Source organism: Fulvivirga lutea (genome assembly GCF_017068455.1).
Lineage (GTDB): Bacteria > Bacteroidota > Bacteroidia > Cytophagales > Cyclobacteriaceae > Fulvivirga > Fulvivirga lutea.
In genome coordinates this window covers 3,135,384-3,193,054 of sequence record NZ_CP070608.1, presented here as the reverse complement: position 1 = coordinate 3,193,054, position 57,671 = coordinate 3,135,384, and the positions used below count along the sequence as shown (strand labels likewise).

Annotated in this window: 34 protein-coding genes (2 of these 34 cut by a window edge); 21 read left to right on the top strand and 13 right to left on the bottom strand. The window is 38.3% G+C overall.

All coding sequences use genetic code 11. From position 1 onward, the window contains the following. The 3 genes in view from JR347_RS14235 to JR347_RS14225 are tightly spaced (at most 40 nt apart) and all read left to right on the top strand, a layout consistent with a single transcriptional unit that may run on beyond the window. On the top strand, positions 1-1,391 hold the 3' portion of the coding sequence (locus JR347_RS14235) for a peptide MFS transporter (protein WP_205721258.1). Its footprint begins 25 nt before the window's first position; 1,391 of the gene's 1,416 nt are visible here — the last part of the coding sequence; its start codon lies beyond the left edge, outside the window; it ends in the stop codon at positions 1,389-1,391. A 40-nt stretch (positions 1,392-1,431) separates the two neighbouring features. After that, complete coding sequence (locus tag JR347_RS14230; RefSeq protein WP_205721257.1) at positions 1,432-1,995, top strand: SiaB family protein kinase; 564 nt, start codon at positions 1,432-1,434, stop codon at positions 1,993-1,995. A gap of 20 nt (positions 1,996-2,015) precedes the next feature. Continuing rightward, complete coding sequence (locus tag JR347_RS14225; RefSeq protein WP_205721256.1) at positions 2,016-2,390, top strand: DUF1987 domain-containing protein; 375 nt, start codon at positions 2,016-2,018, stop codon at positions 2,388-2,390. 72 nt (positions 2,391-2,462) lie between these two features. Here the strand turns inward: JR347_RS14225 and groL are convergent, their stop codons facing one another. Together groL and JR347_RS14215 are read right to left on the bottom strand one after the other, a co-directional pair. Beyond that, the gene (groL, locus tag JR347_RS14220) at positions 2,463-4,091 is read right to left on the bottom strand and encodes a chaperonin GroEL (protein ID WP_205721255.1); all 1,629 of its coding nucleotides are present in this window, start codon (positions 4,089-4,091) and stop codon (positions 2,463-2,465) included. A 36-nt stretch (positions 4,092-4,127) separates the two neighbouring features. Continuing rightward, the gene (locus tag JR347_RS14215; RefSeq protein ID WP_205721254.1) at positions 4,128-4,406 is read right to left on the bottom strand and encodes a co-chaperone GroES; all 279 of its coding nucleotides are present in this window, start codon (positions 4,404-4,406) and stop codon (positions 4,128-4,130) included. Positions 4,407-4,645: 239 nt separating this feature from the next. On the opposite strand from JR347_RS14215, the gene JR347_RS14210 reads away from it, so the two are divergent. Next, complete coding sequence (locus JR347_RS14210; RefSeq protein ID WP_205721253.1) at positions 4,646-5,359, top strand: hypothetical protein; 714 nt, start codon at positions 4,646-4,648, stop codon at positions 5,357-5,359. A gap of 60 nt (positions 5,360-5,419) precedes the next feature. On the opposite strand, the gene secG is transcribed toward JR347_RS14210, so the two are convergent. The 7 genes from secG to JR347_RS14175 all read right to left on the bottom strand — a co-directional run bounded on the left by secG (position 5,420) and on the right by JR347_RS14175 (position 12,374). After that, entirely contained in the window at positions 5,420-5,818 is a 399-nt protein-coding gene (gene secG, locus JR347_RS14205; protein ID WP_205721252.1) for a preprotein translocase subunit SecG, read from the bottom strand. A gap of 8 nt (positions 5,819-5,826) precedes the next feature. Beyond that, positions 5,827-6,924, bottom strand: a complete 1,098-nt coding sequence (locus tag JR347_RS14200) for a tetratricopeptide repeat protein (protein ID WP_205721251.1) — start codon at positions 6,922-6,924, stop codon at positions 5,827-5,829. A 49-nt stretch (positions 6,925-6,973) separates the two neighbouring features. After that, positions 6,974-7,504 (bottom strand): LPS assembly lipoprotein LptE, encoded by a 531-nt coding sequence (lptE, locus tag JR347_RS14195; RefSeq protein ID WP_235689684.1) that lies wholly within the window; start codon positions 7,502-7,504, stop codon positions 6,974-6,976. After that, the gene (locus JR347_RS14190) at positions 7,485-8,765 is read right to left on the bottom strand and encodes a sigma-54 interaction domain-containing protein (protein WP_205721250.1); all 1,281 of its coding nucleotides are present in this window, start codon (positions 8,763-8,765) and stop codon (positions 7,485-7,487) included. Before JR347_RS14190 ends, lptE begins: the two co-directional genes overlap by 20 nt. Then, positions 8,762-10,234, bottom strand: coding sequence for a tRNA (N6-isopentenyl adenosine(37)-C2)-methylthiotransferase MiaB (gene miaB, locus JR347_RS14185; protein WP_205721249.1), 1,473 nt, complete (start codon positions 10,232-10,234; stop codon positions 8,762-8,764). Before miaB ends, JR347_RS14190 begins: the two co-directional genes overlap by 4 nt. A gap of 67 nt (positions 10,235-10,301) precedes the next feature. After that, complete coding sequence (locus JR347_RS14180) at positions 10,302-11,570, bottom strand: anthranilate synthase component I family protein (protein ID WP_205721248.1); 1,269 nt, start codon at positions 11,568-11,570, stop codon at positions 10,302-10,304. A gap of 57 nt (positions 11,571-11,627) precedes the next feature. Further along, a complete protein-coding gene (locus tag JR347_RS14175) occupies positions 11,628-12,374 on the bottom strand; it encodes a YceI family protein (RefSeq protein ID WP_205721247.1) in 747 nt (248 codons plus the stop codon). Positions 12,375-12,461: 87 nt separating this feature from the next. Here JR347_RS14175 and JR347_RS14170 point away from each other — a divergent pair, with 87 nt between their 5' ends. The 10 genes from JR347_RS14170 to JR347_RS14125 all read left to right on the top strand — a co-directional run bounded on the left by JR347_RS14170 (position 12,462) and on the right by JR347_RS14125 (position 44,485). Continuing rightward, positions 12,462-12,971, top strand: coding sequence for a gamma carbonic anhydrase family protein (locus JR347_RS14170; protein WP_205721246.1), 510 nt, complete (start codon positions 12,462-12,464; stop codon positions 12,969-12,971). A gap of 12 nt (positions 12,972-12,983) precedes the next feature. Beyond that, positions 12,984-13,322 carry a phage holin family protein gene (locus JR347_RS14165; RefSeq protein ID WP_205721245.1) on the top strand — a complete coding sequence of 113 codons (339 nt, stop codon included), beginning with the start codon at positions 12,984-12,986 and terminating at the stop codon, positions 13,320-13,322. A gap of 89 nt (positions 13,323-13,411) precedes the next feature. Then, on the top strand, positions 13,412-13,972 hold the full coding sequence (locus JR347_RS14160) for a hypothetical protein (RefSeq protein ID WP_205721244.1): 561 nt from the start codon (positions 13,412-13,414) through the stop codon (positions 13,970-13,972). Positions 13,973-13,981: 9 nt separating this feature from the next. After that, complete coding sequence (locus tag JR347_RS14155) at positions 13,982-14,686, top strand: rhomboid family intramembrane serine protease (RefSeq protein ID WP_205721243.1); 705 nt, start codon at positions 13,982-13,984, stop codon at positions 14,684-14,686. 83 nt (positions 14,687-14,769) lie between these two features. After that, on the top strand, positions 14,770-15,396 hold the full coding sequence (locus JR347_RS14150; protein ID WP_205721242.1) for an OmpH family outer membrane protein: 627 nt from the start codon (positions 14,770-14,772) through the stop codon (positions 15,394-15,396). A gap of 74 nt (positions 15,397-15,470) precedes the next feature. After that, positions 15,471-18,626, top strand: coding sequence for a HEAT repeat domain-containing protein (locus JR347_RS14145; protein ID WP_205721241.1), 3,156 nt, complete (start codon positions 15,471-15,473; stop codon positions 18,624-18,626). Between the two features lie 124 nt (positions 18,627-18,750). Then, a complete protein-coding gene (locus tag JR347_RS14140; RefSeq protein ID WP_205721240.1) occupies positions 18,751-21,870 on the top strand; it encodes an nSTAND1 domain-containing NTPase in 3,120 nt (1,039 codons plus the stop codon). A 60-nt stretch (positions 21,871-21,930) separates the two neighbouring features. After that, positions 21,931-22,959 carry a porin family protein gene (locus JR347_RS14135; RefSeq protein WP_205721239.1) on the top strand — a complete coding sequence of 343 codons (1,029 nt, stop codon included), beginning with the start codon at positions 21,931-21,933 and terminating at the stop codon, positions 22,957-22,959. A 9-nt stretch (positions 22,960-22,968) separates the two neighbouring features. Further along, positions 22,969-24,198 carry a hypothetical protein gene (locus tag JR347_RS14130; protein ID WP_205721238.1) on the top strand — a complete coding sequence of 410 codons (1,230 nt, stop codon included), beginning with the start codon at positions 22,969-22,971 and terminating at the stop codon, positions 24,196-24,198. A gap of 184 nt (positions 24,199-24,382) precedes the next feature. Next, the gene (locus JR347_RS14125; RefSeq protein WP_205721237.1) at positions 24,383-44,485 is read left to right on the top strand and encodes a PKD-like domain-containing protein; all 20,103 of its coding nucleotides are present in this window, start codon (positions 24,383-24,385) and stop codon (positions 44,483-44,485) included. A 6-nt stretch (positions 44,486-44,491) separates the two neighbouring features. Here JR347_RS14125 and JR347_RS14120 read toward each other — a convergent pair whose 3' ends face one another. The 3 genes from JR347_RS14120 to JR347_RS14110 form a co-directional block, all read right to left on the bottom strand. Continuing rightward, complete coding sequence (locus JR347_RS14120) at positions 44,492-44,800, bottom strand: hypothetical protein (RefSeq protein ID WP_205721236.1); 309 nt, start codon at positions 44,798-44,800, stop codon at positions 44,492-44,494. Between the two features lie 129 nt (positions 44,801-44,929). Then, a complete protein-coding gene (locus JR347_RS14115; protein WP_205721235.1) occupies positions 44,930-46,873 on the bottom strand; it encodes a PAS domain-containing hybrid sensor histidine kinase/response regulator in 1,944 nt (647 codons plus the stop codon). A gap of 3 nt (positions 46,874-46,876) precedes the next feature. Continuing rightward, complete coding sequence (locus tag JR347_RS14110) at positions 46,877-48,238, bottom strand: sigma-54-dependent transcriptional regulator (protein WP_205721234.1); 1,362 nt, start codon at positions 48,236-48,238, stop codon at positions 46,877-46,879. A 186-nt stretch (positions 48,239-48,424) separates the two neighbouring features. On the opposite strand from JR347_RS14110, the gene JR347_RS14105 reads away from it, so the two are divergent. Together JR347_RS14105 and JR347_RS14100 are read left to right on the top strand one after the other, a co-directional pair. Beyond that, entirely contained in the window at positions 48,425-48,886 is a 462-nt protein-coding gene (locus JR347_RS14105) for a hypothetical protein (RefSeq protein WP_205721233.1), read from the top strand. Between the two features lie 17 nt (positions 48,887-48,903). Further along, entirely contained in the window at positions 48,904-49,464 is a 561-nt protein-coding gene (locus tag JR347_RS14100; RefSeq protein WP_235689683.1) for a rhomboid family intramembrane serine protease, read from the top strand. Between the two features lie 51 nt (positions 49,465-49,515). Here JR347_RS14100 and JR347_RS14095 read toward each other — a convergent pair whose 3' ends face one another. Further along, complete coding sequence (locus tag JR347_RS14095) at positions 49,516-50,544, bottom strand: hypothetical protein (RefSeq protein ID WP_205721232.1); 1,029 nt, start codon at positions 50,542-50,544, stop codon at positions 49,516-49,518. 195 nt (positions 50,545-50,739) lie between these two features. On the opposite strand from JR347_RS14095, the gene holA reads away from it, so the two are divergent. The 5 genes from holA to JR347_RS14070 form a co-directional block, all read left to right on the top strand. Next, positions 50,740-51,765, top strand: coding sequence for a DNA polymerase III subunit delta (holA, locus tag JR347_RS14090; RefSeq protein WP_205721231.1), 1,026 nt, complete (start codon positions 50,740-50,742; stop codon positions 51,763-51,765). Positions 51,766-51,880: 115 nt separating this feature from the next. Then, positions 51,881-54,910, top strand: coding sequence for a tetratricopeptide repeat protein (locus JR347_RS14085; RefSeq protein ID WP_205721230.1), 3,030 nt, complete (start codon positions 51,881-51,883; stop codon positions 54,908-54,910). Positions 54,911-54,959: 49 nt separating this feature from the next. Beyond that, positions 54,960-56,621, top strand: coding sequence for a TonB-dependent receptor (locus JR347_RS14080; protein ID WP_205721229.1), 1,662 nt, complete (start codon positions 54,960-54,962; stop codon positions 56,619-56,621). Positions 56,622-56,755: 134 nt separating this feature from the next. Next, the gene (locus JR347_RS14075) at positions 56,756-57,568 is read left to right on the top strand and encodes an SPOR domain-containing protein (RefSeq protein ID WP_205721228.1); all 813 of its coding nucleotides are present in this window, start codon (positions 56,756-56,758) and stop codon (positions 57,566-57,568) included. Position 57,569: 1 nt separating this feature from the next. Then, positions 57,570-57,671, top strand: the 5' end (the start) of a protein-coding gene (locus JR347_RS14070) for a MotA/TolQ/ExbB proton channel family protein (RefSeq protein ID WP_205721227.1). 582 nt of this gene lie beyond the right edge of the window; the window shows 102 of its 684 coding nt (coding positions 1-102); the start codon lies at positions 57,570-57,572; its stop codon lies off the right edge, out of view.

Sequence of the window (57,671 nt, the reverse complement as noted above, 5' to 3'; positions counted from 1 at the left end):
CTGATCATGGTGCCAATGGCAAGCAACTGTGGGGACACCCCATTGGCCTTTATTATTTGTTTTTCGTAGAGCTCTGGGAGCGATTTAGCTACTATGGTATGCGTGCTTTACTTACGCTATACCTTGCAGCCCCATTATTAGGTGATAATCCTGGTTTAGGATGGGATGACGCAAGAACATATAGTTTTTATGGCACATATACTATGTTAGTGTATTTAGCTTCTATACCAGGTGGATTATTAGCGGACAAATTTTTAGGACAGAAAAAAACAGTTTTACTAGGAGGTATATTGCTTTGTATTGGGCACACGGTATTGGCTATAGAGGCCATGTGGGCTTTCTATACAGGCATTGTGTTTATTATTTTAGGTGTAGGTGGGTTGAAATCCAATATTTCCACAATGGTTGGAGGGCTTTATAAAGCAGGTGATGATCGCAGAGACAAAGGTTTTTACATCTTTTACATTGGTATAAATGTGGGAGCATTCTTAGGTTCCATAGCTACGGGTTGGGCTGCTGTGCAGTATGGCTGGCATTATGGTTTTGGATTAGCTGGAATTGGAATGTTGGTAGGTCAAATTATGTTTATGTACGGCCAAAAACATTTGAAGGGTGTCGGTGAATATGAAGGGGCTTCAGACTCTGTGAATAAAGAATTGATGAATAGGCCACTTACTAAAGTGGAGAAGGATAGGATGTTGGTAATGTTTCTCTCATTCCTAATTATTATTGTCTTTTGGGGCGCATTTGAGCAAGCCGGTGGTTTAATGAATTTATATGCACAGAATAAAACAGACCGTTACCTAGGCTTCATAGATTTTACAGTGCCTGCAGCGTGGTTCCAATCAGTGAATGCCTTCTTTATTATGACATTGGCAACAGGTATTGGATCTTTCTGGTATTGGTGGAAAAAGCAAGGAAAAGAGTCATCTTCTTTATTTAAAATGGCTGTAGGAGTGATAATAATGGGAGTAGGATTTTTATTTATGTCAGGTGCTTCAATGCAATATCAAGAGACCGGCTCTTCAGCAATGTATTGGCTAGTGTTGGCATACCTTTTACACACTGTAGGTGAGCTTTGTGCATCTCCAGTGGCATTATCTTTTATAACTAAGCTTGCCCCAGTTAAATATGCTTCGTTTATGATGGGCGCGTATTTTGCGGCTACAGGAATTGGTAATAAATTAGCCGGTGCATTGGGTGCGTGGTCTACCACGTTAGGTGAATTTGAATTGTTTACGGGAATATTTGTTTTCTGCACAATATTCGGGTTGCTTGTTATAGCAATTCTTAAACCGCTTAAAAGACTTACTCATGGAGCAGAAGACGGTTCTCCTGAGGTGGCAATGGAAGATGAAGGATATTCAAGGCCAGATGTAGTAAAAGAATAGGCATTTTAATTCTGACTTTAATTATATAAATATTAAATTAATGTCTGATTTTAGCTTAATGATTGGTGAATTTGATATTAAGGAAAAGTATAACCGTTTCTTCAGTGAAGCAACGGTATACAGCTACTTAGGTCATCTGGATAAAAAGCAGCTTGACGATGTTTTAATTCACCTTGAAAAATCATTAAGTGATTCATTACCATCAAAAATTGCGATCAAGAAAATTTATAATATTCTTGTCGAGAGCCTACAGAATATTTTTGGCTATTTAGAAGGCAATAATGAAAACGGTAATTTTCTAGATGCCTTCGTTTTTGTTAATAAATCTGACTCTTGTTATCATATTGCTACCGGTAATTTTATGATGCGAAAAGATGTAAGAAGCATTAAGTCCAGAATAGAGATTGTAAACTCTCTGGATAGAGATGAGCTTAAAGATCTTTATCGCGGTGTTTTAGATATCGGTGGAGAGTCACAAGGTGGGGGAGCAGGGTTAGGTTTCATTGACATGGCAAAACGTTCTTCAGGTGAGTTAGCATCAGAATTTATTGATGTGGATGATGAACATGTTTTCTTTATATTAGAATTAGATGTTAAAATATAAGTGAATAAAAAAATCGTTAAATGGATAATTATACATTAACACCAACACCCAAAACACCAAGATTATATTTTAACTCAGAATCTGGTGATTTCGAAATATCTGGTCGCTCTATTCCAGAAAATTCTATAGAGTTTTACCGACCGCTGATGGAATGGTTAGATAAATATGTGAGTGCGCCAAGCACGAAAACAAGAATGACAGTAAATCTTGAGTATTTTAATACCAGTTCTTCAAAATGCCTTGTTGAAATATTTAGAAAATTGGAGAAAACCTTGGGTAACTCTGATGTTAAAATTTTGTGGCACTATGAAGAGGAAGATGAAGATATGATGGAGTCCGGTGAAGACTTTAAGAAGATTATAAAGGTGCCGTTAGAGTTGGTCGTCTCTAAATAAAATTTAAGAAATTAGTATAAACAAAAAAGCCCGAATTATTCGGGCTTTTTTGTTTATGGAGCATTTATGATATTACATCATTCCTGGCATTCCACCGCCACCTGGCATTGCCGGGGCTGGCTCATCTTCCTTTATGTCAGAAACAACGGCTTCAGTTGTTAATAACAATCCAGCGATAGAAGCAGCATTTTCTAATGCCATTCTAGTTACTTTAGTTGGATCGATAACACCAGAAGCAATCATATTCTCATATGTATTGTTTCTAGCATTGAAACCAAAGTCTTTCTTACCTTCTCTCACTTTCTGGATTACAACAGATCCTTCCATACCAGCATTCTCAACGATTGTTCTCAATGGAGACTCTAATGCCAATCTTACGATGTTGATACCAGTATTTTGGTCTTCATTTTCGCCTTCTAATTTCGCTAAAGCATCAATAGCTCTGATAAGTGCAACACCACCACCAGCAACTACACCTTCTTGTACAGCAGCTCTTGTAGCGTGTAACGCATCATCAACTCTATCTTTCTTCTCTTTCATTTCTACTTCTGTAGCAGCTCCTATGTAAAGGATAGCCACACCACCAGAAAGCTTTGCAAGTCTCTCTTGTAGTTTTTCTTTATCGTAGTCAGAAGTAGTATTTTCTATTTGTTGTTTGATTTGATTCACTCTTGCAGTGATGTCAGCTTTTTTACCGGCACCATTTACAATTGTAGTGTTATCTTTATCAATGTTTATTTTCTCAGCAGTACCTAAGTAATCAAGAGTAGCGTTCTCTAATTTGTAACCTCTCTCTTCAGAAATTACTGTACCACCAGTTAGAATAGCGATATCCTCTAACATTGCTTTTCTTCTGTCTCCAAAGCCTGGGGCTTTAACAGCAGCAATTTTTAGAGAACCTCTAATTTTGTTCACTACTAGAGTAGCAAGAGCTTCACCATCAACATCCTCAGAAATAATTAATAATGGTTTGCCAGTTTGTGCTGTTGCTTCAAGAATTGGAAGCAATTCTTTCATCGAAGAAATTTTCTTATCGTAGATTAAGATGTAAGGGTTATCTAATTCAGCTTCCATCTTATCTGCGTTAGTAACGAAGTAAGGAGATAAGTAACCTCTGTCAAACTGCATACCTTCTACAGTTTTAACTTCAGTTTCTGTTCCTTTAGCTTCTTCAACAGTGATCACACCATCTTTACCAACTTTATCCATAGCATCAGCGATCATTTGACCGATTTCGCTATCGTTGTTGGCAGAGATAGTACCTACCTGAGCAATTTCATTAGAATTTTTGATTGTTTTTGACTGTTTTTTCAAGTCAGCAACAACAGCTGCAACTGCTTTATCGATACCTCTTTTAAGGTCCATAGGGTTAGCACCAGCAGCTACGTTTTTAATACCGTGAGCAAATATAGATTGAGCTAGAACAGTTGCTGTAGTTGTACCATCACCAGCATCGTCAGCAGTTTTAGAAGCAACTTCTTTTACAAGCTGAGCTCCCATGTTTTCTACTGCATTTTCTAATTCAATGTCTTTAGCAACAGACACACCATCTTTAGTTACAGTAGGAGCACCGAATTTCTTATCTAAAATTACATTTCTTCCCTTAGGGCCTAAGGTTACTTTTACTGCATCAGCTAGTTTATCAACGCCTTTTTTTAGTTGATCTCTTGCTGAAGTATCAAATGATATTTCTTTAGCCATTTTATTTCAGTTTTTAAGTTTTGATTAAAAAATTAATTAAACAATCGCGAAGATGTCAGATTCTCTCATAATGAGATATTCCTTACCATCTACAGTGATTTCAGTACCAGCATATTTGCCATAAAGTACAGAATCACCAGCCTTTACAGTTAGTGGCTCATCTTTCTTACCGTTACCAACTGCTATTACTTTACCTTTCTGTGGTTTTTCCTTAGCAGTGTCAGGAATAATGATTCCTGATGCTGTTTTTTCTTCAGCAGCAGCAGCTTCAACAAGAACTCTGTCTGCAAGAGGTTTGATGTTTACTTTTGACATTTTTTTATAAGATTATGTTTAAACTTTTACATGTTAACAGTCAGCTATTGATCAGTTTTTATGCCAATTGATCTAAACTTTAAAAAGAAGACAATTTTACATGCCACGTGTAGATTAACTCACTTTTAATTGATAGAAATGACATAATTACCTGAATTTTTCACTGTCAAATTGTCAATGGTATTGACCTGCAACATGAATTGCTGTATCTTTTATTATTGGATTTAAATTTTTGAGGTATGGACAAGCTTAAAAGTGATTGGATAACGGATGGTTTAATTGATTTTGAGTATAAGAAGTATATTCTTTTAGCCTATTTAAAAAACGTACAAGCTGCATTCAATAGGGTGGAGCTTTATCCATCTATGGCTGAGTTGGTTATGCACTATCAAAACCTGATGGATCTTAAGAACGGGCAAGATGAGCTTCAAAATAAATTTCCTAAAGAGCTTAAAGGTATAGATAGAGAAACACTTACCTTAATTTACCAAGAGTTAGTAAGTAAGAATGATACACTAAAAGAAATTGATGACATAGTTAATTACTCCATTCCTAAATTAAAAGGCTCAATAGAAGAAGGAAAAGAAATTTATGAATTTGTGGAGGATAATTGTGAGTTCAGTCCGGTGGGGTTGGTTCCTCTTTATTTAGATGAGGGATACTTGTTGTTAAACAATCATTCTATATCAGAAACTGAAGTGTTTCGATACCAATTAACAGTGTTTGAAAAGGCTCAGGAAAAATTTAGAGGAATTCATATGACATTGATTGATACAATAACACGGAGGATAGGGGAGACTTATGAATCTGTAAAGGCCAATCTGATAAAGCGCTTTGTAGATTTACCTAACCCTGCTACTTTTTTGATTCAATCAAAAGTTGCCGTGCCTTCAACTCCAACACTGGTTCCGGTTGCAAAAAGGCTACTTGTCAGATATGTAAGTTCTGGTTAAAGCAATAAAAAAGGCCCTGACGAAATAGTCAGGGCCTTTAATTTTTCTTATAAAAATTGGTTATTCACCACCTTCTGAATCTTCACTTTCTAAATCACCAAGGTCAACCGCTTCACCTTCTTCACCTTCGGTAGTTGATTCTTCTTCCACTCCGCCTAAATCTAAGGCTGGTGTTCCACCACCTTGCTGCTCTTGTGCTCTGTCAATAAATTGATCTGTGCTTGAACCACCTTTAGTAGTGATTAAGTTAGTTCCAATTGATAGAACGAATATTGCGATGATAAATCCCCAAGTTAACCTTTCAAGAAGATCACCTGTTTTCTTCACACCTATCATATTACTAGCACCTGAACCACCAAATTGGCTAGATAAACCTCCTCCTTTAGAATTTTGAGCAAGTATAACCAGGATTAATAGCACACAAGCAAGTAAAATTAAGCTTAAAATTAATGTTAACATTTAATATATTATTTTGTCAATTCTTCTATTCGAGCTGCAAAGTAAGTCTTTTTTTGGGGAAATTTCCAAATTAATTTTTTGTACATATCAATCGCCTTCTGAGTCTTACCTTGTTCAACAAGTATCTGCGCCAAATTTTCCGATAATAGGTCATCTCCAAAGCTTGTACTCTTCTCTGACAAATCCTTTTGATCCCCAGAAACTGTTTTAACCGGCTTTGAGCTAATGCTAGGTTCTCTGTCAATAAAAGAATCGATAATTTTTATTTGTTCTTTAATGGAGGCTTTTGAAACGGAGGGGTTTTCAGCCTTTTTTTTTACGCTGGTAGAATCTTTTTTGGCAGCAGCTTTTGGTTTACTCGCTTTTGCTTTTGTTGTATTTGAAGAAGATTTTGCTTTTGCTGTTTTCTTAACAGGTTCTTTGCTGGTTTCTTTTATTTTAGAAACGGTGGCCTTAGGCTTAGCAGTGGTAGTAGCTTTCTTAGATGTAGTTTTTTGCTTTTTAGTAGATGCCTTTGTACTTACAGTCGGCTTAGTTTTGCTTTCAGCTTTAATGTTTTTAGCTGTTGATGTTTTCGAAGTTGTTTTTTTAGAGTCTGATACTACAGTTTTTTTTGCTTTAGAAGTTGTTTTTTTATCATCTAAATGATCAAATGCTTCCAGATAACTGGCTTTACTTGCTTTTAGTTGCTCTAGATCAGTCCATAAACTTTTTCTGAGTATTTCAGAGTCAGTGTTGAAAGATGATACATCAATATCAACTTTCCTTTTTCCTGTATTCTCCTTCGGTGCTTCTTTTTGTTGCACTTGTTCAGGTACTTCTTTTGGCCGATCCTCTTGTGGTGCTTCTTTTCTCTTCACAGGTGCTGCCTGCTGCTTAGGCATTACCAGTTCTTTAAGAACTTGCCTGTCGGTGGTGTACATCGCTGCGGTAGCTACAGCTTTTTTGTAATGTTGCTCATTTTTACCTGAGTACCCTTTGGCTACCAAAGAATGTATAATTTGACTATACGGATAGGTTTTAGCCAATGACGACAGATCCTTGGCATCAGATAGTGTGACACTATCCGGTTCTACAACTACACTATTAAACTTCTGTTTATTCAAAAGAAGATGGGTTTATAACTATCGTAAGTAAGTAAAAATATATCAATTTTCACCAATTGGCAACCGAAGCATTGAATATGTCCAAAATAATCTGGTCATATATTTCTTCAATTAGTCTATTTTCAATTACAGTTAGATTCTGGTTGCTATCAAAGTCGGAATAAAATGAGAATCTTTTATTTTCAAAATTGAAAGTATCGTCTTCCGTATTTGTGTAAGTAGCTGATACAGTAATTGTTAGTCTTGTTAAGTCGGAAAGGCCTACATTATTACCACCTGCTGCTGTAGGAGCAACAGGAGATAGTTTATAACCCGTTACTACACCTTCTATCTGCAACTCACCATCGTTTTTAACGAGTGTCAAGTTTGTATTTTGCAAATAGTAATCTCGCAGCTTGTTGGTGAAGGTTTGTGCCAAATCGGGTGGACCACCTTCAGCTTCATTATAAAATGTTTCAATGGTGAGTGTTTCAGCAGTAATTGCCACACCAGTAAAGGAATAAATACCACATCCGGACAATTTAAGTATCAGCAAAAGCGTACTGGCACTTAAAAATGCTCTACAGATCTTCAAGCTCATATTGTTTTATTTTTCTGTAAAGTGTACGTTCTGAGATGCCCAAATCTTGTGCAGCATACTTACGTTTATTTTTGTTTTTTGCTAAAGCTTTTATAATCAGTTCTTTTTCTTTTTTCTCCAAAGAAAGAGATTCTTCTTCTTCCATTTCATGAGTGATGTCTTCAATATCATGTGTGTCATCTTCTTCATAGTCATTGGATGAATCTGAGTTGCTGGATGTTATGTTCAACAATACTGGTTCATCAGGTCTTTTAGGTTCAGAACTGCTGGCGTTATCAATATTTTCAAATAAGCTGCTGTGATCTTTTAATATATCCTTCTTTGGCGAATCATCTTGCATAACATCCAGAACGAATTTTTTCAATTCGTTCATATCTTTCTTCATATCAAAAAGCACCTTATACAATAAGTCTCTTTCTGATAGGCTTTCCTTATCCTTACTATTGTAAAGGGCAGGAAGAGAACTGTTCTGATTTGGAAGATAATGTGAAAGCTGTTCAGCCGTAATGGTTTTATCTTCTGCAGACAATACAGAAATTTGCTCCACAATGTTCTTCAACTGTCGTATGTTACCGGGAAAACGATATTGAAGTAGTATTTTTTTTGCATCATCTGTTAATGTTATTGGCTTAACACGGTATCGCTCGGAAAAATCAGAAGCAAATTTTCTAAATAGCAGATCAATATCATTACCGCGCTCACGCAATGGAGGAACATAAATAGGTACAGTACTCAATCTGTAGTATAGGTCTTCTCTGAATTTGCCGCTATCTACATTTTTAAGAAGATTAACATTTGTAGCAGCTACTACGCGAACATCGGTTTTTTGTACTTTGGAAGAACCGACCTTTATAAATTCACCATTTTCTAAAACACGAAGTAAACGGGCCTGAGTAGCCAATGGCATTTCTCCAATTTCATCCAGGAAGATGGTTCCACCATTAGTAACTTCAAAATAACCTTTACGAGCTTCATGTGCACCAGTAAAAGATCCTTTTTCATGTCCAAAAAGTTCTGAATCAATGGTTCCCTCAGGAATAGACCCACAGTTGATAGCAATAAATTGATTATGCTTTCTTGGACTCAGATGATGAATAATCTTACTAAACGACTCTTTACCACTACCACTTTCACCAGTAATTAATACGGACATATCAGTAGGAGCTACCTGCATAGCTACTGCAATGGCATGGTTTAATAAATCAGAGTTGCCTATAATGCCAAATCGTTGTTTGACACTTCTTAATTCAGATTCGTTCATAGATCGTTTTTTCTTTCGGTTATTTTACCAAATAACGTTCCAGCGCTACAATCTTCTACAAGTACATTTACATATTGGCCTTTTTGCTGACCTTCATTATCAAAAATCACTACCTTGTTAGCCGTATTTCTACCTTGCAATTGCTCCGCTGATTTTTTCGATCTTCCTTCGATTAGAACTTTGTGAACTTTACCAATATCTCTCTTATTTCTTTCGAAGGAAGTTTCCTTTTGTTTGGCTATCACCTCACTTAACCGTCTCTTCTTCACTTCAAGAGGAATGTCATCTTCATATTTCTTTTCTGCCAAAGTACCAGGTCTTTCGCTGTAGAAGAACATGTAGGAGAAATCGTATTTCACATAATCCATTAAGGTCAGTGTGTCTTTATGCTCTTCTTCGGTTTCAGTACAAAAACCTGTGATCATATCTGAAGTTATGCCGCAGTCTTCGCCTAAAATGGAGCGGATGGCATCAACCCTGTTTATGTACCAATCACGAGTATAAGTTCTATTCATTAACTCTAAAACTCTTGTATTACCACTTTGTACCGGTAAGTGAATGCATTTGCAGATGTTTTCATACTTCTTCATTGTATGAAGTACTTCATCAGTAATATCTTTCGGATGAGAAGTGGAAAAACGAACTCTTAAATCAGGGTGAATCTGAGCTACCATCTCAATGAGGTTTGCAAAGTTTACGATTTCGCTAACTTCAGATTTTTCGAGCCTTGCTTTATTGTTTACTTCTGGTGACCATTTATATGAATCTACATTCTGTCCGAGCAATGTTACCTCCCGGTATCCTTTGTCAAATAAGTCTTGAGCTTCCTTCACAATTGAGTAGGGGTCTCGGCTACGTTCTCTACCACGAGTAAAAGGAACAACGCAAAATGAACACATATTATCACAGCCTCTCATTATAGAAATGAATGCCGTAACACCATTAGAGTTTAATCTTACCGGAGTAATGTCGGCATAAGTTTCTTCTCTTGATAGGAAGGTGTTCACCGCTTTTTGTCCTTCATCTACTTCACCTACTAAATTTGGCAGGTCTCTGTACGCATCGGGACCAACTACTAAATCAACAATTTTTTCTTCGTCAAGTAACTTGGTTTTTAAACGTTCGGCCATGCAGCCCAACACACCAATCATTAATTCAGGTTTTTTACGCTTAACACCATTGAACTGCGATAAACGCATTCTTACCGTTTGCTCAGCTTTTTCACGAATTGAGCACGTATTAAGAAATATGACATCGGCATCTTCATAGTCAGAAGTAGTGTCAAAGCCATTTTCTGACATGATTGATGAGACAATTTCACTATCGGAAAAATTCATCTGACAGCCATAACTTTCAATATATAGCTTTCTGTCTTTTCCCGTGTTTGTCTTTTTAGAAACCTTTACAGTTTCGCAAGCTTCAGCCTCTGATCCGTCTAGAATATTTATGTCGTTTATTAAATTATCCATCTTACTTCTTTTGCGGTTGCAAAGTTAGTAATTAGATGTTGAAAGTGACATTATGGCAGTTTAAATTTTAAAAAAGAGAAATAAGTGTTTTTGCTTTAAGTAAGCACTCATCATACTCAGATGCAGGGTCAGAATCATAGGTGATGGCACTACCTACATGGAAGGTGCAAGTTTCAGTTTCTTGATCATAAATGAGACTTCTTATCACAACGTTAAAATCAAAATCGCCATTGGGTTTAATGTAGCCTATGGCTCCTGAATAAATGCCTCTTTTTGTGATTTCATATTGTTCGGCTAACTCCATCACTTTTATTTTGGGAGCACCAGTCATGCTTCCCATTGGGAAAGCATTTTTTATTGCCTGAATTGTGTCGGTATCAGGTTTCAGTAAACCTGTAACGGTAGATATCATCTGATGCCAAAGAGGGAAAGAATATATACCAAACATTTCTTCTACTTTTACGCTACCGGGTTTACAACTTCTCGCTAAATCATTTCGAACTAAATCGACAATCATCATATTTTCAGCCAATTCTTTTTTATTGGCTCTAAGCTCTTTTTTGATTAATTCATCTTCTTCATTAGTGGCGCCTCTTTTGGCTGTTCCTTTAATAGGTTGCGATATAAGTTTATTTCCTTCTTTCTTTAAAAATCTTTCTGGGCTACCACTGATAACATATTGATTTTTGTTTTTATACAATACTGAAAATGGTGCAGGGTATTTTTCGCATAACAGTAAGTATGTTTGAATGGGATCAATTTTGCAACTTTCACTTAAGAATGGGATACAGTAATTAATTTCGTAAATATCGCCTTCAATGATATGGTTGATAAGTTTTTTGGCCGTTTGAATGTATTCACTTTTAGATACCAACTGCTCAAATTGAATAGAAGGTTGCGGATGATGATCTTGAGCTGATTGCTGAATTTCTTTGAGTATTATTAATGGATCGGCTTCTGTTTCAATTTGGATTGACTCTCCTCGGAAGGTAATTATTGTAGTAGCCTTGAAAAAGGAAGTCTCGGCTGAGTCTATTAGTCTTTGATTGTTACTCATTAGTTTTTCAATCTCATTTTTTAAGTCGTAAGAAAAGTGGCCTGCTAAATAGCTACGGTTAGTAAGTTTCTGTTGTAGATTTTCAAATGATGAACCAGATGAAATATTTAACAACGAGTCACCCACTAAAAGAATGTGCTCAAATGGGTTATGCGGAAATGTGTAGTTGTTTGGATTGAAATAAGTGAAATGTTCAAAGCCGGAAGCCCAACTCAATGCTTGATGAATGAAGCCCTTTAAATTGTTTTTGGGAAGTTGAAATTCCTGTTTGGTTTTCATGAGATACAAAAAAAGGGAAATGAATTCATTTCCCTTTAAAAATTATCTATAAAACGATTACATAGATGGAGCGTCTGCTACCACCTCGAATCCTACGTTTACTGTGTTGTAAATAAATTTATCTTTTGCCTTATCCACTACATCAGCCTCATCACCATACTGTAGGCCCCATTGGGTTCTATCAATATTGAATTTTGCTTTAGCCATTATCTGTCCGTCTGTAAGAGTAACATTGGCAGGGAACGAAACACTTAGTGTTTTGCCCCTCATGGTAAGATTTCCTGTGATCTTATGCGTTGGCGATTCAACTCTATGCTCTTTTGCTGATGCTGGCTTATACTCGCTTTCAAACTCTTTTTTTACTTTGATTGAATCTTTAGCTGAGTAAGGCTCAACAGATGTAATTGTGAAGTTTGCAGTTGGATGGTTTTCAGCATCAAAAAAGTCAGCAGACTTTAAGTGACCTACAAGCTTAGCCTGCATTTCAGGGTTCTCAGCCAAATCATCATTCGAAATTTCTGTGATGTTCATATCAATTGATCCTCCCACAATGGCGTCTCCTTCAACAGCAACAGTTCCGCTTGAGATAGGAATAGTACCATTGTGCTTACCAGTTGGTTTACTTCCAATCCAGCTTACAACACTTTTTTCGGTATTAACAGTATATTCTTGAGATGCAGATACATCTTCTACTTCCTTTGCCTCTGAAACTTCTGCATCTGTACCTTCAGACTTTGGGTTGCAAGAAAATAGAAAGCCTATAGCTGTAAGAATTAATAATTTTGAATAAATATTCGTTTTCATAAATAGTTAAGATTTGTTGGTTTTCTTAGTATACATCATAAATTTAACCTCTAACAAAACTAACTAGTAAAAAGTTAAATTTCATATATGGCCTTGATTAAATCTGTAAGGGGTTTTGAACCTCATTTTGGAAATGATTGCTTTTTGGCTGATAACTGCACGGTAGTAGGCGAAGTGAGAATGGGTGATAGATGTACGGTTTGGTTTAATGCCGTAGTGCGCGGAGATGTGCATTCGATAACTATTGGAAATGATACCAATATTCAGGATGGTGCTATAATTCATTGTACCTACCAAAAAGCAAAAACGGTAATTGGTAGCAAAGTTTCAATAGCTCATGGTGCAATTGTGCATGGCTGTACTATTGAAGATAACGTTTTAGTGGGTATGGGTGCAATAATTATGGATGACGCTATAATAGGTAAAGGCTCTGTAATAGCAGCCGGGGCAATAATCCTTCCTGGTACTGTAGTTGAACCAAATTCCATCATGGCTGGTGTACCGGCCATTAAGGTGAAAGAAACGAGCGATAAAATGCATGAAGTCATTGAAAGAACAGCCAAAAACTATCCTATGTATTCTAAATGGTATAACTAAACTTTAAACACTATGAATTTTTTAGTAAAACTTCTTATTTCCGGTCTGGCAGTTATTCTTACCTCTTATTTATTACCTGGAGTATCAGTCGATGGTTATTTTGCAGCGGTACTAGTTGCCGCGATACTTTCTCTATTAAATGTAATTGTGAGACCTATCTTGATTGTTTTAACAATTCCTATTACAGTTTTTACATTGGGACTTTTCCTTTTGGTTATCAATGCATTGATGATATTGATTGCTGATTATTTTATTCCAGATTTCTATGTGGATAATTTTTGGTGGGCGCTTTTATTCAGCGTGATTTTGGCCGTAATTAATTCTATTTTCGCAGATTTCTCCAAAAAGTAAAATTTAATCATTTAACTACGGCTAGAATTTGTTTTAAACGGCATTTTATTTTAAATTATTTCTCCGTTTCAAAAATTAAATTCAGTTGTATGCTATCCTCCAATAAAGCGTTCGATCCAAAGGTGATAAGTGAGTATCGAGATAAAATGAAAAAACTGAACCAGAACTTTCTTATTTCTGATTCAGAAGATAACTCGGACGAATACTGCAACTTCTTTTTTGTTGGAATGTACGAGGGAAAAGAAGTTGTTTATGATGCCGTCATGTATACGTTGAGACTTCATCATTTAAGTGAAGTGTATGAAGTGGCTGAACACAAGGCCGCCAGGCATTTTCCGGAATTTAAAAAAATCAAATACCGTGAAGATGAAAACGGAGATTTGGTTGCATTAGATGATTTAGAAGAAGAGATAGGTCTTTTTATAGCTGAGGCTATAATGGAGATAGAAGAGGAGGAAGAAGTAAAAGTTAAGGAACATGTGGAATTAGATCCTAACATAGATTTTGGAATTGGCTTAGACATAGGCCTCAACAGAGATACAATTGATAAAAAGACTATTTCCGATTTTGTGAAAAGATTTAATGAAGATTCTTTGGAACTAGATGAGACACTTTATTCGTTTCAAACACAGGATGAAGAACTGGCTTAGAAGAAATTCATGAAGGAGAGCAGAGAGGCGGATAAATTAAAATTCAATAGGAGCATACAATATACACTTGCTTTTATCATTCTCATTTGGTCAGTTAAAGTTGTTGAACTTGGTCTTAATTTAGATTTTGGATCTTTAGGCATTTTACCCCGCACTGCGCAAGGATCAATTGGTATATTTCTGGCCCCACTTATTCATGGCGATATATACCACCTTATTTCAAACACATTTCCGATACTAATTTTAGGAGTAGGTATTTTTTACTTCTACAATAAAATTGCGCTCAATGTTATATTTTTAATTTACCTAATGACAGGTTTTTGGGTTTGGATGGCCGCCAGAGATGCGTACCATATTGGTGCCAGCGGACTTGTTTACGGGCTTCTTACTTTTCTTATTTTTAGCGGCTTTTTTAATAGAAACAGAAATACGTTAGCAGTTTCATTTGTTATACTTGTGTTATATGGTGGTTCTTTCGCTGCTGGTATTATACCCACTAAAGCTGGAATTTCATGGGAATCGCACTTAATGGGAGCAATTGCTGGTGTATTTTGTGCTGTTTATTATCGCAAGCATTCTGTTGCAAGTGTAATTGAAGACACCGAAAGTATTCAATCCTTAGATTTCAAGTACACTTACACTGAGAAGGGAAGTACGAATACCAATACTTATCATTATATCTACCAACCAAGGGAAGAAAAAGATACTGATTAATTGTTGTATTGTTTAAATTCTTAGTATTTGGAAAATCAAACTATTCTTCATTTACTTTGCGGCTTATTTAAACTGAAAGTATTGTGAAGAATTTATCTCTAGTATTAAACATTGTTCTAGTAGTAGCTGTAGGTGTTCTATATGTGCTACATTTTTCTAAACCTTCTGCCGAGGCGGCCAAAGGCAATTCTCAAAAAAATGATTCTATTGATTATAGTGTAGTATATATCAACTCAGACTCTGTTTTAGTGAATTATGATTACTTCGATAAAATTCAATCTGAGTTACAGGAAAAAGGTGCTAAGCTAGAAAAAGAGTATCAATCAAGAGCTGAGGGCTTGCAGCGTGAAGTGAATGATTTCCAAAGAACAGTGAATAGCTTAACGATTGGTCAGGCGAAAGCTTTAGAAGAGGACTTATTGAAAAAGCAGCAAAACTTGAGGGTTTATCAAGAAAATCTATCTCAACAATTAATGAGAGAAGAAGCTAAAATGAATCAGGAGCTTTATAAAAAAGTAACTTCATTTCTTAAGGACTATAGTGCCGAAAACGGTATTGATTTAGTGGTAAAATTTAACCAGGGAAGCGATGTGCTTTATGCCAATGAAGGTATGGACATTACGAAAGAAGTAATTGAGGGCTTGAATGCGGCATATGCCAAAGAGTTAAGCGCACCGAAGGCTAAAACTGATTCAACAAAAGCAGAGTAAACCTCAAATAATTGCATTTTATGAGGGTTGTAATTAACTTACCTATTATTTTAGTTTAAACAGCCCTTATAAACATGTTAAAGGCGCTATTTTTAGCATTAAATGTACGCCAAAATGAAGAAACCCAAGTTCTACTATTACTTGGACAGGGTTTTTTTATGGGGATTTTCCTCGCCACATTTCAAATTTCAGCCGAGACACTTTTTCTTAATAGGCTGGGCGAATACTTGAAGGAAGCGATACTTTTTTCAGGACTTTTAGGAATATTAACAACCGCTCTTTTTTCCTATTTACAGAATAAAATTTCCTTTGCCAGGCTGGCGTTAGGCAACTTACTTCTAATATTATTTTTTACCACAGCCATTTACTTGGGTTTTAGGTACACATCTGAAACCTTACAGGATTATCTAATATTCTTCATGTTTGCCTTAAGTGGACCAATTCTAGCCGTCAGTTTGCTTGGCTTCTGGGGTACTTTTGGCAGGTTGTTTGACTTAAGACAATCTAAAAGAATTATTGGTGGTATTGATATCGGTCAGCTATCTGCAGCAATTATAACTTCCTTTAGTTTTCCATTACTGCAATCGCTCATCCCAAAAACATCTAACTACCTGATAATTAGCTGTGTTAGTATTGTACTTTCTTTTGTATTCCTGTTAATTCTTACCTCAAAATTTGATCTGTCCCAAGCGGAAATTTCTCAGTCTACTGATGAAGAGGATTCAACGAATATTAAGGCACTTCTAAAAAATAAATACGTTAGACTACTTTCTATATTTCTGCTTTTCAGCATGGTGGCCTTTACATTTATTCAGTACTCCTTTCAAGAGGTAGTGAAGATTCAGTACCCAACTGAAAACGAAATGCGAAACTTTCTCGCCATTTTCAATGGTGCTATTCTAATTCTGGGATTGTTACTACAAACCTTTGTGAACGACCGTATAATCGGTGAGTATGGCTTGAAAATCTCATTACTCATTCTACCTTTTATACTTATTTTCTTTACTGTAGCAACCATTGCCGCAGGACTTATATTCGGTTATGATACCAGTTCTGAAGGAGCATTCATATGGTTCTTCTTGTTTGTGGCACTTAGTAGACTATTTAACTTCTCATTGAGGGATTCACTTGAAAACCCTACATTTAAGCTGTTCTTCATGCCTTTAGATAACAGAGTTAGGTTTGATATTCAAACAAAAGTAGAAGGGCTTGGTAATGAAACTTCACGATTTGTGGCAGGAGTTTTAATAATGGGTCTATCATATCTTTCATTTATTGAACTGATTCATTATTCGTACGCTCTAGTGTTTCTTATCATAGGCTACTTTATAATTACTAATAAGCTTTACGCAGGGTACAGAAATAACGTTAAGCTAAAGCTGGAAAAGCAACAAAGGGCAACCTCAGGCATAGCCTTAACATTAGGTCAAAAGTTGGTGGACAAACTTGAGAAAAGGCTATCGGATACGGCTGCTGGCAAAGCAATTTTCTCTTATAAATTGCTTGAGAAAGTAGAACCAAATGTCCTTCCTGCATCGATAAATAAGTTAATGGGACATAAGGTTCAGCAAGTACGCGATTTTGCGCAGTTTAAAATGAATGAACTTAAAGGCCTTTCAGTATCTGAGCGTTACGTGATTTCATCAAACAAGTCTAATAGTGATGGTAAGCAAATGGTGAGCGGGAATGATCTGCTTTCGTTATTTCAATCTGGCGATATCAGTAAATCAAGGGTATCTAAACTAAGCAAATCTGATATTGCCGAAGATAGACAATACGCTGCTGAGCTATTAGGTAATTCTGAAGATGAGGAAAATATTTCTGTACTAATCGAACTTTTAAATGATATTGATCCAAAGGTTAGGTACACAGCAATAAAAACTGCCCAAAGGAAATTTAATAATGAGGTATTGAATGCTCTCATCCACAATTTAGATAACCCCGTTTACAGTGTGCAGGCTGCTAACGCCTTAACTGTAATAGGAGGAAAGGCTCTCAATGCATTAGATAGTGCTTTCTACAAATCAGGACAAACCACTCAGGTCATGCTCAAGGTGGTTCAGATTATAGGTAGAATTGGAGGTAATAAGGCAAAAGAGATCCTTTGGAACAAAATGGATTTCCCGGATAAGGTAATGGTATCGCAAGTTCTCTTTGCACTAGGAAATGCAGGTTTCAGGGCAAGTATATCTCAAATACCTAGAATTAAGTATGCTATAGAATCCGATATAGAAGATATTACATGGAACTTAGCTGCTATTAATGAAGTGAGTGAAGAGCATTTCGGTGTAGAAATAAAGAAGGCTTTGGACGAAGAGATTGATTATGATATTGATCATATCTATATGCTGCTGTCCATGCTTTATGATGCACAATCTATACAGCTGGTAAAGGAGAATATTGAAAGTTTAACCAGTGAAGGAGTTACATATGGTATTGAGTTATTAGACGTATTCCTTTCTGATGATTTAAAGCAGCGTATCATTCCAGTACTTGATGATCTGTCTTATGTAGAAAAAGCCAGAAGATTAGAAATATTCTACCCTCGTGAGAGGTTGGATAATAAAATGACATTGAAGTTTTTGTTAAATAGAGACTTTTCGCAGACTAACCGCTGGACAAAATCCTGCATTATATATCAAATTGGCCTCCTTGAGATCAGAGAGTTCTATTTCGATTTAGTTGCCAATCTCTTTAACCCTGATCAGTTGATCAGGGAGATGGCTGCTTGGGCCTTACATAAAATTGATAAGAAATCTTACGAAGAAAATGTAAAAAGGCTCGGCCTCAATGCTAAGCGTGAACTTGATCAGGTGGTAGTTAATGATGATGACGAACTTTCCAAATCATTAAGATTTGAGAAGGTATTGTTTTTAAAAGGTATCCCCGTTTTTAAAGATATTTTTGGTTTAGTACTAGCTGATTTAATTGATATAACCGAAGAAGTAGCTATAGCCGAAGGGGAAACTATTGCGGTTGATGATCACTATAACGATAATTTCTTTATAGTCTACCGCGGTAAAATAAATTTATACGAAAATAGCAATGTGAAGGCAGAAGTAAATGTAGGTGAGTTCCTTGGAGAGATGATCAATACTGAAAATCACCTAAAATCAAACTTGATATTAGCGTTAGAAGACACTGTTCTTTTGAAAATAAAGAAAGATGGGTTTTATGATCTACTTGCTGACAATATAAAATTAGCTCACAAGATGATTGAATATGTATAGTATTAATCTAATATAATATTTTATTGAGCAGTTGTTTTTTTATTCATAATACCTTTATTTTAAGTACTTTAGCGAAAATTTTCGTTGTCTATTATTTATTTTTTAAGCTTGAATAATTCTTCATATGTTAAATTATGAACTACATCAGAATGAAGAAGAACATACTATTAGTGATGTAAACGTTCAGAATGATGTTGTTCTTAATAACCCATTTCCTGGGTTAAGGCCTTTTAGCGTTGAAGAAAATCATCTGTTTTTTGGCCGTGAGAGCCAGGTTGACGAAGTTTTATTAAAACTTGCTACCAACAAGTTTGTAACTGTTATGGGTTACTCTGGTAGCGGTAAATCCTCTTTAATTTATTGTGGTGTTGTTCCAGTCGTTTATGGTGGATTCATGACTGAAGTTGGTCCTGACTGGAATATTATAATGACCAGACCGGGCACTTCACCTATACATAATCTAGGTTCCTCAATTCAACGCAGCTTGGATTATGGTTATATGAATAAAGAAGAGGCTAGAATAAACAGAAGAGTAATTTCTTCTATTCTTAGGACTGATCCAAATGGACTGGTAGAAGTATTAGCAAAAAAATATCAGAAGCAAAAACAGAATACCTTAATCTTTATTGACCAGTTTGAGGAATTATTCAGATATGGTACGTCAGATCAGGAGTCAGCCGAAGAAGCGAGGTTATATGTAAACCTTATTCTTGATGCTTGTCGAAATAGTCAATTCCCTGTCTACATTGCTATTACAATGCGCTCGGATTATGTGGGAGAATGTGCCAAGTTTCCGGGACTAACGCAATTGATTAATGAAAGCAACTACCTGGTTCCTCAAATGTCTCGCGACCAAAAGAGAATGGCAATTGAAGGGCCTATTGCTGTTGGTGGCGGACAAATTTCTGAGAGATTATTAAAAAGGCTACTAAATGATTTAGGAGATAATCAAGATCAACTTCCTATTCTGCAGCACGCTTTAATGCGTACGTGGAACTACTGGCTTAAAAATAAGGAGGAAGGTGAGCCGATGGATATTGGCCATTACAACGCGATTGGTAGAATCACAGAGGCGTTATCTCAGCATGCGAATGAAACTTTTGATGAATTAAGTTCAAGACAAAAGGAAATAGCAGAGATCCTCTTTAAGTCTTTAACTGAGAAATCTTCAAATAATTTTGGTATGAGAAGGCCGGTTAAATTAAGCTTTGTTGCTGATTTAGCCGATGCCACCGAAGAGGAGGTTATAGAAGTAGTGGATCACTTCAGAGCTCCTGGAAGATCATTTTTAATGCCGCCACCAAATGTTCGGTTAAACTCTGATTCACTTATAGAGATTTCACATGAGAGTTTGATGCGAATTTGGACCCGCCTAAAAGTTTGGGTGGATGAGGAGTTTGAATCTGCTCAAATGTATCGAAGACTGTCTGAGGCAGCTGCAATGTATCAGATAGGAAGAACAGGCTTATGGCGGCCACCTGATTTACAATTAGCACTAAACTGGCAGAAAAAGCAGAAACCTACACGGGCTTGGGCTAGAAGGTATGACGAAGCCTTTGAAAGAGCCATCGTTTTTCTAGATACTAGTAGAATAACCTACGAGGCAGAGCAGCGTAATCAGGAAATGCTACAAAAGCGTTTGGTCAAGCGAACCAAGGCGGTAGCTATTTTCTTGGGATTTGCCGCAGTTATAAGTATCCTCTTTTTCGTTTATGCATTAACACAAAGTACGGAAGCCAAACGTCAGGCTGAATTAGCAGAAGCAGAAAAAATAGAGGCGCAAAAACAAAGAGATATTGCAAACGAAGCCACAATTGAGGCGCAAGAGCAAACAAAAAAGGCTGAAGAAGCATTGGCGGATGCCAACGAACAACGTAAAAGGGCAGAGGAGGCACTCAGCAAAGCAGAGTATGAGCGATTGAGAGCAGAACAGAACTTTCAAATTGCCCAGGAACAAACGAATATTGCCAATGATCAGAAGGTTGTTGCTCAGGAAGCCAGGGATGAAGCGAGAAATCAGTTCAAAAGAGCTGAAGAAAACTATAGAGACGCCCAAAGGTTATTGTATCAATCAATTGCTCAATCTATGGCAGTTAAATCCTTGTCTATTGAAGATAATGACCTAAAGGGTGCACTTGCACAGCAGGCTAAAATCTTTTTTGACGAGTACCAAGGAAGACATTATGATCCATACATATATAATGGGTTATATGCCGCTACCGCTGATTTTATAGGCAGAGATTACAATACAATACCAAAACTGCATAGAAATGCTGTGAGATCGGTAGCAGTGGCTAATAATAGTCCTAACTATTTCACCACAGGTACACAGGGAAAACTAGTAAAGAGCACAACCGAAGATCAATCAAATAATATGAGCCTATTTTCCAATCAGTTCCCAAATAGAGCATTATCAATTAGTAATAATGATCAATGGTTGGCTATTGCTTCAGACTCAGCCTATATTCAAGTACTTAATACAGAAACTAACTCAACCAGTAAAATTACTGGACATAAAGGTTATGTTAATGACGTAGAGTTTAGCAATGGCAATAATGAGTTTTATTCAACTGGAAGTGATAGAACGATAAGGCGTAATAATATAGAGTCATTAAGATCAGAATTGGTCATGAATACTCAATTTGAGTTGAAAGCAATTGATCTTAATTCTAACGGTAGCCAGTTAATTGCTGGTACAATCGAAGGTAATTTGACGTTATACGATCTTGAGAGTAAATCGGAAAGTGTGATTTTTAATAATCCAGGGGTACCAATTCACAGTGTTCAGTTTAGTCAGGATAACAAATTAATCGTATTTGGTGATGAAAAAGGAGTAATTCATGTAATGAATGCCAATTCGAAAGCAATATTGTATGAACTAGTAGGCCATAAGGGTAGGGTTAGTACTATTGCATTCAGCCCAGACAATAAATTGATGGCTTCCGGAAGCTTTGATGGAGTTATTCAGATGTGGCCGGTGAAAGAATTGGGTGAATTACCAATTAGGATAACGGATAACGATGCCTATGTATGGGATATTAAATTTAGTTCAGATTCGGAATATATTATTTCTGCATGTGCCGATGGAGATGTGAGGTTGTGGCCTACCAACCCCGATAAATTTTCAGATCAGCTTTGTGAGTATATAAAAAGAAACATGACAGAAGAAGAATGGAAAACATATGTGGGTGATGACATCAAGTACAGAGCAACATGTGTTAACTTATTGGTTGAAGACTATTAAAAATACATGTTAAAAAGGCTTTCTATAGTTTGGTTACTTATATCGTTTTGCAATTTTGCCTTGGCTCAAAAGGTAGATTGTACAAATACGCTTGAACAAGCCAGAACAAACTTTGAGAGAGGGCATTTATATTCTATTCCCGCAATTTTAAAACCATGTTTAGATAATGGATTTAATAAGGTTCAAAAAATAGAGTCTTACTTAATTCTAACAAGAACATACTTGCTTATAGATGATCCTATAAGTGCTGAAGACAGTTATTTAAAGCTTCTTAGACTTGATCCTGAATATACAGTGGATCCAGAGAATGATCCTGTTGATATTGTTTACCTAAATGAAAAATTTACTACAACACCCATATTTATATTGTATGCTAGAGGAGGATTAAACTTCACAAATGCATCTTCAATTGTAAATTTTGGGGTTGATAATACAGAGCAGTCGCAAGAAGAATATTCTATGGGTGCCGGGTTTAACTTAGGTGGTGGCGCTGAGCTGAACTTAAGCAATCACCTAAGCCTAGGGTTGGAATTAAATTACAGTAATAGGAGATATAATTACAAAAACACTTTATTCAATGGTGACGCTCAAGATATGTTGGAAATTCAGTCAATGTTAAATGTTCCCATATTTCTAAAATATAGAATGAAATTCAACGATTGGCACCCTTATGTTTATGCAGGTTATTCATTTAATTACCTGATTGGAGCGCGAGCTGAATTGGAGTTAAAAGATCTTGTTATTTCCGGAGAAGGTGACAGGTCAGAAATTAGTGTAACCGGACCCGAGGAGAATTTAATTGACTTAAGAAATAGAGTCAATCATAATATTCTTGGTGGTATTGGAGTGAGGTATCGGATAGGGTATAATTATTTATTCCTGGATGCCAGATACTCATGGGGAATGAATAACATTGTTGATGAAAATAATCAGTATTCAAATCAATCGCTTTTGTACAAATATGGTATGGTTGACGACTATAAACGGTTAACGAATATAGAAGTTACTGCTGGCTACATTTGGCCATTGTATAAACCAAGAAAGATTGATGAGAAAAAAGGATTGTTCAGACGACTTTTTGACAAATAGAATTTACTAGTGATAAGATATCTGTTATATATCGTATTGATTGCTATCATGTCAGGATGTGATACTGAAGATAGTCTTGAGCCAAGGTTCGAGGATTACTTCATAAAGTATTACGGAGATTCAGGTGATCAGGAGGGAGTTGATTTTGTATCGCTCTCAGATGGTGGGTTTGTTGTTTTGGGGAAAAGTATTTTATCAAACTCGGCTTCACAGATCTGGCTAACCAGAACAGACGAAGTAGGAAATGAAATATGGTCTAATACATTTGGGGGTAATCAAAATGAAGACCCATCAGATTTAGAATTAGATGCTTCTGGGAATTTGATTATTAGTGCAACACTAACAGAACAAAATTCCGCTGCTACCGATGTAATGATTTTAAAAGTGAGTCCTGATGGCGTAAAAATAGACAGTGCTGTTTTTGGCTTTCCTGGTACTTCAGAACAAATAAATAGCATATTGGTAGCTTCAAATCAAGATATTATTGGCGTTGGGTCAACTGAGAATGTGGATATTAACAAAGCAGTTTATAATCCTGCTACTGATTTGCAAGATTTTTATTCAATAAGATTGAATAACAGTCTCCAAAAAGTAGAATCATTTTTATGGAAAGAAATTACTGGATTGGCTGGAGTAGATATAGGGCAGCAATTAGTTGAACGCCCAGACGGTTCATTCATTTACTTTGGAACCTCTGACGATCCTAATTCAGGTGAACAGCAAGATGGGTTTAATATGATCTTGTTTCCTGTGAATAACTTGGGTGATGCAACCTCAACGTTTGAAACACAATATTATGGAACGTTAGGAAACGAAAATGCAACACAAATTATCAATACTATAGATGGTGGCTATTCTATGGTAGGCACTTCTATTCAACAAGGTATCAATAGTATTTTTACAGCACGTGTTAGAAGTAATATAAATTTTGTAAGTTCTTCAAATTTAAGTTTACAAAATGTTGCCAACGCAGCTTCCATTTCTCAATCCGTAAGTGGTGGTTTTTTGGTGTTAGGCACTTCAAATTTTGGTGTTAGTGGAGATATAGAGTTAATTAAAATATCAGATATTGGAAGTATTGTTTGGACTAAATCATTCGGAGGTGTGGATAACGATGCTGCTGCAAAAGTTAATCAGGCAGCTGATGGTTCAATTTATATTTTAGGAACAGTTGATCTGGAAAGCCAAAGAAAGATTGCTTTTATTAAAACTAGTTCTCTAGGAGAACTAAAACCATAGATATTAATTACATTTTAGATAAATTAATGGTTTAGAGGAACTTATAAATTTTTTATTTAACTGAGCTTCTTAAATTGAGGTTACAATACGAAGATATATTATATAAACAGTTGTGCTTGGCTTATCGCTTTCTATGAGAATAGTAAACTCATTTGTTAAATTCCCATTTTGGCTAACCTTTTTAATGGTTAGCATTATTTATTGTATACCTCAATATTCACAGGCTCAATGCACAATTACAGGTCTAGCTACTGAATATTGTGAATCTGATGGAAGTGTACTTCTTACATTGTCTCCAAATGACGCTATTAATAGTTCAGGTGGTATTTTAAGTGGTTCAGGCATATCTGGAACATCCTTCGATCCTTCTGTTGCTGGTATTGGTAACCACACCATTACTTACTCTGCTTATGAGGTTAATCAATCCTCCACTATATCTTGGTCTACATTAACTACTTCTGATTTAGGATTGGGAGACGATGCCTCAGCCTTGGTGAGTTTAGGATTTACTTTTAATCTATTAGGAACTAATTTCTCAACAGTTTATATTTCTTCTAATGGCTATCTAACTTTTATAAATTCAGCGACAATTGATGCTTCTCCAGAAAATTTATCAGACACGAGTGAGCCGTATTTTTATATCGCAGGAGCATGGGATGATTTGGATCCGTCTGATTTTGACAATTTCATACCAGTTATTAGATACGAGGTTTTTGGGTCTTCACCCAATCGTGTTTTTGTCGTAGAGTATGCTGATGTTCCTCATTGGATTGCACCTGGAGGAAGTTTTAATACGGTGAACATGCAGATAAAACTCTATGAAGGTACAAACGCTATTGAAATTCATTCTCAGAACATTGATAGTGATGGTGGCAATAGAGTACAAGGAATATCGGGTGTTGTCGGGGGTGAAAACATAGTAGGAGGTAGTACTATTGAGTATTACGGAACACCAGGAAGAAATTTAACTAACTGGTCAGTAGCAACTGATGATTTTGTATCCTTTACTCCTTGCACTGTTTCTCAAGGTGTTACTGTTTATCAAGATCCAGACTTAAGTCTAAGTGTTAGTGCCAGTGACCCTACTATATGTTCTAATGAATCTACAACAATAGATGTAGCTCTTTCAGAAACAGGTATTAATTATCAGCTTCAAAACACTGCGGGCCCTGTTGATATCGGATCTCCCGTTGCGGGTACCGGAGGTACTATCAGTCTACCAACAGGTACACTTACATCTAGTACTACATTTCAAGTCGTTGCATCTCAGGGTAATCCTTGCGAGGCTGTATTATCTAATACGGCCACAGTCACAGTAAGTGGGGGATTTTCTGCCAATATATCAAGCTCTGCTACGGCTAATACAAGTTGTGATGGTGAATCTGTTACCTTCACAACATCTACAGGTGGTTCACCAAGCTTACCAGTTACATATGAGTTTTTCGTGAATGATGTCTCTGTTCAGGGACCTAGTGCTGATGCTACATATGATCTAACTACGTTAAATAATGCAGATGAAATTTACGCTATTGCTTATGAGAATGGTACTTGTAGTGCTATTTCCAGCACAATTACTCACACTATTAATGCACTACCAAGCACTGCCCTAACTGTCAATTATAGTTCAACGAGTGTTTGTGCAGGTCAAACGATTACAGTACAAGTTGTTTCTAGTACTCCCGGAGTTAATTATGAAGTTTTTGATAATACAAGTTCATCTGTAAGTTCCGTAGCAGCAGGAACGTCAGGTAATATTAATCTTACAACTAGTGCCTTATCTACATCCCAAACTAGTTTATTTGTAAGAGCTATTGATGCCTTAACAGGTTGTAATGATGATTTCCCAAGTCAAGCTATTACAGTAACAGGCTTACCAGGAGCTCCCACTCCTGATAATTCTACTTTGAATTATTGTGTGGGTGAAACTTCCTTGGTAGCTGATTTCAACGTTGCAGAAAGTAATTTAGAATGGTACAGTGATGCTTCTTTAACTACCAATATTCACAGTGGCGTTGTAGCTGACCCTTTGACTGATCTTGGTGTTAATACTAGTATAGCTGGATCAAGTACTTATTATGTCACTCAAACAGTATCAGGATGTGAAGGTCCTGCAGCAAGTATTGTAGTAACAATTAATCCATTACCTAATTCTGGCCTCCTAGTTACTCCGGGTTCAACAAGTGTTTGCGATGGTGGTACTCTGACATTTTCTATAGCCAATAGTCAAGCTGGTGTTAATTATGAGCTGTTTAATGGAGCAATCTCAATGAGTAATGTTGTTGCTGGTACTGGTTCGGCTGTTACTCCCATTGTTATTACTAGCAATGCTTTTAATCTCCCAGGCAGTCCAGTAACGATTAAAGTAACAGCTACAAATGCTGCCACATTATGTAGTGTGGATTTAACGGATACAGAATTGATCACTGTAAATCCTATACCGACAGCATTGCCGGTGACAATAGCAGATGCTAGTATTTGCAATGGAGGCTCCACGAATGTACAGATAGCCAACAGTGAGTCAGGAGTAAATTATCAGCTACGAAACAATGTAGGTAATGTAGCGATAGGTTCACCTGTTGCAGGAACAGGATTAGCGGCACCGATTGATTTACCGACAGGGGCTTTAACATCGAGTACGACATTTAATGTATTGGCGATCAATGCGACAACGGGTTGTGATGCACAGATGAGCAACACGATAGGTGTGACGGTGAATGCGATACCAAGTCCAACGGTAAGTGGTGATAACGATGTATGTGATGGCAATGTAGCAGTTTATACGACCCAGGCAGGTCAGAGCAATTATGTATGGTCAGTAAGTGCGGGCGGTACAATTACTTCAGGCGGTACGGGCACAGATAACACGGCCACGGTAACATGGAGTACAGTAGGCGCACAGAGTGTAAGTGTGAACTATGATAATGCGAGTGGTTGTGATGCGTTAAGTGCTACGACCTATAATGTCACGGTAAATCCAAATCCAGTTCCATCGATAACGCCAAGTGCTACGACCGTATGTGTAGGCGATGCAGGAACGACCTACAGTGTGCCAGCAGTAGGAGGCGATACTTATAATTGGACGGTAGTAGGAGGAACGATTACGGCAGGTGCAGGAACAGATGAGATTACAGTAACGTGGAATACTGCTGGAGCAGGAAGTGTGAGTGTAGTTCAAACGACTACAGCTACAGGATGTTTTGGTAGTGCGAGCCAGGCAGTGACGGTGAATGCGATACCAAGTCCAACGGTAAGTGGTGATAACGATGTATGTGATGGCAATGTAGCAGTTTATACGACCCAGGCAGGTCAGAGCAATTATGTATGGTCAGTAAGTGCGGGCGGTACAATTACTTCAGGCGGTACGGGCACAGATAATACGGCCACGGTAACATGGAGTACAGTAGGCGCACAGAGTGTAAGTGTGAACTATGATAATGCGAGTGGTTGTGATGCGTTAAGTGCTACGACCTATAATGTCACGGTAAATCCAAATCCAGTTCCATCGATAACGCCAAGTGCTACGACCGTATGTGTAGGCGATGCAGGAACGACCTACAGTGTGCCAGCAGTAGGAGGCGATACTTATAATTGGACGGTAGTAGGAGGAACGATTACGGCAGGAGCAGGAACAGATGAGATTACAGTAACGTGGAACACAGCTGGAGCAGGAAGTGTGAGTGTAGTTCAAACGACTACAGCGACAGGCTGTTTTGGTAGTGCGAGCCAGGCGGTGACGGTGAATGCGATACCAAGTCCAACGGTAAGTGGTGATAACGATGTATGTGATGGCAATGTAGCAGTTTATACGACTCAGGCAGGTCAGAGCAATTATGTATGGTCAGTAAGTGCGGGCGGTACAATTACTTCAGGCGGTACGGGCACAGATAATACGGCCACGGTAACATGGAGTACAGTAGGCGCACAGAGTGTAAGTGTGAACTATGATAATGCGAGTGGTTGTGATGCGTTAAGTGCTACGACCTATAATGTCACGGTAAATCCAAATCCAGTTCCATCGATAACGCCAAGTGCTACGACCGTATGTGTAGGCGATGCAGGAACGACCTACAGTGTGCCAGCAGTAGGAGGCGATACTTATAATTGGACGGTAGTAGGTGGTACGATTACAGCAGGTGCAGGCACGAACAGTATTACAGTAACGTGGAACACAGCTGGAGCAGGAAGTGTGAGTGTAGTTCAAACGACCACAGCGACAGGCTGTTTTGGTAGTGCGAGCCAGGCGGTGACGGTGAATGCGATACCAAGTCCAACGGTAAGTGGTGATAACGATGTATGTGATGGCAATGTAGCAGTTTATACGACTCAGGCAGGTCAGAGCAATTATGTATGGTCAGTAAGTGCGGGCGGTACAATTACTTCAGGCGGTACGGGCACAGATAATACGGCCACGGTAACATGGAGTACAGTAGGCGCACAGAGTGTAAGTGTGAACTATGATAATGCGAGTGGTTGTGATGCGTTAAGTGCTACGACCTATAATGTCACGGTAAATCCAAATCCAGTTCCATCGATAACGCCAAGTGCTACGACCGTATGTGTAGGCGATGCAGGAACGACCTACAGTGTGCCAGCAGTAGGAGGCGATACTTATAATTGGACGGTAGTAGGAGGAACGATTACGGCAGGAGCAGGAACAGATGAGATTACAGTAACGTGGAACACAGCTGGAGCAGGAAGTGTGAGTGTAGTTCAAACGACTACAGCGACAGGCTGTTTTGGTAGTGCGAGCCAGGCGGTGACGGTGAATGCGATACCAAGTCCAACGGTAAGTGGTGATAACGATGTATGTGATGGCAATGTAGCAGTTTATACGACTCAGGCAGGTCAGAGCAATTATGTATGGTCAGTAAGTGCGGGCGGTACAATTACTTCAGGCGGTACGGGCACAGATAATACGGCCACGGTAACATGGAGTACAGTAGGCGCACAGAGTGTAAGTGTGAACTATGATAATGCGAGTGGTTGTGATGCGTTAAGTGCTATGACCTATAATGTCACGGTAAATCCAAATCCAGTTCCATCGATAACGCCAAGTGCTACGACCGTATGTGTAGGCGATGCAGGAACGACCTACAGTGTGCCAGCAGTAGGAGGCGATACTTATAATTGGACGGTAGTAGGTGGTACGATTACAGCAGGAACAGGCACGAACAGTATTACAGTAACGTGGAACACAGCTGGAGCAGGAAGTGTGAGTGTAGTTCAAACGACCACAGCGACAGGCTGTTTTGGTAGTGCGAGCCAGGCGGTGACGGTGAATGCGATACCAAGTCCAACGGTAAGTGGTGATAACGATGTATGTGATGGCAATGTAGCAGTTTATACGACTCAGGCAGGTCAGAGCAATTATGTATGGTCAGTAAGTGCGGGCGGTACAATTACTTCAGGCGGTACGGGCACAGATAATACGGCCACGGTAACATGGAGTACAGTAGGCGCACAGAGTGTAAGTGTGAACTATGATAATGCGAGTGGTTGTGATGCGTTAAGTGCTACGACCTATAATGTCACGGTAAATCCAAATCCAGTTCCATCGATAACGCCAAGTGCTACGACCGTATGTGTAGGCGATGCAGGAACGACCTACAGTGTGCCAGCAGTAGGAGGCGATACTTATAATTGGACGGTAGTAGGTGGTACGATTACAGCAGGAACAGGCACGAACAGTATTACAGTAACGTGGAACACAGCTGGAGCAGGAAGTGTGAGTGTAGTTCAAACGACCACAGCGACAGGCTGTTTTGGTAGTGCGAGCCAGGCGGTGACGGTGAATGCGATACCAAGTCCAACGGTAAGTGGTGATAACGATGTATGTGATGGCAATGTAGTAGTTTATACGACTCAGGCAGGTCAGAGCAATTATGTATGGTCAGTAAGTGCGGGCGGTACAATTACTTCAGGCGGTACGGGCACAGATAATACGGCCACGGTAACATGGAGTACAGTAGGCGCACAGAGTGTAAGTGTGAACTATGATAATGCGAGTGGTTGTGATGCGTTAAGTGCTACGACCTATAATGTCACGGTAAATCCAAATCCAGTTCCATCGATAACGCCAAGTGCTACGACCGTATGTGTAGGCGATGCAGGAACGACCTACAGTGTGCCAGCAGTAGGAGGCGATACTTATAATTGGACGGTAGTAGGTGGTACGATTACAGCAGGAACAGGCACGAACAGTATTACAGTAACGTGGAACACAGCTGGAGCAGGAAGTGTGAGTGTAGTTCAAACGACCACAGCGACAGGCTGTTTTGGTAGTGCGAGCCAGGCGGTGACGGTGAATGCGATACCAAGTCCAACGGTAAGTGGTGATAACGATGTATGTGATGGCAATGTAGCAGTTTATACGACTCAGGCAGGTCAGAGCAATTATGTATGGTCAGTAAGTGCGGGCGGTACAATTACTTCAGGCGGTACGGGCACAGATAATACGGCCACGGTAACATGGAGTACAGTAGGCGCACAGAGTGTAAGTGTGAACTATGATAATGCGAGTGGTTGTGATGCGTTAAGTGCTACGACCTATAATGTCACGGTAAATCCAAATCCAGTTCCATCGATAACGCCAAGTGCTACGACCGTATGTGTAGGCGATGCAGGAACGACCTACAGTGTGCCAGCAGTAGGAGGCGATACTTATAATTGGACGGTAGTAGGTGGTACGATTACAGCAGGAACAGGCACGAACAGTATTACAGTAACGTGGAACACAGCTGGAGCAGGAAGTGTGAGTGTAGTTCAAACGACCACAGCGACAGGCTGTTTTGGTAGTGCGAGCCAGGCGGTGACGGTGAATGCGATACCAAGTCCAACGGTAAGTGGTGATAACGATGTATGTGATGGCAATGTAGTAGTTTATACGACTCAGGCAGGTCAGAGCAATTATGTATGGTCAGTAAGTGCGGGCGGTACAATTACTTCAGGCGGTACGGGCACAGATAATACGGCCACGGTAACATGGAGTACAGTAGGCGCACAGAGTGTAAGTGTGAACTATGATAATGCGAGTGGTTGTGATGCGTTAAGTGCTATGACCTATAATGTCACGGTAAATCCAAATCCAGTTCCATCGATAACGCCAAGTGCTACGACCGTATGTGTAGGCGATGCAGGAACGACCTACAGTGTGCCAGCAGTAGGAGGCGATACTTATAATTGGACGGTAGTAGGTGGTACGATTACAGCAGGAACAGGCACGAACAGTATTACAGTAACGTGGAACACAGCTGGAGCAGGAAGTGTGAGTGTAGTTCAAACGACCACAGCGACAGGCTGTTTTGGTAGTGCGAGCCAGGCGGTGACGGTGAATGCGATACCAAGTCCAACGGTAAGTGGTGATAACGATGTATGTGATGGCAATGTAGCAGTTTATACGACTCAGGCAGGTCAGAGCAATTATGTATGGTCAGTAAGTGCGGGCGGTACAATTACTTCAGGCGGTACGGGCACAGATAATACGGCCACGGTAACATGGAGTACAGTAGGCGCACAGAGTGTAAGTGTGAACTATGATAATGCGAGTGGTTGTGATGCGTTAAGTGCTACGACCTATAATGTCACGGTAAATCCAAATCCAGTTCCATCGATAACGCCAAGTGCTACGACCGTATGTGTAGGCGATGCAGGAACGACCTACAGTGTGCCAGCAGTAGGAGGCGATACTTATAATTGGACGGTAGTAGGTGGTACGATTACAGCAGGAACAGGCACGAACAGTATTACAGTAACGTGGAACACAGCTGGAGCAGGAAGTGTGAGTGTAGTTCAAACGACCACAGCGACAGGCTGTTTTGGTAGTGCGAGCCAGGCGGTGACGGTGAATGCGATACCAAGTCCAACGGTAAGTGGTGATAACGATGTATGTGATGGCAATGTAGTAGTTTATACGACTCAGGCAGGTCAGAGCAATTATGTATGGTCAGTAAGTGCGGGCGGTACAATTACTTCAGGCGGTACGGGCACAGATAATACGGCCACGGTAACATGGAGTACAGTAGGCGCACAGAGTGTAAGTGTGAACTATGATAATGCGAGTGGTTGTGATGCGTTAAGTGCTACGACCTATAATGTCACGGTAAATCCAAATCCAGTTCCATCGATAACGCCAAGTGCTACGACCGTATGTGTAGGCGATGCAGGAACGACCTACAGTGTGCCAGCAGTAGGAGGCGATACTTATAATTGGACGGTAGTAGGTGGTACGATTACAGCAGGAACAGGCACGAACAGTATTACAGTAACGTGGAACACAGCTGGAGCAGGAAGTGTGAGTGTAGTTCAAACGACCACAGCGACAGGCTGTTTTGGTAGTGCGAGCCAGGCGGTGACGGTGAATGCGATACCAAGTCCAACGGTAAGTGGTGATAACGATGTATGTGATGGCAATGTAGCAGTTTATACGACTCAGGCAGGTCAGAGCAATTATGTATGGTCAGTAAGTGCGGGCGGTACAATTACTTCAGGCGGTACGGGCACAGATAATACGGCCACGGTAACATGGAGTACAGTAGGCGCACAGAGTGTAAGTGTGAACTATGATAATGCGAGTGGTTGTGATGCGTTAAGTGCTACGACCTATAATGTCACGGTAAATCCAAATCCAGTTCCATCGATAACGCCAAGTGCTACGACCGTATGTGTAGGCGATGCAGGAACGACCTACAGTGTGCCAGCAGTAGGAGGCGATACTTATAATTGGACGGTAGTAGGTGGTACGATTACAGCAGGAACAGGCACGAACAGTATTACAGTAACGTGGAACACAGCTGGAGCAGGAAGTGTGAGTGTAGTTCAAACGACCACAGCGACAGGCTGTTTTGGTAGTGCGAGCCAGGCGGTGACGGTGAATGCGATACCAACGTTAAGTGTAAGTCCATTAGCAGAGAGCATCTGTGATGGTGGAACTACGAATATAGCATTAAGCACACCAAATGGTGCAGGTGATGGCTACCGTTGGACGATAAGTGCAGTGAGTGGTTTGACAGGAGCGAGTGCACAGGGAAGCATAGGTACGCCAGTAGCAGGTCCAATAGCTCAGACCTTGACCTTAGATGCAGCAAATGTATCGGGCAGTGTGACATATACGATTTACAGTGTAAACAGTTTAACGGGTTGTGAGAGTGTAGGAAGAGATGTGATTGTGACGGTGACTCCACTTCCAACACCAACAATATCAGGTGCTTCAAATGTTTGTGAAAATGAAACTGGAGTAGTTTATTCAACATTAGCTGGTCAGACTAATTATATTTGGAATGTTAGCGCGGGAGCAACAGTTACTGCAGGAGGTACAACTTCAGATAATACCATAACAGTTGACTGGGGAAGCGCGGGAGCTGAATCAGTAAGTGTGAATTATACAGATGCCAATGGGTGCACTGCAGCTTCAGCTACAACATTTAGCGTAACAGTTGAAACACTTCCTACAGCATCAATCTCGGGATCAACATCTGTTTGTCCAGGAGTAAGTACAGATCTTACATTTTCATTGACAGGTACTGGTCCAAATTATGATGTTATATATACAGATGGAAGTTCAAATATTATTATTACTGGAGTAAGTAATGGACACACAGTTTCAGTTACACCACTCGCAACAACAACTTATACCTTAGTTAGCGCTGTTGATTTAGGAACTGGTTGTGAAGCTGTATCACTTACAGGCAGCGCAACAGTTTCTGTGTTGGCTAGCCCAGTTACTGCTTCAAATCTTGCATTTAATACTGCTTGTAGCGATGACCCAATTGGGGTAACTCTGTTATTAGAAGGAGGCGGATCGGCATCTTCATGGGATGTAGAAGTTATTAGTAAGGATGGAAATTTAACTGGCGGTCCTTCAGTTGGAGTAATCGGCACAGGATTAGCTGAAACTATTATTTTTAATAACACTTTCAATAATGTAAGCAGTACATCAGGGGATATTGTATATAGAGTAATACCGAACAGTGGTGGTGGTTGCAGTGGAAGCCCATTTAATATAACAGTTACAATAAACCCTGAACCTGTAGGAACTACGATCGCAGCTGGAACTATAACTGGTTGTAGTGATGAAGCATTAAATTACAGCTTACAGGATAATATAAATTTAAGCAATAGTGTATTAAGCACCTTTGTTTGGTCCGCTGCAGATAATGCCGACCCAGATGTAACAGGAGAAAATTCAGGAAATACATCAGGAAGTGTAATCAATGATATCATCACGAATACATCTGGAGTTCCTCAAGATATAGTATACACAGTTACACCTACAAGTGCTGATGGCTGTCAAGGAAATCAATTTAATATAACGGTAACAGTTGATCCTGAACCGGTTTCAACTGCGTCTAATTACAATTCAACTATTTGTAGTGGTGAGGCATTATCTAGAAACTTGCAGTCAGATATCTCTGGTGGATTGAGTAGTACCTTCACTTGGTTAGCTACTACTCCTAATGGACAAGTTTCTGGTGAAAGTACTTCTAATCAATCTTCTTCAATTCTTGATGATGTGCTGATCAACACTTCAACAAGTCCACAGGTAGTGATTTATACGGTAACCCCAATAAGCAGTCCATTTGGATGTTCAGGAAATCCATACACAGTTTCAGTTACCATAAATCCTGAACCGGTTACAGATCCTTTATTATCAACAGTAGGGGTATGCAGTGATGAGGTATTAGGCATAAACCTGATAACAAATGGTACATCAGGAACAGCAGATCGATGGAATGTATCGGTAGTAAGTCAAGATGTTAACCTTACAGGAACACCTACTACAGGAACCGGTCTTGCAGCAACTGCGTTGTCTGGAGATAGTTATACCAATGTTTCAAGTATTTCAGGAAGGGTAGTTTACAGGGTAATACCTATTACTGCATCACCTGAGGATTGTGCAGGAGATGCATTTGACATAACTGTTACAGTTCAGCCAAAGCCTGTGACAGAACCTACTTTATCAACAATATCTGCTTGCAGTGATAATTCAATCGGTCTTAATTTAGCTACTAACGGAGTGTCAGTTAATGCTGATCGTTGGGATGTGTCCATAGTAAGCCAGGATGCGAATGTTACAGGAACACCAACTTCAGGACCAGGATTGGCAGCCGGGGTATTAGCATCAGATGTATTTAACAATATTAGCTCCACTCCAGGAAATGTAGTCTATCGTGTGACTCCAATTACTGCATCACCAAATGATTGTGCGGGAAATCCATTTGATATTACGGTAACTGTAAATCCTGAGCCAGTAGTAAACACTACTACTCCAGTAACAGTATGCAGTGACGCTATTACAGGAATTACCTTAACCACAACAGGAACTTCAGGTCCAGTATCAAGTTGGACTGTGAATTTGATTAGTCAGGATGCAAATGTTTCAGGAACGCCAACAACTGGAAGTGGGTTGTCTGCTACAGCGATACAAAATAATGTCTTTACCAATGTAAGTTCAACTTCTGGAAACGTAGTGTACCAGGTTATTCCGGTTACTGCAGCAGGATGTTTGGGTAATGCATATAATGTAACATTAATAGTTGAACCTGAACCAGTGACTGACCCAACATTGTCAGCAGTAGGATTATGTAGTGATGAAGTATTAGGAATTACACTTGCTACTAATGGTACATCGGTAGCAGCAGATAGATGGAATGTTTCTTTAGTAAGTAAGGATGTTAACCTTACTGGAACTCCAACTACAGGAACTGGTCTTGCAGCAGGAGCATTGGCAGGGGATAGCTACACCAACGTTTCTAGTATTTCCGGTAGAGTTATTTATAGAGTTACACCAATTAGTGCCTCACCAGATGATTGTGCTGGCAATGCATTTGACATAACGGTTACTGTACAGCCAGAACCAGTAGTCCTAAGCTCACTCGCTACATTAAGCGTATGTAGTGATAATGTAATTGGTCTTAATCTAGCCACTAATGGAGTGTCAGTAAATGCTGATCGTTGGGATGTATCCATAGTAAGCCAAGATGCTAATGTAACAGGAACACCAACTTCGGGACCAGGATTGGCAGCCGGGGCGTTGGCATCAGATGTATTTAACAATATTAGCTCCACTCCAGGAAATGTAGTGTATCGAGTGACACCAATTACTGCATCACCAAATGATTGTGAAGGAAATCCATTTGATATTACTGTGACTATAAACCCTGAGCCAGTAGTAAATACTACTACTCCGGTAACAGTATGCAGTGATGAAATTACTGGAATTACCTTAACAACCACAGGAACCTCAGGTCCAGTATCAAGTTGGACTGTTAATTTGATAAGTCAAGATGCAAATGTTTCTGGAACACCAACCACAGGAAGCGGATTGTCTTCTACAGCGATACAAAACAATATCTTTACCAATGTAAGTTCAACTTCTGGAAACGTAGTGTACCAGGTTATTCCAGTTACTGCAGCAGGATGTTTGGGTAATGCATATAATGTAACATTGACAGTTGAACCTGAACCAGTAACAGATCCAACACTATCGGCTGTGGGATTATGTAGTGATGAAGTATTAGGAATTACACTTGTCACTAATGGTACGTCCGTAGCAGCAGACCGTTGGAATGTGTCATTAGTAAGTAAGGATGTTAACCTTATAGGTACTCCAACTATAGGAACTGGACTAGCAGCAGGAGCATTAGCAGGTGATAGCTTTACTAATACAAGTAACTCATCCGGTAATATCATATACAGAGTTACACCAATTAGTGCCTCACCTGATGATTGTGCTGGTAATCCATTTAATATAACGGTTACAGTACAGCCAGAACCAGTAGTCCTCAGTTCACTGTCTTCATTAAGCGTATGTAGTGATAATGCAATTGGGTTAACTTTGCTCACAAATGGAGTATCCGTTGTGGCTGATCGTTGGGATGTATCCATAGTAAGCCAGGATGCAAATGTAACAGGAACACCAACTTCAGGACCAGGTTTGGCAGCTGGAGCATTATCATCAGATGTATTTAACAATATTAGCTCCACTCCAGGAAATGTAGTTTATCGAGTAACTCCAATTACTGCATCACCAAATGATTGTGCAGGAAACCCATTTGATATTACGGTAACTGTGAATCCTGAGCCAGTAGTAAACACTTCTACTCCAGTAACAGTATGCAGTGATGAAATTACTGGAATTACCTTAACAACCACAGGAATCTCAGGTCCAGTATCAAGTTGGACTGTGAATTTGATAAGTCAGGATGCAAATGTTTCTGGAACACCAACCACAGGAAGCGGATTGTCTTCTACAGCGATACAAAACAATATCTTTACCAATGTAAGTTCAACTTCTGGAAACGTAGTGTACCAGGTTATTCCGGTTACTGCAGCAGGATGTTTGGGTAATGCATATAATGTAACATTAACAGTTGAACCTGAACCAGTAACAGATCCAACACTATCGGCTGTGGGATTATGTAGTGATGAAGTATTAGGAATTACACTTGCTACTAATGGCACATCAGTAGCAGCAGATCGATGGAATGTTTCATTAGTAAGTAAGGATGTTAACCTTACTGGTACTCCAACTACAGGAACTGGACTTGCAGCAGGTGCACTAGCAGGTGATAGTTTCACTAATATTTCTGGAACTTTTGGTAGAGTAGTGTATAGAGTAACACCAATTAGTGCCTCACCAGATGATTGTGCTGGAAATCCATTTGACATAACAGTTACAGTGCAGCCAGTTCCGGAAACAGCTCCATCAATTGCCTCTGTATCTGCTTGTAGCGATGTTTCTATTGGCTTGACTTTAATAACAACGGCAAGCTCAGCTGCTGCTGATCGTTGGGATGTATCCATAGTAAGCCAGGATGCTAATGTTACAGGAACACCAACTTCAGGATCAGGCTTAGCAGCAGGGGCGTTGGCGTCAGATGTATTCAACAATATTAGCTCTATACCTGGAAACGTTGTGTATCGAGTGACTCCAATTACAGCAGCACCAGACAATTGTGCAGGAAACCCATTTGACATCACAGTGACTGTAAATCCTGAGCCAGTAGTAAATACTACTACTCCAGTAACAGTATGTAGTGATGAAGTTACAGGAGTTACTCTAACTACCACAGGAACCTCAGGCCCAGTATCAAGTTGGACTGTGAATTTGATTAGTCAGGATGCAAATGTTTCAGGAACACCAACCACTGGAAGTGGACTGTCTGCTACAGCAATACAAAATAATGTCTTTACCAATGTAAGTTCAACTTCTGGAAACGTAGTGTACGAGGTTATTCCGGTTACTGCTGCAGGATGTTTGGGTGATGCATATAATGTAACACTAATAGTTGAGCCTGAACCAGTGACAGATCCAACACTATCGGCTGTAGGGTTATGTAGTGATGATGTATTAGGAATTACGCTTATCACCAATGGTACATCAGTAGCGGCAGATCGATGGAATGTGTCATTAGTAAGTAAGGATGTTAACCTTACTGGTACTCCAACTACAGGAACTGGACTAGCAGCAGGAGCATTAGCAGGTGATAGTTATACAAACACAAGTGTGACTTTTGGTAGAGTTGTCTATAGAGTAACACCAATTAGTGCCTCACCAGATGATTGTGTGGGTAATGCATTTGATATTACAGTGACTGTGCAACCTGAGCCTGAAACTAATCCATCACTATCTACTATTTCAGTTTGCAGTGACATAGCAACAGGTTTGATTTTAAATACAAATCCAAGTTCTGTTTTGGCCGATCGTTGGAATGTATCCATAGTAAGTCAGGATGCAAATGTAACAGGAACACCAACTTCAGGATCAGGCTTAGCTGCAGGGGCGTTGGCGTCAGATGTATTCAACAATATTAGCTCTACACCAGGAAATGTAGTGTATCGAGTAACTCCAATAACAGCATCACCAAATGATTGTGCAGGAAACCCATTTGACATCACAGTGACTGTAAGGCCTGAGCCAGTAGTAAATACTACAACTCCAGTAACAGTATGTAGTGATGAAATTACTGGAATTACCTTAACCACAACTGGAACCTCAGGTCCAGTATCAAGTTGGACTGTGAACTTGATTAGTCAGGATGCAAATGTTTCAGGAACACCAACCACGGGAAGTGGTTTGTCTGCTACAGCAATACAAAATAATGTCTTTACCAATGTAAGTTCAACTTCTGGAAACGTAGTGTACGAGGTTATTCCGGTTACTGCTGCAGGATGTTTGGGTGATGCATATAATGTAACCTTAACGGTTGAGCCAGAACCAGTAACAGATCCTGCTTTAGCGAGTATTACTATTTGCAGTGATGAGTTGTTGAGTGCATTATTGACTACGAATGGTTCATCAGTACCTGCTGATCGTTGGGATATTTCAGTAGTAAGCCAGGATGTTAATCTAATAGGAACTCCAACAACAGGCACAGGGCTTGCAACAGGAGCATTATCAGGAGATAGCTTTACAAATACTTCCAATACGACTGGAAGAATAATTTATCGAGTAACTCCATTTAGCGCCACACCTCAAGATTGTGCTGGTAATGCTTTTAATATCACAGTAACGGTACTACCTGAGCCAGTAACTGCTCCTTCTATTTCAGCTAAAACTGTATGTAGTAATGATCCAATTGGTCTTGTATTAGTGACTAATGGAGTGTCAGTAACAGCAAACCGATGGGATGTTTCGTTAGTAAGTCAGGCTGCCGGAATTACTGGGACGCCAACAACAGGGACTGGCTTGGCTTCAACTGCTATTCAAAATGATGTTTTCAATAATTCTAATAATTCACCTCAAGATGTTGTATATCGTGTAACTCCAATTAGTGCAACACCAGCTGATTGTGCAGGTGATCCATTTGATATTACAGTAACTATTGAACCGCAACCAGTAATGGCCATTAATAATATCAATACAGAAATTTGTAGTGGATCATCAACAAATATTGAATTATCAAGTTTGACAGATAATGCAATTATTAGACTTGATGCTGTTACTAATGCGAGTAATGTGTCAGGTTTTACAACTCCTGGAGTAACATTTACTCCTGGTGCAGGTACTGTGGCAATTACTGATGTATTAACAAATAATACGAACAACCCCATCTCAATTACCTACGAATTCAGTATTCAAGTGAATGGGTGTCCTGATGATGTAGGACCATTCTCAACAGTAGTAACTGTGAATCCAAATCCAACTCTTACTTTAACAAATAACAAAACTCTTATTTGTAGTGGAGATCAAGTTGATATTGATTTAAACACTCCAACATTAAATGGGCAGATAAATCTAGTTAGTGTGAATTATGGAGCAGCGAGTGGTACACTTACTGCACCTATTGTATATTCAAATGGAGATAACATAAATGAGGTTATTACAAATACAACTACTGCTGCTGTAGATGTTATTTATGAATTTAATGTTACAACCACAGATTTATGTCCGGTAACTGCCTCTCCTGCAAGTCAGTTCATTACTGTAAAAGTAAGTCCAGACCCTAATTTTGATGTAATAAATAATGCTCCAACAATTTGTAGTGGTGAATCAGCGAATATCGATATTACTTCAACTACCTCTGGTGCAGTTATTGAACTTATTAATGTTACAGCATCTTCGGCTCAGATACAAGGAGTACTTCCAGTTGGAGCAACATTCTTAAATGGAGCTAATATATCAAATATCTTATCGCACACCACAAACACGGTGCAAACAGTAATTTATGAATTTGAAGCAACACTTAATGGATGCATAAGTGCCTCTACGATTTCAAGAACTATTACTATTAACCCAATTCCTACCATGAATACATCTGTTGATGCATTAACCATTTGTGAAGGAGAAACAACCAATATTGTACTTACTAATCCTAATAATATAGCAGGAACAAATTATTCATGGACGGTAGTTGATAACCCTAATGTTGCTGGAGAATCTGCAGGTTCGGGAGGACCAAATACTGCTACTATTGCTCAAACTTTGACATTAGCGCCAGGAGTTACTACTACCCAAACAGTAACTTATAATATTAGACCTGATGCAGGAGGATGTAATGGAAATATCAAATCCATAATAGTAACCATTAATCCAACTCCAACGATTACCGCATCAGCAGATGAGACACTTTGTTCAGGTGAAACAACGAACATTACTATAAATGGAGCGCCTGATAATGTTTCAAACACCAATTTTAGCTGGACGGTGATAAACAATGTCAATAATGTTTCTGGTGCTGCTAATGGTTCTGGAACAGCAATAAATCAAACACTCTTTGTAAATAATAATTCACCTTCAGGTAGTGTGACTTATCGAATTACTCCAAATGCCAATGGTTGTTCCGGAGCTTTCGAGGATGTTACTGTTAATGTAAATCCAAGACCAGTTGTATTTGCAGGTTTCGATTACGCTATTTGTGCTGATGAAGGAAGCATAAGCCTATCTGCTTCTATAACTGGAGCTGCAACTTCTGGCGTATGGACTGGAGGAAATAATGCATCAGGTTATAGTAATAATCCTGTGGTGAATGGTGAAGTTATTGAATATACTTTTGATGTTACTGATAGTTTGGCTGGTTTTGTGACCTTCACTTTAACCACAAATGATCCGGATGGCGCTGGACCTTGTACTGCGGTGAGTGACCAAATTACAGTTACTATTAACTCCTTGCCAGTAGTTGATTTCAATGGCTTACCAGCTGATGCAGCCGAAAATGATCCGCCAATACCATTGTTTGGGTCCCCTTCTGGTGGTATATTTTCAGGAGATGGAATATCAGGTAACTCTTTCAATCCTGCAGGTGCCAATGTAGAGGAAGACAACTTTGTTACTTACACCTACACTGAACCATCTACTGGTTGTACTAATTCCATTACTAAGTCTATTTTTATAAACGGTACCACACCAATTGATGTAGGTAACGATAATGTTCAGGTTTGCCTTTCAGAACCACCTGTACTTCTTGAAGCTAATCCAACTGGTGGTACCTGGACAGGTACAGGTGTGGCGAATGTTGGTGGAACTAATTATGAATTTGATCCAGCTGACGCAGATGTGGGCACACACATTGTAACTTATTCATTCACCAATTCAAGTGGAGCTACTAGTACAGCTGAATTAACTTTTGAGGTATTGCCTGTGCCTGAAGTGAACTTTGTTGAGAGTTCAAACTGTATTGACCAACCAATAACGTTCAATGATTTATCTACAATTGATAATTCAGTATTTGCTTCAGCAGCGATAACAGAGTGGGATTGGGAATTTAAGGATGAAAATGACGTTTTAATATTTGGTTCAACCGACCAGAATCCAGTCGTTCAGTTTTTATCGCCTGGAGAGAAGTTCGTTACATTAAGAGTAACTTCTACTACTGATGGCAAAACATGTACAACCACTGTGATTGATAGATCAGTGACCATAGGTGAAGAACCAGATGTATTCTTTAGTTGGCAAAGTGTATGTAACGGAGATTTTACAGCCTTCATTGATGAAACAGATTTGAACGTAGGATCAATTAGTAACTATACTTGGGATTTCTCTGATGGAGTTACCGTTTCGGGTGCAGGATCAACAACTCTTAATGAGCTTCATGGTAATGGTTCAGAGACAATTGGTACACTGGCCGCACCAGAGCATAAGTATTTTAATGTTGGAGACTATGATGTTACCTTAACTGTAGAAACTGACTTAGGTTGTATTAAATCTTACACTCAGAATATAGATATTTTACCACAGACAGAAATTAATCAATTCCCTTATTTTGAATCTTTTGATACTAATGATGGAGATTGGGCTGAAGAAGTAGAGTTGTTAAGAGACCCTAACCTGAATAGTCCGAATAGTTGGGTGTATTCAAACGCAGGATCTGGAAGTATTTTACCAAAATATTCTGGTGACGGTTTCTGGTGGACTGGTGAAAATGGCACAGGTTATTATAATGACGAACAAAGTTGGGTGAACGGCCCATGCTTCAACTTATCAGGTTTGAATAGGCCAATGGTTAGTATGAAAATTATTTCTTCTACAGACCAGGGATTTGACGGAGCAGTATTGCAGTATTCTACTGATGGAGGTATTAACTGGGAGAATTTAGGTGGCTTAAACGAGGGAGGTATTAATTGGTATAACTCTGGATCTATCTCATCTAAACCAGGAGATCAGGACTTTGGCTTTGGTTGGACAGGTGAAATTCAAAAGAGTGAAGATGGAACACTACAATGGGTAGAAGTGGCCCATAACCTGAATGCAGTTAAAGGAGTTTCCAATGTATTGTTAAGAGTGGCTTTTGGTAGTAATTCAGATAATTCGGAAGATCAGATTAATGGGTTTGCCTTTGATGATGTATACGTTGGAGAGAAACAGAGATTGGTATTTCTGGAACACTTTACTGATTTAGGTAGAGTAAGTTCGAGGGATGCCGACATTCATATTGAAAGTCTTAAAAACTCGCAGATTGATGAATTTGATACTGTTGACTTTACTTCAATACAGTATCATATTAACGATACGGGTACTGATATATTTAATCAAGCTAATCCAGGTGATCCTAGTGCTAGAAGTATTTATTACGGGGTGTCACAAGCACCAAGTAGTCTATTGGATGGGTCAAACTCAGGCTTTAATGGAAATACATTTGGAATTACAACCAGAGAGCTAGATAGAAGAGCACTTATTAATCCATTGTTTGATATAAGTATAGATACATTATCCACAAGTGCAGAAGAGTTATCAGTAAGAGCAACATTTACTGCGCGTCAGGCAATTAATGAAGTTGTTACTTTACAAGTAGCTTTGATTGAAAATAATGTGGTTTTAGATGGCAGTGCTCAGGTCTACAACAACATTTTGAAGAAACTACTTCTAGGTGGAGAAGGAAAGAGTATCAATAATACATGGGTTGTTGGTCAGACGGAAACGGTAGACATAAATTGGGAGATTGATGTTGAAATATTCGAGCCGGCAAATCTCTACTTAGTTGCTTTCGTTCAGAATAAGAGTTCACGCGAAATATACGGTACTGTTCAGAAGAAGGCTCAAAATCAAAATGAATCAATTGTAACTGGCATTGGAGAAGATGTTATGGAGCAAGCAAAGTCTATTTCAGTTTATCCTAACCCAGCTAATGGAAGAGTAAACTTCTTGATAGAGGATATAGCATTATCAGACTATACCTGGAAAATAGTAGATCAAAGAGGCGTTTCGGTAATTAGTGGTAACCTTGAGTTTAATGCACTTGGTTTGTATACAGTTTCTACTGAAGAGTTAAGAAACGGAGTTTACTATGTAATTATTGAGGCACAAAATAAACCGCTAATTTATAGAAAACTAGCGGTGATGAACAGGCGATAAAAGGTGTTAAGAAGCCTTAAGGTAATCTTTAACTTTTCCAGCTAATTCGAGAATTACCTCAGACGGATCTTTTGGTTCCAAGCTCTCTTTATTATTAGATATATCGTAGAAACTGACATGGCTATCAAAATATGTCGGGTCTACAATTCCATTGTCATGAACTATAAGACTGGGTCTTAAATTCTTATAGAGTAGGGTTTCTTCAAAACTAAAAAAATTAAACACTTTACATCTTGTATGCTTCTCCAGTGTCATTCCAAGAATATTTTTATCGAAATATTCTGAATCAATTAAAAAAATTACGTCTTGCATCATCTTGCCAACTTTAGTCTGTAGTTGTAAGACGATAACTGTGCCAAAAAGAAAAATGGCTTTTAAATGATTTTTTGGAAGGTATATGAATATAAATTATCCCAAAATGGGATAAAAATATCATGATGAGATTTATTTAAAATCAGATTGGATGGCATTTCGTAGCTCTTTGAAAGCCTGCTGGCAGAGCTCACCTAGCTGATTTATTTTACTAGGAATCTGATCCGTATTCGTATTGTGTTTACCTGAATCTTCAATTTCTTTTATAATACTTTTTGCTTGTTCTAGTCCTACAAATGTTATTGAAGGCTTCATTTTGTGAGCAAGTTTACCTACCATCTCCCAATCTGCCTTATCAGACCAATTTTGCATTTCGTTAATAGTAGATGGAGTGTTTGAAATGAAAGTTTCTATCATTTCAGTCATAAACTTTACATCACCATCACATATACTTTTAAGATATTTAAGGTTAGTCAACTGATCAGAAGCTTGCTTATGAAGGTTATTCTTGGTTGATGCTATTTGCTTCGCCTCAGAATTAATAAACTTGGAAATGGTTTTATAAAGTGATTCGGGATGGAATGGCTTGGATAAATAGTCATTCATTCCTGCCTCCTTACATTTGTCAATATCTCCTTTAATAGCATTTGCCGTGAGTGCCACAATGGGAACGTTCTTTTTATTTCCTTCTAATGACTTTCTTATTTTTCTCGTAGCTTCATAACCATCCATAATCGGCATTTGAACATCCATTAACACAATGTCGTAGTCTTCAGCTTTAAGTTTTTCAACAGCCATATACCCATTTTCAGCTTCACCTATATCGCATTGCCAGCGTTCTAGAATACTATTGGCATATAGCCTATTAACTTCATTATCCTCAACAAGCAATACTTTAATACCTTTTAGGGAGTATTTTAATGTCTTCTTAAAGTCAGAGGATTTTGGTTGGACTAAATCAATTTCTCTACCAACCTGATAGGGGATGATGAAGGTAAAAACGGTGCCAATATGCTCTTCACTTTCAACATGAATGCTTCCGTTTTGGAGCTCTACTAATTCTTTTACAATAGTTAAACCAAGTCCTGTTCCGCCATACCTTCGCGTTACACTTGCATCTGCTTGGGTAAAGCTGTCAAAAATATGATGAACTTTCTTGGCAGGTATTCCAACACCTGTGTCTCTTACCTTGAATTTAATGTGTTTGTAATCTTTGTCCTCTTTATCAACAGTAACACTTATGTTAATTTCCCCTACATGAGTAAACTTTACTGCATTACTCACCAGGTTAATTAGAATTTGGTTGAGTCGGGCTGGATCACCTAGCAATACGCCATCTGCTTTCTTGTCGATGTTATAATTTAAGTCAATTCCTTTGGCTTTAGATTGGTATAAAAATGTGTCTAACACCGCACCTAGCTGATATTTAATATTAAAGCCAATCTTCTCAAATTTTAACTTGCCTGATTCAATTACTGATAAATCGAGTATGTCATTGATGATTACTTTTAAACTTTCTGTAGAGTTTTTTATAGCGTTCAGGTATTGTTCTCTATCTGCTTCATTAGATGTCTCTGACAATAAATTAATCATCCCGGAGATACCATTTATCGGGGTTCTAATTTCATGAGACATGTTGGCCAGGAATTGTTCTTTAGCTTTCTGAGCTCGCACCAACTCTTCTGCATCCTTCTTACGTTGAGTAATGTCCCTGCAATCAAGAATGAGACCCTCTACACCACCTTTGTGCTTCAGGTTAATAGAGTTAAATTCCAAATATCTATAGGAATTGTCTTCACATAAAAACCTGAACTCAATGCTTTCGTCATATGGTTTTGCAATACTTTTTTTGAACTCTGATTTAAAGCCTTTGAGAGTACTTGGTTTAATGAAATCAAAAAAGTTCTTATTGACTAAACTGCCAGGGGCATGACCTAACGTATCTTCAACAGAAGGGTTATGGTAAAGAATATTCCCGTTGTAGTCTACAATGAATATGATATCTGAACCATCTTCAACAACTGCCTCATAAAAGAGACCTTTATCTACATAATCCTTTAAACTTTTAACATCCATATTTTACATGGCCTCTTCTTCCATTTCTTTTAAATAGCGGTAAATCGTGGACTTACCAATATCTAACTTATCTGCTACTTGCAGCACATTGTTATCGTACTTATCTAAATAATGCCTAAGGATTTTAAACGTATAGTCTTTAAGAGTCATTTCTTCAAAAAGGAAATTTGATTCTTTTGTAAGACTATTGAATGTAATATCATCTGCTGTTATTTCATTGTTATTAGCCATTACGGCTGACAATTCAATAATTGATTTAAGCTCACGAATATTTCCTGGAAAAGGATAACCAAGTAACTTAGTTTGAGCATCGTGGCTTAAGGTAAGAGTTGATAAGTCATTTTCTTTAGCGAATTGCTCCATAAAAAACTTGCTGAGAAGAATGATGTCTCTATCACGCTCGCGTAGGGGAGGAAGGTGAATAGGCAGGCCTAATAATCTATAATAGAGATCTTCTCTGAACGCCCCATCTTTAACCATTTGTGCCAAGTCTCTGTGAGTGGCAACTATAAGCCTGAAATCCAATTTTATAACTTCATTGCCACCAATCCTTGACAGTTCTCTCTCTTGAATCACCCTCAATAATTTAGCCTGAAGATTAAGATCCATTTCTCCAATTTCATCCAAGAAAATGGTGCCACCTTCAGCTTCTTCAAACTTTCCAATTCTTCTGGTATTCGCCCCTGTAAATGCTCCCTTTTCGTATCCGAATAACTCGCTCTCCATTAAATCCTTTGGTATGGCAGCAATGTTTACCGCAACAAACGATTCTTTCTTTCTTTTAGAATTGTAATGGATCGCTTTAGCCGCTAATTCCTTACCAGTACCAGTTTCGCCAGTTATAGATACTGTTATGTTTGTTTTTACAGCTTTTTCAAGTAGAGAAAATACCTTTTTAAGTGCACTGCTATTGCCAATAATGCTATTATCGAATTCGTACTTCTCAGTAATCTCTTGCCGTAAATGATCTATCTGTTTAGTGAGGGAGATATTCTTTCGGGCGTTGTTTATTGTATTTAACAGCCTATCCTTAGTATCCTCATCTTTGATTATGTAATCATAAGCGCCACTTTTAAGTAGCTCCACGGCTGTACCTATTTTTTCCTGAGCAGATATGATAATTACCGGAATATTAGGATCAACTCGTTGTATTTCCTTGAGTACATCTTCACCAGCCATGTCAGGCAAGGTGTAATCCAGCGTTATTATGTTTGGTTTTAGATATAAACTATCAATGGCAGTTTTACCATTTTCAAATGTGCTTACTTCATAGTCAGGATTCAAGCTCAATACGTATTGTAAAAATTTGGTATAGGCCTGATCATCTTCAACTACAAATATTTTGACAGGTTCCTTTTCGTACATTTAGATTGATGATAAATTTAGAGTAATATACTACTCTATTCTCCAAAAATGAACATCCGGGTTAATTTATTGATGATAAATTAATTAGGTGTCTTTGTAGGTTTAAATTTTGAATATGAGATGAAGGATATTTACTAATTTAATATTTAATTTAGCCTTTGTTTATAGAATGTAACTTGAAATATAATGATTGAACAGTTCAAAGTTTTGTCCCAAGAGGAAGTAGAGGTGATGTTAAGCGCTCCTCTTTTAGTTACAGTGCTAATTGCAGGTGCTGATAACGAAATTGATAATTCGGAGATAAAAGAAGCGGTTAGCATTGCTAAGCTTAAGCAAAAAAAGGCTCGATTAGATTTGATTGAATATTACAAGGAAGTTGGGGTAGATTTTGAAGATAAGTTGAAAGTGATGATTCAGCAGTTTCCGTCAAAAGCAGAAGAGCGAAACCCCATGATCATTAGCGAGTTAGAAAAATTGAATTCTATACTACCAAAGCTTGATAAAAAGTTTGCAGAGGAGTTTTATGCAAGTATTAAGGATATAGCGAAAAAGATAGCTGAGTCTTCTGGTGGATTGTTAGGCTATATGGCTGTTGGGTATGAAGAGTCTAAATTAATAGGCCTCAATATGATCAAAAACCCCGCATAAGATATAATTAAGTTTTAATGTTTGAAAAACGAACGTTAATCGGAAGCTCTATATTACCGATTAGGTTCGTTTTTTTTATGTGGCTGCTTTTTGCATTAGAGTTTGTCTATGGCTTTGATTTGAGCCTTTTTGGTATCATTCCAAGAAATATATACGGTTTAATTGGTGTAATAACATCGCCTTATATTCATGCCGGACCTATACATCTCATATCAAATACCTTCCCACTACTATTTCTGAGCATTACACTGTTCTATAACTATCCTAGAATAGCTCGACCTGTATTTTATGGTTGCTATCTGATTACAAATCTATTGGTGTGGCTATTAGGCAGGCCATATCCGCACATAGGGGCAAGTGGATTAGTATATGGCTTAGCCACATTTGCCATACTTTTTGGTTTATTAAGAAGAGATGTACGCTCTATTATGATATCTGGCGTTGTATTGCTTCTATACGGCTCTATTTATTATGGAGTATTACCAGGAGATGAAAGAGTGTCGTGGGAGTCTCATTTATTTGGCACTATAGTAGGAATGATTTTGGCTGGCTATTACTCTCAAGAAAAGAAGGTATAAAAAAACCCTGACAGCAATGTCAGGGTTTTATTTTTCTATCTATAAGTTCACTTATGGTTGAACTTTGATGTCAATTGTGATTTGACCGTCAGAACCGAATCCTGGCGTTAAATCAACCACTCTTATTAATCCTTTTTTACCATAATTGTCTACAAATTCAACAATATCACCAACTTCAAGCATATTAATTCTTTCATTGCTTGATTGTGTTATTGAATTTAAATCTCTAGACTCGTCAACTGCATCGAACATCGCAGATGTCATGCTTGACATCTGAAAAAAGCAACTGTTTAACTCAGCATCAGTTGTATTTGCAACGGTTACAACATCAATTATTGAAGACGGATAATTACCTGCCGCAGCCAAAGAAGCTTCTAAAGTTGCCCCATAATAATATCCGAAATCCCAAAAAGCTGAGTATTCTTCTCCTTGATCTACTCTATATAGCTCACCGTCTAATAAGGAAACAAATGTTTCAGAAGAACCGTCAGCTAATGGAGCTGCTAAAATTGTGGTAGTATATGATTTAACTGGTGCATTTGGGTTGGTACCAGTTCCAACTGTTATTTCTATTTGACCAACACCAGCAGCCAAACTGTTTTCAGGATCTCTATAGTCCCCTTTACCATTTGTTGCCCAAAATTTATAAACAACAGAACCGTTAGTACCAATTCCGGAAGGGATAGGTAGGTTCAATGCATAATCTACAGTAGCATCACCAGAAGCTTCAGCATCGATTGAACCATCTGGTTTTGTTGCTTTATTTGATAAACCATTCTCTCTCAGGTTAAAGGGCTGATCACCAGTACCAGCAATGTTTTGTGTAACATAAACTCTACGGATGGTTCTATCATTAGAGGTTATGATTAAACGAGCCTTAACGGTTAATTGGCCATCTCCTGAAGCATAGTCCTCAATTAATGGGTCGTTAACACTAGCCGTAGCATCTGAAAATTCAAGGGTAACATCAAACTCATCAGTTGGGTCAGTTACCACCTCATCATCATCACTACATCCACTCGCTATGAGAAGGCCTGCTAAAGCGCCAACCATAAATAATTTGTTAAATAATTTTTTCATTTTTTAATTGGTTTATTTTGAATTAATACAATCATAAATCATACCAGAATTTTAAATGATACGCTTTAAAATTGCCGTACAAATGTATAATCAAGATACGGAATATAATATGGTTTTGGTAATATTCTTTTAAGTTATTTCACAGTTTATTTTGCACGCATAAATACATACTTTTGAGGCTAATTCTACTACACTATGAGCACAACTCCTGAGGCAGTACTTTCAGATTTAAAGTCAGGAAAAATAGCACCAGTATATTTTCTCCAAGGTGAAGAAACCTTCTATATTGATCAGATTTCAGATTACATTGAAAATAATATTCTTACAGAGTCTGAAAAAGGTTTTAATCAAACCATAGTGTACGGCAGAGATGCGAATGTGAGCACCATCCTCAACCACGCCAGGCGGTTTCCTATGATGTCAGAAAGGCAAGTGGTTATAGTGAAAGAAGCTCAAAGCATAAGCGATATCAATAGGGAAGAAGGCTCAAAAATGTTGCTCGACTATTTAAATAACCCAGTACCGTCAACGGTATTGGTTTTCTGTCACAAAAATAAAACGTTGGATAAGAGAAAAGCGCTTGGTAAGTCTATTGATAAACTTTCAGTGAATGTTGTAACTAAAAAGATTTATGACGATAAGCTTCCTGCGTGGATAGAGAGTCATGTTTCAAGTAAGGGTTACAAAATAAGTCATAAGGCAGTGCGTATGCTGGCAGACTCTATCGGAACTAATCTGGAACGCGTTTCTAATGAAGTAGATAAAATAGCCATCAATCTATCTGATGGAGCAGAAATAAGTGAGGAGCTTGTACAGAAATATGTAGGTATTAGTAAGGATTACAATGTTTTTGAGCTTCAAAAAGCATTGGCCGCTAAAGATGTGTTAAAGGCGAATAAAATTGTTAACTATTTCGAAGCTAACTCTAAAAAGAATCCTATCATCCCAATTGTAGCAGTGTTATTTAGTTTTTACGGTAAGCTTTTGATAGCTGTTTCACAAAAGGATAAATCGCTTAATGGCGTGGCCAATGCGCTAAACATGAATTCGTTTTTTGCTAAAGATTTTCATCAAGCCTCTGGGCTGTATAGTTTACCTCAGGTGGTCAGAAATATACATCAACTAAGACTAGCCGACTTACAATTGAAAGGTGTAAATAGTACTGGCTCTGTATCTGACGGACAGATTTTGAAAGAACTTATTTTTCGATTGTTGCACTAGGCGGTATACGCTTGTATATTGTTTATATTTGGCTGGATTAAAATAATTTCGAAGCATTTGCAACATGAATTGGGCAACACTTCGTTATATGTAAAAAAGTACATTTCACATATCTATGAGATATATTCTATTAGTGATTCTATCACTTTTTCTTAGTCAATCATATAGTCAAAATACCCAATATTTTAACGATTCCGAAAGCTACTACAGGTCTGGCCTGGACTTATTGGATAAAGGACACTATGGTTCTGCAAGGGAAGTGTTCGAAAATTATTTGAATGACGCCCAAAACTCACCACATAGAGCTGATGCAGAATATTACATTGCTTATTGCGCCTTGGGTCTTTATCACAACGATGGTGAAAAAAGAATAGAGAATTTTATAGATGAGCATCCAGATCACCCAAAGGCACTCACTGCATATTATGATTTAGGTACATTTTACTTCAAAGAGAAGGAATACAAGAAGGCAGCAGAATACTACTCAAAGGTTAACTTAAATTTGATTACTGAGGAAGAGAGGGACGAAACCAGATTTAACCTTGGGTATTCTCTTTTCTCGCAGCGTAAGTTCAATGAAGCGATAGAATACTTTAATGTGTTGAAAAACAAGAATACTCAATACTCGGCAGCGTCAAGTTATTATGCAGGGTATATTGAGTATGAAAATAAAGAATATCAAAAGGCCATTATCGATTTGGAGCGCGCAGGTAAAGATGAAGCTTATGCCAGTGTAGCTCCTGAATTGTTGGCCACACTTTACTACAAGCAGGGTAGGTATGACGATCTAATTGCTTATGGCGAGAGTGTAGGGGTAAATTCTGTATCAAAAGCTAAAGACCTTAATTTAATGCTGGGTGATGCCTACTTATACAAGAATAAAACAACTAAAGCGGTTGAAGCTTACAAAAAGGCTGAGAATTCCAGAGCCTTAACAAGAGATGAGCGGTATCGGGTAGGTTATGCCTATTATAAAGAAAAGGATTTTGAAAAATCCATTTTTCACTTCAAACAAACCGCCTCAGATAAAGACAGTATAGGTGTGTATTCTGGTTATTATTTAGGAATAATGTACTTGAGCGAAGGAAATAAGCTTTACTCAAAAACGGCTTTTTACAATACCAGAGAAAATAAGATTAATGCACAGTTAAGAGAAGAGGGTGCTTATCAATATGCTAAGGTTTGTTACGATTTAGGGCTTTCAGAAGAGGCGATTAATGGGTTTAACTATTATTTAGATAATTATACTTCTGGAAAGTATACCGGTGAAATTTCTGACTTGCTTTCTGAAGCTTACTTGAGTGCTAACAGCTATGAGTTAGCCATTGCGCATATTGAAAAACAAAAATCTATTTCCAAAAAACTCGAGGGAGTGTATCAAAAGGCTAACTACTTGAAAGCTACAGAATTGTTCAATAAAGGAAACTACAGAGAATCGATTGAGTTTTTTAAGAAGTCATTGAGGTACCCAAATGATGCCCAAATTAAATACCAAGCTAACTTATGGATTGGAGAAGCCTATTCTATTGGCCGAAGGTATGACGATGCCATTCCTGTTTATCAAAATGTTGTTGGTGCAGCAAGTGTTGTGGATAATGCCACATTAAACCAGGCCCGATACGGATTGGGTTACGCTTATTATAACTCAAAGAAATATGACAAAGCTCTTCTCTATTTTAAAGCTTATACCACACCAGAAGCTAGCGCAAAGGGTAATAAATACTACCACGATGGTTTAATAAGATTGGCTGATTGCTACTATGTATCTAAAGAGTATAACTCTGCTTTAACTTATTACAAAAAGGCTTCCACAGTATCGAGAACTGACTTGGACTATGTTATGTACCAAAGTGGAGTTATTCATGGTATCGAAGGTGATTTAACGTCTGCTTTAGCTTCCCTTGATCAGGTAATAAAAATAAAGGATTCACGCTATATTGATGATGCCATTTATCAAAAAGGGCAGATGAATTTTGAGAAAGGTAATTATCAGCAGGCCATCACAAGTTTTACTCAACTAATTAACAACCACTCAAATAGTCGCTTGGTGCCTTATGCACTTTTAAGGAGAGGTTCGGCTTACTATAATGAAAAGAACTATTCGAATACAATCCAGGATTACACAAACCTGATAGAAAATCATCCAACTCATCCAACAGCTAAAGATGTGCTATTACCTCTTCAGGAATCTTTAAACTTAGCCAATAGAGGCTCAGAATTCGATGCGATGCTCGCTGAATACAAAACCAAAAATCCAGATAAAAAAGGATTGGAGAATGTGGAATTCGAAACGGCAAAGAACTTTTACTTCAACCTGGATTATAAAAAAGCAATTACTCGCTTTAATGATTTTGTAAGTACATACCCAGAGGATCCTAAAGTGAGTGAGGCCAAATACTATGCAGCTGAATCTCATTACAGGTTGAGGGAATATGATGCTGCTTTAGATATCTATAATCAATTGTTTACACTTAGCGATTTTCAGTATAAAAACCGTGTGGTTGGAAGAATAGCAGAAATAGAATATAGTAGCGGGCGCTATCAAAATGCTATTTACTTTTATCGAGAGCTTAATAGCATGGCCTCTAGTAAGAAAGATAAATACAACGTTTGGGCAGGGTTAATGGAGTCTTACTTTTACTTGAGTAAATACGATTCGGTAAAACGCTATGCAAACATCATACTTGATGAAGGTAATGTGCACATAAGCTCACAAAATAAAGCACTTCTATATCTGGGTAAATCATCTTATGCCAAAGGAGATTTTAAACAGGCTGAAGATGAATTTTTAGCTACTCTTAATAATGCCCGCGATGTCTTCGGGGCCGAGGCACAATACATGCTAGGCCAAATCTATTTTCAACAAAAGAATTACAAGAAAAGTGTAGAAGCTCTCATTGATTTGAGTAAGAACCTTAATGCTTATAACGATTGGGTAGGGAAGGGTTATATGCTTATGTCAGATGCATATCTCGCAATGGGCGATACCTTCCAGGCTAAGGGCACATTAAAGTCTGTAGCTGATAATTTTCCTGATGAATTTTATAGGAAAAAAGCTGCTCAAAAGATTAAGGAGATTGAAAAAGTTGAACAACAAAAAGAAAATGAAATTATTAAATCTGACAGTTTAATAATTGATAATTAATTTATTGAATAACAGATTGTTATAATTTGAATATAGATAGAATCTATTAATGAAAATAACTAAATATATACTTGTTTTATCACTCATTTTTGGAGGAATGCAGTTTGTTTCTGCCCAGGAAAATTGGGAGAGTGATGGTGAGATTGAAGATGTAGAAATAGAGATAGTAAAGGATAGGGAAATTACTCTTCCAAAGGCTAATCGAAATTTTGAGAAGATTGCTCCAATCAACTTTTCTGGAGTAAAACCCCAGTTGGAATATTCATTCGATAACCTGAATCTACCATTACCTTCATTAAATATTAGAGTACGTCCACTTCGTATTAAAGAACAGCCATTGAAGAAGCTTTATGGTAATTACATACGTGCCGGATTCGGCAATTATATAACACCATACTTTGAAGGTTTTGTAAGTTCAAAGCGCAGCAGAGATATGTTGTATGGAGCCCATATCAATTTTCTTAATTCAAGAAACGGACCTGTAGATGATGAAAACTCTGGGTCTGGAGAATTTGATGTTGAGGGATACGGTAAACACTTTGGAAAAAAATTAACAGTAGGTGGTGATATTGGCTATCACAGGCGTTCTTATAATTTCTATGGGTACCCTGAAAATCAAGAAGTGAATGAAGACTCTTTAAGCCAAAATTTCAATAACATCCACCTTTCCGGATATATAGAAAACACTGATAAGTCTAGTGATTTAAATTTTTACACCGGAATACAATTCGATTACTTGAAAGATAATTTCAGTGCTGAAGAATCTGAAGTTCAGCTTGATTTTAAAGGAAGCTACAAGTTGGGAGGACAGAGTACCATTAATTTAAGAAGTGATTTAGATATAATATCGCAGAAAGATGAGGGTTTAGACGTAAAGACAAGGAATATTTTTAGAGTAGTACCTACCCTTACTTTTGAATATGAAGGCTTTTTAATTGATGCCGGATTTAATGTTGTTTATGAAAATGACACTTTGGGTGATTCAGACGAAATTCACTTCTTTCCTATGGCGAGAGCAAGATATAGCCTGAGTTCAGGATTTGAAGTACAAGCCGGTATTAGAGGTGATGTAAATAAACAAACATTGAGAGGTTTTGTAGAATCAAACCCTTTTCTTGCACCAAATTCGAGAGCATTCAATCAGTACAATAATTTTGAGTTTTTTGGGGGCATAGGAGGTAGTTTAACCAGTAAGCTTGGTTTTAAGGCCGGTATGAGCATTTCTAGCCTAAAGAACTTGCCTTTGTTCATCAATTCACCTGAAGACCAATCGAAGTTCCTCGTCATTTATGATACAGGAAATTCTGAAATATTAAATATAAATGCTCAACTAAGCTATAACAGAAATGAAATCCTACGTTTGACCTTAAGAGGTGATTATTGGGGCTATGATACGGATGAATCAGAAGAAGCATGGCACAGGCCCAATTATAAAATATCGGCATTATCTACATTTAAGTTGTTTGATAAGCTGAGGTTTGAAACCGAGGCATATGCAATTGGTGGTATTCAGGCTCTAGACTTCAATACGGGCGAAAAAATTAACCTTGATGCAGCACTTGATTTGAATTTTATGGCAGAATACCTTGTGTCGGATCAATTTTCGGGCTGGGTGAGGTTAAATAACATTTTCGGACAGGAATATGAGATGTTATATAATTATCCTGTCAGAGGCTTTCAGGTAATGATAGGGGCCACTTATAGTTTTTAATAAGATAAACGATGGCTTATATTAATTTTTCTTATATTGTGTTGTCTTAAATCATGTTTTAAGGCATTTGGCACAGTGAAAAATTCGTTTATTTTTGTGTGACCTGACTAAATAACAAACTTAAAACCAACATAATGGCGAAGAAAAAAGACGAAGATATAGAGAACAACGATGATCTGAATCAAGACAATCAGGATGATTTTAATGAAGCGGATGATAATTTCGGTTTACCGGATGTAGATCCTCAGCCATTAGATGAATCTTCGGATGAAAGTGAACCTGAAGCCAGTGAGTCTGACTACGCATCAGAATCGGAGTCTGAAGAAAGTGAAACATATGCCTACAGCTCGTATGATTCAGATGAAGATAGTAGTGACTCTAGTACGTCTGAAGAATCTGATGAATATGTTCCAGGTAGTTATACTCCTCCACAGGAAGAGAACTCCAATGTTGGTAAAATCATAGGAATAGTATTAGTAGTTGTATTAGCTGGTTTGGCAATTTGGTATTTTGGATTTTATGGTCCTGCTAAAGATGCTGAAGAAAAAGCGCGCCAGGAACAAATAGCTGCTCAAAAAGCAAAAGAAGAAGCTGCTGCCAAAAAGGCTGAGGAGGAACGGAAAGCAAGAGAAGCGGCAGAAGCAGAAGCTGCAAGATTAGCAGCAGAAGAAGCGGCAAAACCAAAAATAGGCACCGTAGAAACAATTAGTTCAAGGACTGGACGTTTTTATGTTGTAGTTGCCAGTGCTATTGACGGTGACCTTGCTATGGATTACGCCAAAAAACTTAATAAAAAAGGAGTTAATGTGAATTTGATACCACCTTTTGGCAAGAGCAAGTTTCATCGGGTAACAGTTGATAGTCAAGACTCGTGGGCTGCTGCTGAAAATAGAGCCACAGAGCTAAAAAGCGAGTATGGCGAGGACGTTTGGGTAATCAAATATTAATATGATATTAACACAGATAATAGCCGCTCAGGATACCACCTCAGCGGCTTTAGCTAATGATAATTCGGTAAGAGTAATAGACCTCCTTTTTCAAGGAGGTTTT

Excerpts from the sequence above, each read along its gene's own strand:
- JR347_RS14230 (WP_205721257.1), top strand. The coding sequence starts at position 1,432 with ATGTCTGATTTTAGCTTAATGATTGGTGAATTTGATATTAAGGAAAAG.
- JR347_RS14225 (WP_205721256.1), top strand. The coding sequence starts at position 2,016 with ATGGATAATTATACATTAACACCAACACCCAAAACACCAAGATTATAT.
- groL (WP_205721255.1), bottom strand. The coding sequence starts at position 4,091 with ATGGCTAAAGAAATATCATTTGATACTTCAGCAAGAGATCAACTAAAA.
- JR347_RS14215 (WP_205721254.1), bottom strand. The coding sequence starts at position 4,406 with ATGTCAAAAGTAAACATCAAACCTCTTGCAGACAGAGTTCTTGTTGAA.
- JR347_RS14210 (WP_205721253.1), top strand. The coding sequence starts at position 4,646 with ATGGACAAGCTTAAAAGTGATTGGATAACGGATGGTTTAATTGATTTT.
- secG (WP_205721252.1), bottom strand. The coding sequence starts at position 5,818 with ATGTTAACATTAATTTTAAGCTTAATTTTACTTGCTTGTGTGCTATTA.
- lptE (WP_235689684.1), bottom strand. The coding sequence starts at position 7,504 with ATGAGCTTGAAGATCTGTAGAGCATTTTTAAGTGCCAGTACGCTTTTG.
- JR347_RS14190 (WP_205721250.1), bottom strand. The coding sequence starts at position 8,765 with ATGAACGAATCTGAATTAAGAAGTGTCAAACAACGATTTGGCATTATA.
- miaB (WP_205721249.1), bottom strand. The coding sequence starts at position 10,234 with ATGGATAATTTAATAAACGACATAAATATTCTAGACGGATCAGAGGCT.
- JR347_RS14180 (WP_205721248.1), bottom strand. The coding sequence starts at position 11,570 with ATGAAAACCAAACAGGAATTTCAACTTCCCAAAAACAATTTAAAGGGC.
- JR347_RS14175 (WP_205721247.1), bottom strand. The coding sequence starts at position 12,374 with ATGAAAACGAATATTTATTCAAAATTATTAATTCTTACAGCTATAGGC.
- JR347_RS14170 (WP_205721246.1), top strand. The coding sequence starts at position 12,462 with ATGGCCTTGATTAAATCTGTAAGGGGTTTTGAACCTCATTTTGGAAAT.
- JR347_RS14165 (WP_205721245.1), top strand. The coding sequence starts at position 12,984 with ATGAATTTTTTAGTAAAACTTCTTATTTCCGGTCTGGCAGTTATTCTT.
- JR347_RS14160 (WP_205721244.1), top strand. The coding sequence starts at position 13,412 with ATGCTATCCTCCAATAAAGCGTTCGATCCAAAGGTGATAAGTGAGTAT.
- JR347_RS14155 (WP_205721243.1), top strand. The coding sequence starts at position 13,982 with ATGAAGGAGAGCAGAGAGGCGGATAAATTAAAATTCAATAGGAGCATA.
- JR347_RS14145 (WP_205721241.1), top strand. The coding sequence starts at position 15,471 with ATGTTAAAGGCGCTATTTTTAGCATTAAATGTACGCCAAAATGAAGAA.
- JR347_RS14140 (WP_205721240.1), top strand. The coding sequence starts at position 18,751 with ATGTTAAATTATGAACTACATCAGAATGAAGAAGAACATACTATTAGT.
- JR347_RS14125 (WP_205721237.1), top strand. The coding sequence starts at position 24,383 with ATGGTTAGCATTATTTATTGTATACCTCAATATTCACAGGCTCAATGC.
- JR347_RS14120 (WP_205721236.1), bottom strand. The coding sequence starts at position 44,800 with ATGATGCAAGACGTAATTTTTTTAATTGATTCAGAATATTTCGATAAA.
- JR347_RS14115 (WP_205721235.1), bottom strand. The coding sequence starts at position 46,873 with ATGGATGTTAAAAGTTTAAAGGATTATGTAGATAAAGGTCTCTTTTAT.
- JR347_RS14110 (WP_205721234.1), bottom strand. The coding sequence starts at position 48,238 with ATGTACGAAAAGGAACCTGTCAAAATATTTGTAGTTGAAGATGATCAG.
- JR347_RS14105 (WP_205721233.1), top strand. The coding sequence starts at position 48,425 with ATGATTGAACAGTTCAAAGTTTTGTCCCAAGAGGAAGTAGAGGTGATG.
- JR347_RS14100 (WP_235689683.1), top strand. The coding sequence starts at position 48,904 with ATGTTTGAAAAACGAACGTTAATCGGAAGCTCTATATTACCGATTAGG.
- JR347_RS14095 (WP_205721232.1), bottom strand. The coding sequence starts at position 50,544 with ATGAAAAAATTATTTAACAAATTATTTATGGTTGGCGCTTTAGCAGGC.
- holA (WP_205721231.1), top strand. The coding sequence starts at position 50,740 with ATGAGCACAACTCCTGAGGCAGTACTTTCAGATTTAAAGTCAGGAAAA.
- JR347_RS14085 (WP_205721230.1), top strand. The coding sequence starts at position 51,881 with ATGAGATATATTCTATTAGTGATTCTATCACTTTTTCTTAGTCAATCA.
- JR347_RS14080 (WP_205721229.1), top strand. The coding sequence starts at position 54,960 with ATGAAAATAACTAAATATATACTTGTTTTATCACTCATTTTTGGAGGA.
- JR347_RS14075 (WP_205721228.1), top strand. The coding sequence starts at position 56,756 with ATGGCGAAGAAAAAAGACGAAGATATAGAGAACAACGATGATCTGAAT.